The 56,184-nt window shown below is 65.3% G+C and carries 49 protein-coding genes, 1 tRNA gene and 1 pseudogene (2 of these 51 only partly in view); 24 read left to right on the top strand and 27 right to left on the bottom strand.

The window, feature by feature from the left end:
* Positions 1-336, bottom strand: partial view of a cupin domain-containing protein gene (locus QJT82_RS17375; protein ID WP_028340680.1) — the 5' portion only. The gene continues 69 nt to the left of window position 1, outside the view; 336 of the gene's 405 nt are visible here — the first part of the coding sequence; the start codon lies at positions 334-336; the stop codon falls past the left edge of the window.
* Positions 337-359: 23 nt separating this feature from the next.
* Entirely contained in the window at positions 360-1,058 is a 699-nt protein-coding gene (locus QJT82_RS17370) for a ribonuclease activity regulator RraA (protein WP_028340681.1), read from the bottom strand.
* A gap of 211 nt (positions 1,059-1,269) precedes the next feature.
* Here QJT82_RS17370 and pxpB point away from each other — a divergent pair, with 211 nt between their 5' ends.
* From pxpB to QJT82_RS17350, 4 genes are all read left to right on the top strand, one after another.
* Positions 1,270-2,001 (top strand): 5-oxoprolinase subunit PxpB, encoded by a 732-nt coding sequence (gene pxpB / locus QJT82_RS17365; RefSeq protein WP_028340682.1) that lies wholly within the window; start codon positions 1,270-1,272, stop codon positions 1,999-2,001.
* A complete protein-coding gene (locus QJT82_RS17360; RefSeq protein WP_028340683.1) occupies positions 1,998-3,032 on the top strand; it encodes a biotin-dependent carboxyltransferase family protein in 1,035 nt (344 codons plus the stop codon). Before pxpB ends, QJT82_RS17360 begins: the two co-directional genes overlap by 4 nt.
* A 59-nt stretch (positions 3,033-3,091) precedes the next feature.
* Entirely contained in the window at positions 3,092-3,865 is a 774-nt protein-coding gene (locus QJT82_RS17355) for a 5-oxoprolinase subunit PxpA (protein WP_028340684.1), read from the top strand.
* Between the two features lie 151 nt (positions 3,866-4,016).
* Positions 4,017-4,415: a hypothetical protein gene (locus tag QJT82_RS17350; protein ID WP_051447861.1), complete on the top strand. Its 399-nt coding sequence runs from the start codon at positions 4,017-4,019 to the stop codon at positions 4,413-4,415.
* A 74-nt stretch (positions 4,416-4,489) separates the two neighbouring features.
* On the opposite strand, the gene QJT82_RS17345 is transcribed toward QJT82_RS17350, so the two are convergent.
* From QJT82_RS17345 to QJT82_RS17335, 3 genes are all read right to left on the bottom strand, one after another.
* Positions 4,490-4,642 (bottom strand): hypothetical protein, encoded by a 153-nt coding sequence (locus QJT82_RS17345; RefSeq protein ID WP_016844408.1) that lies wholly within the window; start codon positions 4,640-4,642, stop codon positions 4,490-4,492.
* Positions 4,643-4,980: 338 nt separating this feature from the next.
* Positions 4,981-6,138, bottom strand: a complete 1,158-nt coding sequence (locus QJT82_RS17340) for a CmpA/NrtA family ABC transporter substrate-binding protein (RefSeq protein WP_028340686.1) — start codon at positions 6,136-6,138, stop codon at positions 4,981-4,983.
* A complete protein-coding gene (locus tag QJT82_RS17335) occupies positions 6,135-6,725 on the bottom strand; it encodes an ANTAR domain-containing protein (RefSeq protein ID WP_018271619.1) in 591 nt (196 codons plus the stop codon). The genes QJT82_RS17340 and QJT82_RS17335 overlap by 4 nt, the downstream gene beginning before the upstream one ends.
* A 120-nt stretch (positions 6,726-6,845) precedes the next feature.
* Here QJT82_RS17335 and rimO point away from each other — a divergent pair, with 120 nt between their 5' ends.
* From rimO to QJT82_RS17320, 3 genes are all read left to right on the top strand, one after another.
* Complete coding sequence (rimO, locus tag QJT82_RS17330) at positions 6,846-8,171, top strand: 30S ribosomal protein S12 methylthiotransferase RimO (protein WP_028340687.1); 1,326 nt, start codon at positions 6,846-6,848, stop codon at positions 8,169-8,171.
* Between the two features lie 59 nt (positions 8,172-8,230).
* On the top strand, positions 8,231-8,494 hold the full coding sequence (locus tag QJT82_RS17325; protein ID WP_028340688.1) for a hypothetical protein: 264 nt from the start codon (positions 8,231-8,233) through the stop codon (positions 8,492-8,494).
* A 260-nt stretch (positions 8,495-8,754) separates the two neighbouring features.
* Positions 8,755-9,951: an acetylornithine transaminase gene (locus tag QJT82_RS17320; RefSeq protein ID WP_028340689.1), complete on the top strand. Its 1,197-nt coding sequence runs from the start codon at positions 8,755-8,757 to the stop codon at positions 9,949-9,951.
* A 98-nt stretch (positions 9,952-10,049) separates the two neighbouring features.
* Here the strand turns inward: QJT82_RS17320 and QJT82_RS17315 are convergent, their stop codons facing one another.
* From QJT82_RS17315 to pcsA, 3 genes are all read right to left on the bottom strand, one after another.
* Positions 10,050-11,024, bottom strand: coding sequence for a quinone oxidoreductase (locus QJT82_RS17315; RefSeq protein WP_026192759.1), 975 nt, complete (start codon positions 11,022-11,024; stop codon positions 10,050-10,052).
* A 159-nt stretch (positions 11,025-11,183) separates the two neighbouring features.
* Complete coding sequence (locus QJT82_RS17310) at positions 11,184-11,909, bottom strand: TerC family protein (RefSeq protein ID WP_028340690.1); 726 nt, start codon at positions 11,907-11,909, stop codon at positions 11,184-11,186.
* Positions 11,906-12,634 (bottom strand): phosphatidylcholine synthase, encoded by a 729-nt coding sequence (pcsA, locus tag QJT82_RS17305; RefSeq protein WP_259243454.1) that lies wholly within the window; start codon positions 12,632-12,634, stop codon positions 11,906-11,908. Before pcsA ends, QJT82_RS17310 begins: the two co-directional genes overlap by 4 nt.
* Positions 12,635-12,767: 133 nt before the next feature.
* Between pcsA and QJT82_RS17300 the strand changes: the two genes are divergently transcribed.
* Positions 12,768-13,952: a UbiH/UbiF family hydroxylase gene (locus QJT82_RS17300; RefSeq protein ID WP_028340691.1), complete on the top strand. Its 1,185-nt coding sequence runs from the start codon at positions 12,768-12,770 to the stop codon at positions 13,950-13,952.
* A gap of 12 nt (positions 13,953-13,964) precedes the next feature.
* Here QJT82_RS17300 and QJT82_RS17295 read toward each other — a convergent pair whose 3' ends face one another.
* Entirely contained in the window at positions 13,965-14,918 is a 954-nt protein-coding gene (locus QJT82_RS17295; protein ID WP_016845765.1) for an AEC family transporter, read from the bottom strand.
* A gap of 121 nt (positions 14,919-15,039) precedes the next feature.
* On the opposite strand from QJT82_RS17295, the gene hspQ reads away from it, so the two are divergent.
* Positions 15,040-15,372 carry a heat shock protein HspQ gene (gene hspQ, locus QJT82_RS17290; protein WP_021081543.1) on the top strand — a complete coding sequence of 111 codons (333 nt, stop codon included), beginning with the start codon at positions 15,040-15,042 and terminating at the stop codon, positions 15,370-15,372.
* Positions 15,373-15,419: 47 nt separating this feature from the next.
* Here the strand turns inward: hspQ and QJT82_RS17285 are convergent, their stop codons facing one another.
* Both QJT82_RS17285 and QJT82_RS17280 read right to left on the bottom strand, forming a co-directional pair.
* Positions 15,420-16,694, bottom strand: a complete 1,275-nt coding sequence (locus QJT82_RS17285; protein WP_028340692.1) for an MFS transporter — start codon at positions 16,692-16,694, stop codon at positions 15,420-15,422.
* Positions 16,695-17,034: 340 nt separating this feature from the next.
* The gene (locus QJT82_RS17280) at positions 17,035-17,865 is read right to left on the bottom strand and encodes an invasion associated locus B family protein (RefSeq protein ID WP_028340693.1); all 831 of its coding nucleotides are present in this window, start codon (positions 17,863-17,865) and stop codon (positions 17,035-17,037) included.
* A gap of 385 nt (positions 17,866-18,250) precedes the next feature.
* On the opposite strand from QJT82_RS17280, the gene QJT82_RS17275 reads away from it, so the two are divergent.
* The 3 genes from QJT82_RS17275 to QJT82_RS17265 all read left to right on the top strand — a co-directional run bounded on the left by QJT82_RS17275 (position 18,251) and on the right by QJT82_RS17265 (position 22,900).
* Entirely contained in the window at positions 18,251-19,984 is a 1,734-nt protein-coding gene (locus QJT82_RS17275) for an extracellular solute-binding protein (RefSeq protein WP_155258493.1), read from the top strand.
* 28 nt (positions 19,985-20,012) lie between these two features.
* The gene (locus QJT82_RS17270) at positions 20,013-21,566 is read left to right on the top strand and encodes a class I adenylate-forming enzyme family protein (RefSeq protein WP_028340695.1); all 1,554 of its coding nucleotides are present in this window, start codon (positions 20,013-20,015) and stop codon (positions 21,564-21,566) included.
* 107 nt (positions 21,567-21,673) lie between these two features.
* Positions 21,674-22,900 carry a hypothetical protein gene (locus tag QJT82_RS17265; RefSeq protein ID WP_028340696.1) on the top strand — a complete coding sequence of 409 codons (1,227 nt, stop codon included), beginning with the start codon at positions 21,674-21,676 and terminating at the stop codon, positions 22,898-22,900.
* A gap of 63 nt (positions 22,901-22,963) precedes the next feature.
* On the opposite strand, the gene QJT82_RS17260 is transcribed toward QJT82_RS17265, so the two are convergent.
* Genes QJT82_RS17260 through QJT82_RS17240 form a run of 5 tightly spaced genes read right to left on the bottom strand, consistent with a single transcriptional unit; the run spans position 22,964 to position 27,411 of the window.
* Positions 22,964-23,899 (bottom strand): arginase family protein, encoded by a 936-nt coding sequence (locus tag QJT82_RS17260; protein WP_080686746.1) that lies wholly within the window; start codon positions 23,897-23,899, stop codon positions 22,964-22,966.
* A complete protein-coding gene (locus QJT82_RS17255; RefSeq protein ID WP_245288712.1) occupies positions 23,896-25,083 on the bottom strand; it encodes a M20/M25/M40 family metallo-hydrolase in 1,188 nt (395 codons plus the stop codon). The genes QJT82_RS17260 and QJT82_RS17255 overlap by 4 nt, the downstream gene beginning before the upstream one ends.
* 55 nt (positions 25,084-25,138) lie before the next feature.
* The gene (locus tag QJT82_RS17250) at positions 25,139-25,804 is read right to left on the bottom strand and encodes an amino acid ABC transporter permease (RefSeq protein ID WP_028340699.1); all 666 of its coding nucleotides are present in this window, start codon (positions 25,802-25,804) and stop codon (positions 25,139-25,141) included.
* A gap of 8 nt (positions 25,805-25,812) precedes the next feature.
* Positions 25,813-26,607, bottom strand: a complete 795-nt coding sequence (locus QJT82_RS17245; protein WP_028340700.1) for an ABC transporter substrate-binding protein — start codon at positions 26,605-26,607, stop codon at positions 25,813-25,815.
* Positions 26,608-26,634: 27 nt separating this feature from the next.
* Positions 26,635-27,411, bottom strand: a complete 777-nt coding sequence (locus QJT82_RS17240) for an amino acid ABC transporter ATP-binding protein (protein ID WP_028340701.1) — start codon at positions 27,409-27,411, stop codon at positions 26,635-26,637.
* Positions 27,412-27,601: 190 nt separating this feature from the next.
* On the opposite strand from QJT82_RS17240, the gene QJT82_RS17235 reads away from it, so the two are divergent.
* On the top strand, positions 27,602-28,507 hold the full coding sequence (locus tag QJT82_RS17235; protein ID WP_080686747.1) for a LysR family transcriptional regulator: 906 nt from the start codon (positions 27,602-27,604) through the stop codon (positions 28,505-28,507).
* Between the two features lie 25 nt (positions 28,508-28,532).
* Here the strand turns inward: QJT82_RS17235 and mfd are convergent, their stop codons facing one another.
* Both mfd and QJT82_RS17225 read right to left on the bottom strand, forming a co-directional pair.
* Complete coding sequence (gene mfd / locus QJT82_RS17230; RefSeq protein ID WP_259243467.1) at positions 28,533-32,051, bottom strand: transcription-repair coupling factor; 3,519 nt, start codon at positions 32,049-32,051, stop codon at positions 28,533-28,535.
* On the bottom strand, positions 32,048-32,338 hold the full coding sequence (locus tag QJT82_RS17225; protein ID WP_028332052.1) for a succinate dehydrogenase assembly factor 2: 291 nt from the start codon (positions 32,336-32,338) through the stop codon (positions 32,048-32,050). Before QJT82_RS17225 ends, mfd begins: the two co-directional genes overlap by 4 nt.
* A gap of 245 nt (positions 32,339-32,583) precedes the next feature.
* Here QJT82_RS17225 and recG point away from each other — a divergent pair, with 245 nt between their 5' ends.
* Positions 32,584-34,692, top strand: coding sequence for an ATP-dependent DNA helicase RecG (gene recG, locus QJT82_RS17220; protein WP_028340704.1), 2,109 nt, complete (start codon positions 32,584-32,586; stop codon positions 34,690-34,692).
* Positions 34,693-34,818: 126 nt separating this feature from the next.
* Positions 34,819-35,106 carry a GIY-YIG nuclease family protein gene (locus QJT82_RS17215; RefSeq protein ID WP_028340705.1) on the top strand — a complete coding sequence of 96 codons (288 nt, stop codon included), beginning with the start codon at positions 34,819-34,821 and terminating at the stop codon, positions 35,104-35,106.
* A 120-nt stretch (positions 35,107-35,226) separates the two neighbouring features.
* Here QJT82_RS17215 and QJT82_RS17210 read toward each other — a convergent pair whose 3' ends face one another.
* The 4 genes from QJT82_RS17210 to QJT82_RS17195 all read right to left on the bottom strand — a co-directional run bounded on the left by QJT82_RS17210 (position 35,227) and on the right by QJT82_RS17195 (position 39,051).
* A complete protein-coding gene (locus tag QJT82_RS17210) occupies positions 35,227-36,024 on the bottom strand; it encodes a DUF502 domain-containing protein (protein WP_028340706.1) in 798 nt (265 codons plus the stop codon).
* Positions 36,025-36,129: 105 nt separating this feature from the next.
* Positions 36,130-37,956: a glutamine--fructose-6-phosphate transaminase (isomerizing) gene (gene glmS, locus QJT82_RS17205; protein ID WP_028340707.1), complete on the bottom strand. Its 1,827-nt coding sequence runs from the start codon at positions 37,954-37,956 to the stop codon at positions 36,130-36,132.
* Between the two features lie 175 nt (positions 37,957-38,131).
* A complete protein-coding gene (locus QJT82_RS17200) occupies positions 38,132-38,779 on the bottom strand; it encodes a hypothetical protein (protein WP_155258490.1) in 648 nt (215 codons plus the stop codon).
* The gene (locus tag QJT82_RS17195) at positions 38,776-39,051 is read right to left on the bottom strand and encodes a hypothetical protein (protein WP_028340709.1); all 276 of its coding nucleotides are present in this window, start codon (positions 39,049-39,051) and stop codon (positions 38,776-38,778) included. The genes QJT82_RS17200 and QJT82_RS17195 overlap by 4 nt, the downstream gene beginning before the upstream one ends.
* Positions 39,052-39,447: 396 nt before the next feature.
* On the opposite strand from QJT82_RS17195, the gene QJT82_RS17190 reads away from it, so the two are divergent.
* Positions 39,448-41,415 (top strand): oleate hydratase, encoded by a 1,968-nt coding sequence (locus QJT82_RS17190; protein WP_028340710.1) that lies wholly within the window; start codon positions 39,448-39,450, stop codon positions 41,413-41,415.
* 54 nt (positions 41,416-41,469) lie between these two features.
* Here QJT82_RS17190 and QJT82_RS17185 read toward each other — a convergent pair whose 3' ends face one another.
* Positions 41,470-42,264, bottom strand: a complete 795-nt coding sequence (locus tag QJT82_RS17185; protein WP_028340711.1) for an adenylate/guanylate cyclase domain-containing protein — start codon at positions 42,262-42,264, stop codon at positions 41,470-41,472.
* 175 nt (positions 42,265-42,439) lie between these two features.
* Complete coding sequence (locus tag QJT82_RS17180; protein WP_028340712.1) at positions 42,440-43,504, bottom strand: carbon-nitrogen hydrolase family protein; 1,065 nt, start codon at positions 43,502-43,504, stop codon at positions 42,440-42,442.
* Positions 43,505-43,679: 175 nt separating this feature from the next.
* Here QJT82_RS17180 and QJT82_RS17175 point away from each other — a divergent pair, with 175 nt between their 5' ends.
* The 3 genes and pseudogenes from QJT82_RS17175 to QJT82_RS17165 all read left to right on the top strand — a co-directional run bounded on the left by QJT82_RS17175 (position 43,680) and on the right by QJT82_RS17165 (position 46,630).
* Positions 43,680-44,630: a LysR family transcriptional regulator gene (locus tag QJT82_RS17175; RefSeq protein ID WP_028340713.1), complete on the top strand. Its 951-nt coding sequence runs from the start codon at positions 43,680-43,682 to the stop codon at positions 44,628-44,630.
* A gap of 77 nt (positions 44,631-44,707) precedes the next feature.
* Positions 44,708-45,034, top strand: coding sequence for a DUF485 domain-containing protein (locus QJT82_RS17170; RefSeq protein ID WP_080686748.1), 327 nt, complete (start codon positions 44,708-44,710; stop codon positions 45,032-45,034).
* Positions 45,035-45,046: 12 nt separating this feature from the next.
* Positions 45,047-46,630, top strand: a pseudogene (locus tag QJT82_RS17165) (cation acetate symporter).
* Between the two features lie 213 nt (positions 46,631-46,843).
* Here QJT82_RS17165 and glmU read toward each other — a convergent pair.
* A complete protein-coding gene (glmU, locus tag QJT82_RS17160; protein WP_028340715.1) occupies positions 46,844-48,202 on the bottom strand; it encodes a bifunctional UDP-N-acetylglucosamine diphosphorylase/glucosamine-1-phosphate N-acetyltransferase GlmU in 1,359 nt (452 codons plus the stop codon).
* Positions 48,203-48,385: 183 nt separating this feature from the next.
* Between glmU and QJT82_RS17155 the strand changes: the two genes are divergently transcribed.
* A complete protein-coding gene (locus QJT82_RS17155; protein WP_028340716.1) occupies positions 48,386-49,768 on the top strand; it encodes a hypothetical protein in 1,383 nt (460 codons plus the stop codon).
* Positions 49,769-49,862: 94 nt separating this feature from the next.
* Positions 49,863-50,243, top strand: a complete 381-nt coding sequence (locus QJT82_RS17150; RefSeq protein ID WP_018271584.1) for a hypothetical protein — start codon at positions 49,863-49,865, stop codon at positions 50,241-50,243.
* On the opposite strand, the gene QJT82_RS17145 is transcribed toward QJT82_RS17150, so the two are convergent.
* Positions 50,203-51,831: a beta-1,6-glucan synthase gene (locus tag QJT82_RS17145; protein WP_028340717.1), complete on the bottom strand. Its 1,629-nt coding sequence runs from the start codon at positions 51,829-51,831 to the stop codon at positions 50,203-50,205. The genes QJT82_RS17150 and QJT82_RS17145 overlap by 41 nt on opposite strands.
* Positions 51,832-52,076: 245 nt before the next feature.
* Between QJT82_RS17145 and QJT82_RS17140 the strand changes: the two genes are divergently transcribed.
* The 3 genes from QJT82_RS17140 to QJT82_RS17130 all read left to right on the top strand — a co-directional run bounded on the left by QJT82_RS17140 (position 52,077) and on the right by QJT82_RS17130 (position 56,001).
* Entirely contained in the window at positions 52,077-52,688 is a 612-nt protein-coding gene (locus tag QJT82_RS17140; RefSeq protein ID WP_028340718.1) for a hypothetical protein, read from the top strand.
* Between the two features lie 193 nt (positions 52,689-52,881).
* Entirely contained in the window at positions 52,882-55,731 is a 2,850-nt protein-coding gene (locus tag QJT82_RS17135) for a glycosyltransferase (RefSeq protein ID WP_028340719.1), read from the top strand.
* Between the two features lie 194 nt (positions 55,732-55,925).
* Positions 55,926-56,001, top strand: a tRNA-Lys gene (locus QJT82_RS17130).
* A gap of 46 nt (positions 56,002-56,047) precedes the next feature.
* On the opposite strand, the gene QJT82_RS17125 is transcribed toward QJT82_RS17130, so the two are convergent.
* On the bottom strand, positions 56,048-56,184 hold the 3' portion of the coding sequence (locus QJT82_RS17125; RefSeq protein ID WP_155258491.1) for a hypothetical protein. It continues 220 nt past the right edge of the window; only the last 137 of its 357 coding nucleotides appear in the window; the start codon falls outside the window, past its right edge; the stop codon is at positions 56,048-56,050.

Here is a 56,184-nt window from a genome sequence, read left to right as displayed (position 1 = left end):
CGCCTCCTGCATGGCGATGTGGGTCATGCTGTTGCCGGGCGAGGCCCCGTGCCAGTGCTTCTCGTTCGGCGGAATCCAGACGACATCGCCGGGACGGATCTCCCTGATCGGGCCGCCCTTGGCCTGCACGCGCCCGATGCCGGAGATCACGTACAGCGTCTGTCCGAGCGGATGGGTGTGCCAGGCGGTGCGTGCGCCGGGCTCGAACGACACGCGCGAGGCGTTGAGCCGCGCCGGCGCAGGCGCCATGTTGATCGGGTCCTGCAACACGGTGCCGGTAAAATTCTCCTTCGGCGCGCGGCGGGTCGGCCGCGAGCCGGAAACGTGGATGTCCATGGGGTTACCTCCCTTTCTTGACGTTATTTCTTGGTGGCGGCGTAGCGCGCCTTGGTCTCAGCATTCATCGGATACAGGCCGGGCAGCTGGGCGCCATTGTTCACCTCGTTGACGATCCAGGCTTCCATCCGTTCCTGCTCCGGCCCCTCGGCCAGCACGTGATCGAGGAACGCCTGCGGGATCAGCACCGCGCCATCCTGGTCGGCCACCACCACGTCGTTCGGGAATACGGCAACGCCGCCGCAGCCGATCGGTTCGCCCCAGCCGACGAAGGTCAGACCTGCGACTGACGGCGGAGCCGCGTAGCCGTCGCACCACACCGGCAGGCCGGTGCCGAGCACGCCCTCGACGTCGCGCACCACGCCGTCAGTGATCAGCGCCGTCACCCCGCGCTTGGCCATGCGGGCGCAGAGGATGTCGCCGAAAATGCCGGCATCGGTGATGCCCATGGCGTCGACCACGGCAATGCAGCCCGTTGGCATCGCTTCGATCGCGGTGCGGGTCGAAATCGGCGACGACCAGGATTCCGGCGTCGCCAGATCCTCACGGGCCGGCACGAAACGCAGCGTGAAGGCCGGTCCGACCAGCCGCTTCTGCCCCGGCTTCAGCGGTTTGGTGCCGCGCATCCAGATGTTGCGCAGGCCCTTCTTGAGCAGGACGGTGGTGATGGTGGCGGTGGACACATGCGACAGCGTCGCGATCGCTTCGGCGGACAGTGACATCTGGAAAGAGTGCTCCGATGGAGGAAAAGACCGGCGCATGTTGCCGGGCAAAGGCCTTGCGTCAAGGGCTGCGCGAAAAAGCTGCGATCATCCAAATTTATCGCCGGCATGCCGATTAATTTATTGAAGTTGCTGCATCATTTTGCACGAAGCGAATTCCGTTTTATCCCGAAACACGCTAGCTTGATGGCCGACGACAGCGCTTAACCCAATGGCCGAACCCTTAAGTCCTCCCCGCCTTTTGCCGAGTGGCGACAGCGCCATCACGGTGGAATTCAGCCGCACCATCGATGACGCCGCCAACCGGCGGGTGCTGGCGCTCGACCGCGTCATCGCTGCCGAGCCGATCGCCGGCATCACCGAGACCGTGCCGACCTACCGGTCGCTGCTGGTGCATTACGACCCCGTCCAGATCACTTTCGATGCGCTCGGCGAGCAACTGCTGGCACGCGCCGCCAAGGCGCCGCCGACCGAGACCGGAACGCGGCGTTGGCGCATCCCGGTGACCTATGGCGGCGAGCACGGCATCGATCTCGAGGATGTCGCGAAGGCGCTCAAAACCACGCCCGACCAGATCGTGGCGCGCCATGTCGCCGGCGACTATCGCGTCGCCATGATCGGCTTCACGCCAGGCTGGTCATATCTCAGCGGACTGGAGAAGTTCCTGCACATGCCCCGGCGCAAGGATCCGCGGCTGCTGACCCCAGCCGGCACCATCTCGATCGGCGGCATCCAGACCGGCGTGCAGTGCCTGGCCGGCCCGAGCGGCTGGCACCTGCTCGGCCGCACCCCGGTGCGGACCTACCAGTTGCATCGCGATCCGACCTTCCTGCTGGAGCCGGGCGACGCCATCACCTTCACGGCGGTCGACGCCAAGACCTTTGCCGAACAGGACCGCGCCGCCGAGGCCGGCGAGTTCGTCGCTGAACTGGTGACGCCATGAGCAAGCTCGTCGTCACCTCGATCGGCCCGGCAAGCTCGGTGCAGGACGCTGGTCGTCCGGGCTCGCAGCGCTACGGTCTCGTGCCGAGCGGTGCGATGGACCGGCTTGCGCTGGCCGTCGCCAATACGCTGGTCGGCAATGACCTGTTCGCCGCCGCGGTCGAGATCGGCCCGTTCGGCGCCAGCTTCACCGCACGCGGCGGCGCGGTGCGCGTCGCCCTCGCCGGCGCGTCGCGCAATGCGGATATCGGCGGCCGGCCCGTCGCGTTCGAAAGCTCGGCGACGCTTGCCGAAGGTGAGACGCTCAATCTCGGCTTCGCACGCGGCGGCTCGTTCAGCTATCTGGCGATCGAGCACGGCATCGAGGGCGAACCGATGTTCGGCAGCCTCGCCGTCAACGCTCGCGCCGGGCTCGGCAGTCCCTATCCACGGCCGCTACAAAGCGGCGACGAGTTGAAGACGCAAGCTGCCAGTGGCGCGCCCGAGCGCCGCATCGAATTGCCCGCCTCGACCGATGCGCCGATCCGCATCGTGTTCGGCCCGCAGGACGACGAGTTCGCCGAGGACAACAAGAAGCTGTTGGTCGACAGCGAGTGGAAGATCTCGGCGACCAGCGACCGCATGGGCTACCGCCTCGAAGGTCCCGTCATCAAGCATCTCGACGGCCACAACATCGTCTCCGACGGCACCGTGAACGGCAGCATCCAGGTGCCCGGCAATGGGCAGCCGATCGTGCTGATGCCGGACCGCGGCACCAGCGGCGGCTATCCGAAGATCGCAACGGTGATCACGGCCGATTTCGGCCGCTTCGCGCAGATCACGGCCGGCCGGCCGTTCCGCTTCAAGGCGGTGACGATGGCAGAAGCGCAGGCCGAGGCGATCAAGTTCCACGAGCTGCTGCGTTCCCTGCCCGACCGCCTCCGCGGCATTGAGGATTTCGGTCTCAACATCGAGGCGCTGAGAGATGCTAACGTCGCGGGCCAGGCCGTCAGCGCCATCGACGCCACGACCTGGCAGGTCGCCGTGCCCTAGAGCATGATCCGGCATGCTCAAGCAAACGAGCCCATCAACAACAAAACGGATCGATCGTCATGACCTCAACCATCGACCTCAATTGCGATCTCGGCGAAAGCTTTGGCCCCTGGGAGATGGGCAATGATGCCGCGATGATCGAGCTTGCGACCTCGGTCAACGTTGCCTGCGGCTTTCATGCCGGCGATGCCGACATCATGCGCAAGACGGTCGAGCTCGCGAAGGCGCGCGGCGTCAGCGTCGGCGCCCATCCCGGCTACCGCGACCTGCACGGCTTTGGCCGCCGGCCGATGCCGGGACTGACGTCCTCGGAGATCGAGAACCTGATCGCCTATCAGATCGGCGCCCTGCAGGCGATCGCGACCGCGGCCGGCCACAAGGTCACCCATGTGAAGGCGCACGGCGCGATTTCCAACGTCGCCTGCGAGGACGACATGACCGCAAGGGCGATCGCCACTGCGATCAAGGCGGTCGATCCGAGCCTCGTGTTCGTGGTGCTGGCGAATTCGAAACTGGTGCGTGCCGGCGAGGCTGCCAATCTGCGCATGGCGCATGAGGTGTTTGCCGATCGCGCCTATGAGGACGACGGCAACCTGGTGTCGCGCAAGAAGCCCGGTGCGGTGCTGCATGATCCCAAGGCGATTGCCGATCGTGTGGTGCGGATGGTGCAGGACGGTGCGGTCGTCTCGGTCACCGGCAAGGTGATCAAGATGCAGACCGATACCGTCTGCATCCACGGCGACACGCGCGGTGCCGTCGAGATTGCGCGCGGCCTGCGCGAGGCGCTGAAGCAGGCGGGTATCACCGTCGCGCCGTTCAAGACCGCGCACTGAGCCGCGAACGCATCGATCAAAAAAGGGCTGGCCGCCGCGCCGGCCCTTTTAGATTCCGTTAAGAGTCTTCTTAAACCCAAACTTGCCGTTTGATTGTTAGGTGCAGCTTCCGAGCCTTTGATTGTCCTCTTAGGAAATTGGGTACGAAAGCATGTTCCGCACCAGCCTCTCCCTCACCATCGCCGCGGTTGCTACCGCCGCCTTCACCAGCGCGGCATCCGCCGGCTGCTACAGCTGCTATACGCCGCCGCCGCAGCCGTGCACGACCTGCTATCAGGTGCAGAGCGTGCCGCCGCAATATCGCACGGTGCAGGAAACCGTCATGGTGGCACCGGGCCGCGTCGTCGCGCATCGCACGCCGGCACAGTACCGCACCGTGATGGTGCCGAAGACGGTGATGGTCGCGCCCGAAGGCCTCGCCTATGAGCGCATCCCGCCGCAATACGCCACCCAGGAGCGCGTGCAGATGGTCTCGCCGGGCTATTCCTACTATGCGCCGGTTCAGCCGACCTGCAACACCTGCGGCGGCGGCTACGGATACGGCTACTGAGCTGTCAGCATCCAGCCAACACAAAGCCGCCGCCTGCGGATATCAGGCGGCGGCTTTTGCATGTTCCGAAGAGCTTAGAACGGGTGGACGGACAGCGTGCCGAACACGATGGCCGCGATCACCGCAAAGGCGCTGTACAGCGCCGCCGTGTGAATTCCGGTCCCGGACTTCCGTGAAATGTTTCGCGCGTAAAGGTGCAGGCGGGCTTCCGCCGATAGCTCGCGCATGGTCGATCTCCAACGCCCCATTCTCGGGCATATGGAATATCGTTCGCGCCGGGATTCAAGCGGGCGGCAAAAATAGCGATGCCGCCGCCTTCGGGAACCCGGTTCCGAGAGGAATATTCCTCCTCGCGCGCTCGGCCGAGAATCCTATTCGCTGCAATTCGAGGCGTCGGGAACCCGCATCAGTCTCGCAATAACCAAAATCTCGAAAACAACCCCATGCAAAGTAGCCGGAGGTGGATAGCTGACGCGCGGCCGCTGCCGCGTCTGTTGCTCATCCTTGTTCCAGCAACAAGACGCACCGGCGGTGCACGTCGCGGCGGAGCGGAGTTGCGTCGCGCTCAGGCCTTCCAGCGCCCGATCTTGAACGCCGCCAGATGCCCGGGAACGTCGCTCGGGTCGAACGGCGGGCCGGCGAAAGCCCCAATGGCACTGGAGGCGCCGGCCGGGCGACCCGACGCGGCGTCGTAGAGGTCGGGCCTGAACACGGCCATGGCGGTCTTCAGCGCCTCCGGCCGGTACGGCGCCTGGCCCCAGCGAACCATCTGCGCATAGAGCCAGGCCGCCTGCCCCGGGTCAGGCCGCGCCGCTGCCTCGCGCCCGACCAGCAGATAGCGATTGCTCTCGCGCATGGTGCCGTCGGGCGAGATCTTCAGCTGGCCATCGAGCGTGCGCTGGATGACGCTGGCATCGACGCCGATCCGCTCGGGCGGCGCCAGGATGCGCGCGACCTCGGACCGGTTCTCGGGCCGCTCGATGAACTCCACGGCGCGCAGATGTGCACGCACCAGCGCCGCCACGATATCGGGATGCTTCTCCGACCAGCTCTGCCGCACCGCCAGCACCTTTTCCACCGCGCTAAGCAGGATGTCGGAGACGAAATGCAGGATGTGGCCAATGCCGAGATCGACCGCGATCGAATTCCAGGGCGCGCCGACGCAGAACGCGTCGACATGGCCGTTGGCGAGGCTGTCGACCATGTAGGGCGGCGGCAGCACCACGAGCTGGACGTCCTCATCGGGATCGACGCCGCCGGCGGCCATCCAGAACCGCAACTGGTAATTGTGGGTCGAGAACGGGAAGGTCATGCCGAAGGTCAACGGCTCCGCCCCGCTCTTGCGCCGCTTGGCCACCACGCGGGCGAGCGCCTGTGCGGTTGCCATCGGATCGAAGCGGTCGCCGTCGAGCTCTTCCATCAGCGCGGCGTGCAGCGCCGGCGAGACCGTGATGGCATTGCCGTTGAGCCCGAGGTTGAAAGGCGCCGCGATCGGCACCTTGACGTGACCGAGCCCGAGGCTCGAGGCGATCGCCACCGGCGCCAGCAGATGGGCGGCGTCGAACAGGCCGATATTCAGCTTGTCGCGGACGTTCGACCACGACACTTCCCGCACCAGCGTGACGTCGAGGCCTTCGGACGCCGCGAATCCCTTGTCGACGGCAACGATCAGCGCGGCAGCGTCGACCAGCGGAATGAACCCGATGCGCAAAGGTGTGGTCATTTCAGGAGCTCCGACGCGGTCAGGATCGATTGCGCGATCTCTCCGATCTTCTTTTTCTCGCGCATCGCGGTCGAGCGCATCAACACATAGGCCTCCTCCTCGGTCAGTCCCTTCACCTTCATCAGGATACCCTTGGCGCGGTCGATCACCTTGCGCTCCTCCAGCGCATGCTTGGTGCGGTCGAGCTCATCCTGCAATTTGGAGAAGGCATTGAAGCGGGACACGCAGAGATCGAGGATCGGCTTCATCCGCTCCTTCTTGAGACCGTCGACGATGTAGGCGGAGACGCCCGCCTCCACCGAGGCCTGGATCGAGGCAGCGTCGCTCTGGTCGACGAACATCGCAATCGGCCGGCGGACCGCACGGCTGACCTGGAACATTTGTTCCAACACGTCGCGGCTGGGATTCTCGAGGTCGATGACGATGATCTCGGGGTCGAGCGCATAGATTCGCGAGAGCAGGCTCTGCATCTCGCTGATATGCACGACGTCCGTGTAGCCGGCCTCCCGCAGTCCCTCCTCCAGGATGGCCGCTCGGATCGGGCTCTCGTCGACTATGACGATCTTGGGAGACGACTCAGCGCTCATCGACGACTCTTAGGGACCCGGCAAAGCCATCCATATCATGCCGGAAGCCCCGGGAAAGGGTTGTAATTCTCGGCAATTGGGACTAGCTCCTGCCCATCAATCAGGCAGATTTGGGAAGATATGCAAGAGGCCGCCACGCCTAAAGTGAGCTTTGTGTCCTTGGGGTGCCCCAAGGCGCTGGTCGATTCCGAGCGCATCATCACCCGGCTGCGCGCGGAGGGCTATGAGCTGGCGCGCAAGCATGACGGCGCCGACATCGTCATCGTCAACACCTGCGGCTTCCTCGACAGCGCCAAGCAGGAATCGCTCGCCGCGATCGGCGAGGCCATGGCCGAGAACGGCAAGGTGATCGTCACCGGCTGCATGGGCGCCGAGCCGGAGCAGATCGAGAGCGCCTATCCCGGCGTGCTCTCGATCACGGGGCCGCAGCAATATGAGAGCGTCCTGGACGCCGTGCACCGCGCGCTGCCGCCGGCGCACAATCCGCATATCGACCTGGTACCGCCGCAAGGCGTCAAGCTGACGCCGCGGCACTACGCCTATCTGAAGATTTCCGAAGGCTGCAACAACCGCTGCAGCTTCTGCATCATCCCGAAGCTGCGCGGCGATCTGGTGTCGCGGCCGGCCAATGACGTGCTGCGCGAGGCCGAGAAGCTGGTGAAGGCCGGCGTCAAGGAATTGCTGGTCATCTCGCAGGACACCTCGGCCTATGGCGTCGACCTGAAATACGCCGAGAGCCCATGGCAGGACCGCAGCGTCCGCGCGAAATTCTTCGATCTCGCCAAGGAGCTCGGCGAGCTCGGCGCCTGGGTGCGGCTGCAATATGTCTACCCCTACCCGCATGTCGACGAGGTCATCGGCCTGATGACCGAGGGCAAGGTGCTGCCCTATCTCGACATCCCCTTCCAGCATGCGAGCCCGGATGTGCTGCGTGCGATGAAGCGCCCGGCCGCGCAGGAGAAGACGCTGGCGCGGATCCAGAAATGGCGCGAGCAGTGCCCCGACCTGACGCTGCGCTCGACCTTCATCGTCGGCTTCCCCGGCGAGACCGATTCCGATTTCGCCTATCTGCTCGACTGGCTCGATGAAGCCGGGATCGACCGCCTCGGCTGCTTCAAATACGAGCCGGTCGCCGGCGCCACGTCGAACGCGATCGGCAATGCCGTGCCCGACGAGGTCAAGCAGGAGCGCTGGAATGCGCTGATGGCCCGCCAGCAGAAGATTTCGACGAGGCGCCTCAAGCGCAAGGTCGGCACCCGCCAGCAGGTCATCATCGACGAGGTCGGTCCGACGGTGGCGAAGGGCCGGTCAAAGGCCGACGCGCCTGACATCGACGGCGCCGTCTACCTCACCAGCCGCCGCCCGCTGAAGGTCGGCGAGATCGTCACCGCCAAGATCGAGCGTTCCGACGAATACGACCTGCACGGCAGCGTCGCGGGATTCTGACGCTGTTGGGCGTCTGCCATGTTGCTAGCAACTCGTCCAATGGCGGAGGATCGAGCACAATGTCGGTTTCCCTGCTCGAGATGGGTCAAGGGAGCGTTTCGTTGGAATTCGATGATGCCGACGTGATCGAAGTCAGAGCAACGATCGCAGGCCAGTACGGCGCAATCCGTGTGATCGAATCCGCTGCGACGTACGACGAGGTGGAGTTCGGAGGAGAGCGCTTTCTCCACTACCATGAATGGACGCCTTGCCTGATTTCTCAGTCGGATAAGGGGCGAGAGATGCTTCGGCTGATTGCAACCAGCTTCCCCGCAAGACCGTAGTAAGCACCCTCACCATCGCGGTGCCCGCTTGACACCGCCGCCCCTTCCGCTGTATGGGCCTGCGCCATGAAGCTGAACCGGACCCACCGCCGCGCCATCTGCCGTCGTCGCACCCGCGACGATGCTGGGCTGCGCCGTGTCCGACGCCATCGCTGATCTTATAAATCAGCCAAGGTTTTCGAGAAGGCCGCGCCCCCAAAGCGCGGCCTTCTCGCTTTTCGGCCTGCCCTTTCCCAACACCGACCCCAGAGGAGAACGACATGACCAACGCTACCCATCCGTTCGATGCGCTGATGGACATCACCGCTCGCCCCGAGGTCGTGTTCGTGCGCGGCGCCGGCTCGTATTTGTGGGACAGCAACCGCAACCGCTATCTCGATTTCGTGCAGGGCTGGGCTGTGAATCCCCTCGGCCACTCGCCTGTCATCGTGGCCGACGCGCTGGCCGCGCAGGCCAGACGGCTGCTGACGCCAAGCCCGGCGTTCTACAACGAGCAGAGCCTGAAACTGGCAAAGTTGCTGGTCGACAACAGCTGCTTCGACCAGGTGTTCTTTGCCAATTCGGGCGCGGAGGCCAATGAAGGCGCGATCAAGCTCGCGCGAAAATTCGGCGCCAAGTACAAGAACGGCGCGCACGAGATCATCACCTTCGAAGGCGGCTTCCACGGCCGCACGCTCGCGACCATGTCGGCCTCGGGCAAGAAGGCGTTCGAGCCGCTGTTCGAGCCGAAGGTCTCGGGCTTCCGCAAGGCCCGGCTGAACGACATCGAGTCGGTGCGAAAGTTGATCTCGTCGTCGACGGTCGCGGTCATGCTGGAGCCGATCCAGGGCGAGGCCGGCGTCTGGCCCGCGACGGATGAGTTTTTGAAGGAGTTGCGGGCGCTGACCCAGCAGCGCGGCCTGCTGCTCATTGTCGACGAGATTCAGACCGGCATCGGCCGGACCGGAAAGCTGTTCGGCTATCAGCACGCCGGGATCGAGCCCGACATCATGACGCTCGGCAAGGGCATCGGCGGCGGCGTGCCGCTCGCGGCCCTGCTCGCGACCGAGCATGCCTCGTGCTTCGATCACGGCGATCAGGGCGGCACCTTCAACGGCAATCCGCTGATGTGCGCCGCGGGGCTTGTCGTGCTCGATCAGATCGGAAAGCCCGATTTCCTGAAATCGGTCGTCGATGCCGGCCTTTTGCTCGAGCGCGAATTGCAGCGGCTGTCGTCGCGGCACGGTCTCGGCGAGATCAGGGGGCGCGGCCTCCTGCTGGCGCTCGACCTCAAGATGCCGATCGGCGCGGCCGTGGTTGCCGAGGCGTTCGCGGCCGGCGTGCTGATCAACTCGCCGCAGCCGGACACGCTGCGCTTCATGCCGGCGCTGAACGTGACGCGGGAGGAGATTTCCCTGGTCATCGACTGCCTGGATACGGTGCTGACCAAGGTCGGCGCTGCGCGCCGGGTGGCGTAGTCGCCACCACCCCGTCATTCCGGGGCGATGCGCAGCATCGAACCCGGAATCTCGAGATTCCGGGTTCACGCTTCGCGTGCCCCGGAATGACGATCTACTTACGGCCGCAGGATCGCTGCTCCGGTGGTCGCCCTGCTCTCCAGGTCGATATGCGCCTTGGCGGCGTCCTTGAGCGCATAGGCGTGGTTGATCGGCACGTGCAGCTTGCCGTTGATCACGGCGGCGAACAGCGTGTCGGCGCCTTCGAGCAATTCCTTGCGGGTGCCGACATAGTCGTTGAGCTTGGGCCGCGTCGCGAACAGCGATCCGTGGTTGTTGAGCTCGGCGAGTGGGAACGGCGGCACCGGACCCGACGCGTTGCCGAAGGAGACGAACAGGCCGCGCGGCCTGAGGCAGGACAGCGATCCCGGGAACGTGGTCTTGCCGACGCCGTCATAGACGACGTCGCAGAGCTCGCCGCGGCTGATCTGCTTGACGCGTTCGACGAAGTTCTCCTCGTTGTAGAGAATGACGTGATCGCAGCCATTGGCGAGCGCGAGATCGGCCTTCGCCTTCGAGCCGACGGTGCCGATGACATGGGCGCCGAGTGCCCGCGCCCATTGGCAGGCGAGCAGCCCGATGCCGCCCGCCGCGGCGTGGATCAGCACGCGATGGCCCTGCTCGACCTTGAAGGTCTTGTGCAGAAGGTACCAGACCGTGAGCCCCTTGAGCATCAGCACGGCGCCCTGCTCGTAGGTGATGTGGTCGGGCAGTTTGACGAGCTTGTCGGCCGGGATGACGCGCTCGGACGCGTAGCCGCCGAGATTGTAGTAATAAGCGACGCGATCGCCGGGGTGGAAATTGGTCACCCCCGGACCCACGGCCAGGACCTCGCCTGCGGCCTCATTGCCGGCGATGAACGGCAGGCCGGGCGCCTTGTAGAGGCCGGTGCGGAAATAGACGTCGATGAAATTCAGACCGACCGCATGCTGGCGGATCCGGACCTCGCCGGTCCCCGGCGCGCCCACCTCGACGTCCTCATAGGTCAGGACTTCCGGGCCCCCCACCTGGTGCACGCGCACAGCCTTGGTCATGTCGTCGCTCCCCTCAGATATCAGCGTCAAGCGAGCGAATGCCATCGCGGCCGGCTTGTCAACCAAGCGGGCCGGAACCGGCTACGGCATGATCCGGAAAAGCGCCAAGCGGCTTTCCCTCGCGACCAACGCGCAGCGTTGGCGCGGAGACAATGCCCATTAGCGCGCCGGCTTCCTGCGGTTGCGCTTGGCCATGACGTTGAACGCCTCGACGGCGGCCGAGAAGGCAATCGCGAAATAGATGTAGCCGCGCGGAATGTGGAATTTGAATCCGTCGGCCACCAGCGCCACGCCGATCAGCACCAGGAAGGCCAGCGCCAGCATCTTGGTGGTCGGATGCTCCGCGATAAAACGCGCCACCGGTCCCGACGAGATGTACATGATGGCGCAGGCGATCACGACCGCCGCGACCATGATCTCGATGTCCTGCGCCATGCCGATCGCGGTGATGATCGAGTCCAGCGAGAACACCAGGTCGATGATGATGATCTGCACGATCACCCAGAAGAACGCGCTGGCGCTCGGCCTGTCGTCGGCTTCCGCCTCGCGCGCCTCGACCTCGCCGTGGATCTCGTGGGTTGCTTTCGCGATCAGGAACAGGCCGCCGCCGATCAGGATGATGTCGCGCCACGACAGCTCGACGTCTCTGACTGATATCACCGGTTGCGTCAGCCCGATCAGCCAGACCAGGATCGAGAGCAGCAGAATGCGGAACACCAGCGCCAGCAGCAGGCCGATCTGCCGCGCGCGCTTGGCCTGTGCCGGCGGGATCCGCGACACGATCACCGACAGGAAAATCACGTTGTCGATGCCGAGCACGATCTCGAGCGCAGTCAGGGTCAACAGCGCCGCCCAGGCTTCCGGGCTGGTGATCAATTGCATCATGCTCTGAAGGCTTTCATCCGGCGGATCACGGTATCGCTGCCGATGATGTAGGCGGCGATGGCGCAGAGCCCGAAGGTAATGGGAGCTCCCACCACGAAGTCGTTGGCGAGCGTGTACATGCCGAGCAGCGCCCATGCGGCGAGCAGCCACAGCGTCAGCCAGCGCAGCCGCACCACACGCAGCGGGTGCAGCACGTGGAACGGCGCGAAAGTCAGCGCGATCAGGGCCGCGACCACGATCGTCGACAGCACCGGCGGCAGGTGCAGCAGGAACAGATAGAACGCCGCCGCATTCCACAGCGCCGGGAAGCCGCGGAAATGGTTGTCATCGGCCTTCATGCGGCGGTCGGCGAAATACAGCGCGCTGGAGACCACGATGCCGATGCCGAGGATCGGCGCGGCCAGCGGCAGCAGCATGCCGCTCGCGGTGATCGCATAGGCCGGCACGAACACGTAGGTGACGAAATCAACCACCAGGTCGAGCACCTCGCCCGACCAGTTCGGCTGTAGCCGCACCACGTCGAGCCGGCGCGCCAGCGGGCCGTCGATGCCGTCGATGATCAGCGCGACCCCGAGCCAGGCGAACATGTTGGCCCAGTGCTCGCGCACCGCCTCCAGCATCGCCAGCAGCGCCACTCCGGCGCCGAGCGCCGTGAAAATATGAACGGAGAATGCGGCGGTCCGCATCCGTTCTGGCAACGTATCGGGCTGGCTCGAATGCTCCATCGGCCGAAGTGCTATCAGGAATCGGACCGGTTTGCATATGCGGTCTTGCGGCGTTCCGCCGCGCAAAGCGTTGGAAACTCTTGGTGGTTACCGATGGCTTGAAAATCGGGCCAAGCATGTCAAATGTCCTGATATGACCGACAGCTCGCAGGATTATGACGTTATCGTAATAGGCGGCGGTCCAGCCGGATTGACGGCTGCGATTGCCCTTGCCGACGCCGGTGCGCGGACGGCGCTGCTGGCGCGCCGCGCGCCCTATGCCGACAACCGGACCACCGCGCTGCTCGGCGCCTCGACCGATATCCTGGACCGGCTCGACGTCTGGCGACGCTGCAGCGACCGATCGGCGGCACTCAAGACCATGCGCCTCGTCGACGACACCGGCCGCCTGATCCGTGCGCCCGAGGTGCGCTTCTCCTCCGACGAGATCGGCCGCGAGCAATTCGGCTTCAACATCGACAACCGCTCGCTGGTCGCGGCGCTCGAGGACCGCACCGGAGAACTGTCCGCGCTGACGCGGTTCGACGATGAGGCCGCCTCGGTGCGGCCGGACGATGCCGCGGTCACCGTGGTGACGCGGCAGGGCCAGTCGCTTCAGGCCCGGCTCGTGGTCGGTGCCGACGGGCGCAATTCATTGTCCCGCGAGGCCGTCGGCATCGAGGTGACGAGCCGCGACCTCGGGCAGTCCGCCCTCACCTTCAACATCACCCACACCCGGCCGCACCAGAACATCTCGACCGAGTTCCACACCGAGCACGGGCCTTGCGTGTTCGTGCCGCTCAGCGGCGTCAGAAGCAGCGTGGTGTGGGTCTCGGCGCCCAAGGAGGCCGAGCGGCTGATGGCACTCGGCGACGACGAATTGTCCCTCGCCGCCGAGCGGCAATCGCATTCGATCCTCGGCCGCGTCGAAGTCCAGGGCGGCCGTCACGTGTTTCCGCTGGCGATCGAGCGGCCGCGGCAATTCGCCAAGGACCGGATCGCGCTGGTCGGGGAATCGGCCCATGTACTGCCGCCGATCGGCGCGCAGGGCCTCAATATGGGACTGCGCGATGCCGCCGATATCGCCGAGATCACGGGCCAGGCGATCGGTCGTGGCGAAGATCCCGGCGCGGCAAATGTGCTGTCGCGCTACCAGGCGGCGCGGCGCCCCGATGTCGCCAGCCGGACCTGGGCGATCGACATCGCCAACCGGTCGCTGCTGAGCGATTTCCTCGGCATGCAGACGGCGCGCGCTGCCGGCCTGCATCTGCTCAGCGCATTCGGCCCGTTGCGGCGACTAGCGATGCGCGAAGGCCTCGCGCCGTCATGGCGGCGCTGAGAACGGCGTACGTTAAGGAAACACCAGCCGTCCGCTCTGGATGAACCACATCACGCTGGTCAGCGTGACCACCGAGGCGAAGGTGCCGATCAGCACCGCGACCGAGGCCGGCTCGATCCAGGTGTCGTTCTGCCGTGCGATCACGAACACGTTGAGCGCCGGCGGCAGCGAAGCCATCAGCACCGCTGTCGCAGCCCAAGGCTGCGCGAACGGGCCGAACAGCAGCATCAGGCCAAACGCCAGCAGCGGATGGATCAAAAGCTTGATCGCGACCACGCCCGGGACCTCCCACGGCACCCGCTCGAACGGCCGCAGCGCCACGGTGATGCCGAGCACGAACAGCGCCGTCGGCGCGGCGGCGTTTTCCAGGAACTGGATGGTGCGATCGAGCGCGACCGGGATCGGGATGTGAAACGCGGCGACCAGCGCGCCGAACACGGCCGACATGATCAGCGGGTTCTGCACGATCTGCCGCAGCACCACGCCAAGTGCGTGCAGCAGCGAGGGATGGTCGCGGTCGGTGAGCTCGATCAGCAGCGGCACGATCGAGAACAGGAAGATGCTGTCGCAGCAGAAGATCAGCGCGGTCGGCGCCGCCGCCTTGGCACCGAGCACGGCGAGCGCGAGGCCAGGCCCCATGTAACCGATATTGCCGTAGGCGCCCGACAGGCCGGCCAGCGTCGCCTCGCGCAGCGTGAGCCCGCCGATCACCTTGCCCGCGACCATCGCCAGGAAGAATGCGAGCACGGTTCCGAGCGTGGTGGCGATCAGGAATGGCGGGTTGTTCAGCTCCGCAAACGGCGTCTTGGACATGATCCCGAACAGCAGCGCCGGCAACGAAACGTAAAGCAGGAAGAAATTCATCCAGGCGAGCCCGCTCTCGGGCAAACCCTTGGCCTTGCCGCACGCGTAACCGATGAAGATCAAGCCGAAATACGGCAACGCCAGATTGAGGATATCGATCATTCTGAAAGTAGTTTCTCGGCCGGATTTCGGGTCGTTTTTGCAGGGCTGGAATCGGTAAAGCGCGGGTTAATTCGGACCTTAGCCCCTAGCATCGGCCACAATGTTGGTCTATCGACGAGCCATGATCAAAGCGCGCACCGCCAAGTTTCAGATCGGGCAGATCGTCCGTCACCGGGTGTTCTCCTTCCGGGGCGTGATTTTTGATATCGACCCGGAGTTCAACAACACCGAGGAATGGTGGCTGTCGATCCCCGAGGACATGCGGCCCCACAAGGACCAGCCGTTCTACCATCTGCTCGCGGAAAACTCGGAGACCGAGTACGTCGCCTATGTCTCGGAGCAGAACCTCTTGCCCGACGAGTCGGGCGAGCCGATCCGGCATTCGCAGGTGGCGGAGATCTTCATCAAGGACAAATCGGGCGGCTACCGTCCGCGCAATCCGTCGCTGAACTGAGGTCCGGCGGCGCTCCGGCGAATGCCACGGCGTTCGCGCTGCCACGTTCACACCCCCTCGCGCCTGGCCAAGACAACCGCGATCGCCCAGACGACAAATCCCGCCAGCGCCAGCCCCGCCCCGACGAGGCCGGTCGACGTCCAGCCATAACCCGCGGCAACCGCCATTCCGCCGAGCCACGGACCCAGCGCATTGGCGACGTTGAAGGCGGAGTGGTTGAGCGCGGCGGCGAGGCTCTGCGCCTCGCCCGCGACGTCCATCAGGCGGGTCTGCAACACGGTGGCGAGCGCCCCGCCCAGCCCGATCAGGAACACGTCGGCGGTCAGCGTCCAGAAATTTCCGGCCGCCAGCGGATACAGCGCGAGCGTCGCCGCCGACCACAGCAGGAGCCCGCCTGCGGTTGCCATCAGCGCGCGGTCGGCAAAGCGCGGCACGATGATGTTGCCGGCGGTGAGGCCGGCGCCGAACACGCACAGCGTGACCGGCACCAGCGCCGGCGACGAGTGGGTTACCGCCAGCATGGTCGACGCCAGATAGGTGTAGACCGAGAACAGCCCGCCGAAACCGATGGCGCCGATCGCCAGCGTCAGCCAGACATGCTTGCGCCCGAGTGCCGACAGTTCACGCAGCGGGCTCGCCTTGCTGTTGGCGGCATCGCGCGGGGCGAAGATCAGCACCAGGATCGCGGTCAAGAGCGCGAGGCCGGCAACGATCGCGAAGGCCCAGCGCCAGCCGATTGCCTGCCCGACCCCGTTGGCGAGCGGAACGCCGATCGTCGTCGCGATGGTGAGCCCCAGCAGCACGCGGCCGACCGCCGCCGTGCGCTTGTCGATCGGGACCAGCGAGGCTGCGACCAGCATGGCGATGCCGAAATAGGCGCCGTGCGGCAGCCCCGCCATGAAGCGCAGCGCCAGCATGGTGTGATAATCGGGCGCGAGCCCCGAAAGGCCGTTCATCAGCGCGAAGAAGCCCATCAACGCGATCAGCAGCGTCCGCCGCGTCATGCGCGCCGACAGCACCGCGATGACCGGCGCACCGACGACGACGCCGAGCGCGTAGGCGCTGATCGCGTGACCGGCCTGGGGCTCGCTGACGTGCAGATCGTGGGCGAAGAACGGCAACAGGCTCATGGTCGCGAATTCGGCGATGCCGATCGCGAACCCGCCCATCGCCAGCGCGAGATGGACAATGCCGGGATGAAAGTTACCGGGGGCGTTATCCTGGCTGACGCGAATAGCTGCATCGACCGAAGGGCGGCCGGTCGGCCGTTCCGGAGGCCGGGAGCGCGGTTCGCGCCGCTGCGTGCTGACTTGCTGGGACATTGCGCGACTTCCATGACTGCGAACGGCGGCCAGGATTCGCGGAAGAACCACGCGCAGATTTGCGCATCGAAGGCGCTGTCCGCGCTTTCGTCTGGCCTCCCGTATCGGATTTATGATTGTGCTTCGACGCCGGACTTGTCCGGACGAGGCACGAACGATGCGCGCTCATCGCGCGACGCAATCGAAGCACCCTTCGACAACCATCGCACACGATCTGCGCGATCACCAGCGCAGCAGGCTGCCAGCAGCCAGTCTGTTTCGCATGACAAAAAAAGGCGCCCTTCCGGACGCCTTTTGATCGCGATGATCTCGCGTTTTCTTGAACGCGAGATTGAAGTGTTTATTTGGCCGCCGGGTTGGCCGGCGCCGGAGCCTGCGCAGAGCCACCGCCCGCGCCTTCCAGCTTCTTGCGCTGCTCTTCGGCGCGCTTCTGCAACTCTTCCTGCAGCTTCTTCGAGTTTTCCTCGAACACCTTCGGATCGGTCGGCGGGCCGTCATAGGCCTTGGCGAATTCGGTGTTGAGCGGCAGCGGCAGCGTCAGCGGCGCGCCGTTCGAATTGATCGCCTGGACCACGAGGTTCTGGCCCTTCTTCATGTTGGCGATCAGCTCGGGCGTTGCTTCATAGTCGGACATGCAGCCGTTCTGGAAGCAGATCACATAGGGCGCCTGCTGCGGCGGGTTGCCGTCGACGATGATGCGGGTGCCGTGCACGAGCTGCATGCCGAGCGGCAGCGTGACGCGCAGGATCTTCTTCGGCTCGCCTTCCGGCTCGATGATCACGGCGGCAATCACCGGCTGGCCGGACTCGATGCGGCCGTCCTTGCCGGTGAAGCAGACCTGCTTGGCGTTGGCTTCCTGGCCCTTCAGGCAGAACTTGGTCCAGGGGGCGTAGATCAGCTGGATCTGCTGATCCTGCGCCGGCGGCTGGGCGGCCGCAGCGGGCGGCTGGCCGGCGGCCGGTGCTTGGGCGGGCGCCTGGGCTGCCGGAGCCTTCGGAGCTGCCTTGGGTGCCGCCTTGGGCGCAGCCTTCGGTGCCGCAGGCGCCGGCGCTGCCGGCTGCTGGGCCCGAGCGGCAGGAACCAGGAGCGCTGCAGAGAATGCCGTCGCCGCCATCAGGGCAACAATTCGCCCATGCGGCCGGACCGGGGCGGCCAAGATACGGAAATTCATTGCGGAAAACCCTTTCTGAACGGAAGCCCGAAACCGCTGCAGGCGCCGACACATAGCCGTTTGGGCGGCTGTCTCCTAGTCAATTGAGGCGGATACGTGACAGGCGTTCCCGCCTCCCAATTGCACGCCTTCAATACAGCGGCGCGCGGAAAGATCAATGCCGACAAGCGTATTTGCGCCCATCTCGCGGCGAGTTTCAGCGGCCTGTGATAAACCTCCGGACGTGACGTTTCGCGAATCAAATCCGGCGCCTCACGCACGTGTTCCCGGGCACACTTGGCGCGCCGCATGGGCCGCGATCTGGCTGGCCTTGGGAGTCCTGGTTTTGGGATTCCCGACGAGCGGGCCGGTCCCTGCGGCGGCCGCCGAGAGTCACGCGATCGCGATGCATGGCGCCCCCGTGCTGCCACCCGACTTTACCCACCTGCCCTATGCCAATCCCGACGCTCCCAAGGGCGGCCGCCTGATCCAGGGTGTGATCGGCACCTTCGACAGCCTCAATCCGATGATCATCAGGGGCGTCGCCGTGCAGCAGGTCCGGGGCTACGGCTATGAGCGCGGTTATGTCTACGAAAGCCTGATGGCGCGGGGCAACAACGAGCCGTTCACGCTGTACGGCCTGCTCGCGCGCAGCGTCGAGACCGACGACGCCAGAAGCTATGTGACATTCCATATCGATCCCCGCGCCCGCTTCTCGGATGGCTGGCCGGTACTCGCCGACGACGTGCTGTTCTCGCTGGCGCTGCTGCGCGACCACGGCCGTCCGATGCACCGTCAGTATTATTCGAAAGTCGCAAAGGCCGAGGCGCTCGACCCGCTCACGGTCCGGTTCGATTTCGGCGGCGTGGCGGATCGCGAATTGCCGCTGATCCTCGGCCTGATGCCGATCCTGCCGCGACACGCCATCGACCCGGAAAAATTCGAGGAAACGACGTTGGCCCCGCCGATCGGGTCCGGACCCTACCGTGTGACGGCGGTCAAGCCCGGCGCCAGCGTCACCTTCTCGCGCGATCCCAATTATTGGGGCCGCGACCTGCCCATCAACCGCGGCCTCTGGAACTTCGACGAGATCAGGCTCGATTACTACCGAGAGGCCAACGGCATGTTCGAGGCCTTCAAGCGCGGCCTGTATGACTTCCGGACCGAGACCGAGCCGCTGCGCTGGCACGACGGCTATGACTTCCCGGCGGCGCGCAACGGCGAGGTGATCCGCGACACCATCAAGATCGGCACGCCGCGGCCGTCCGAATTCCTGGTGTTCAACAGCCGGCGGCCGAAATTCGCCGACCTGCGGGTGCGTCAGGCACTGGCGATGCTGTTCGATTTCGAATGGGTCAACCGCAACTACTATTTCGGACTGTTTTCGCGCGCCGGCGGTTTCTTCGCCGGATCGGATCTGTCCGCCTATGGCCGCCCCGCCGACGAACGCGAGCGCGAGCTGCTCAAGCCATACCTGTCGCACATCCAGCCCGATATCCTCGACGGCCGCTATCGTCTGCCGGTCACCGACGGGTCGGGGCGCGACCGCAGCCTTCTGCGCAGTGCGCTCGCGCTGCTCGCCGAGGCGGGCTACGCACTCGACGGCACAGTCCTGAAGCAGCGGTCGACAGGGACGCCGCTGCGCATCGAGATCCTGGTGACGACGCGCGAGCATGAGCGGATCGCCCTCGCCTATCAGCGTGACCTGAAGCGGGCCGGCATCGAAGCCGCGGTGCGGGTGGTCGACGCGGTGCAGTTCGAGCAGCGCCGGGTCGGCTATGACTTCGACATGATCCCCATCCGCTGGGACCAGTCGCTGTCGCCGGGCAACGAGCAGTGGTTCTACTGGAGCAGCCAGGCCGCCGATGTGCCGGGCACAAGGAATTACATGGGCGCCAAGGATCCCGCCATCGACACCATGATCGCGGCGCTGCTCGCGGCACGCGAGCGGCCGGCCTTCGTCTCGGCGGTACGGGCGCTGGATCGGGCCCTGATGTCGGGCTTCTACGCTATCCCCCTATTTAACTTGGGAGAGCAATGGATCGCGCGCTGGAATCGGATAGAACGGCCTTCGACCACGGCGTTGACGGGCTACCTGCCGGAGACCTGGTGGCAGAAGCCCGGCCCGCAATCCAGATGATTGGCCGGGTGATACGACCCGACGCGGCATGACCTGGTCCGACCGAAGCGATGCAACCGACGTTGAACCCGTGAACCAGTCGATCACCTCGCCAACGCTCGATACCCTGTTCAAGCGCACCTTGGCGCGGCAGCCCGAGGCGCTGGCGCTGGTCGACCCGCTCAACAAGCAGCGCATCACCGGACAGACCCGCAAGCGCCTAACCTATGCCCAGGCCGATCGCGCGATCTCGGCGATCGCCGCCCACTTCGTCCAGAGCGGATTGCCGGCCAACACGGTGATCGCCGTGCAGCTGCCCGGCACGGTTGAATTCGCCCTCACGGTCCTCGCCGCGCATCGGGTCGGCCTGGTGGTGGTGCCGCTGCCGCTGCTGTGGCGGCAGGCCGAGCTGACGTCCGTGCTCAACCGCACCGCGGCGCGAGCAATCGTCAGCTGCGGCCGGATCGACGGCGTCTCCTATGCCGACATCGCCATGAACGCCGCGGCGGAAGCCTTCTCGATCCGCCATGTCTGCGGCTTCGGGAATGATCTGCCCGAAGGCATGGCGTCGCTCGACCAGGCGATCCTGGAAGACTCCCGGGCCTCGCGCCCGATGATCGAGGACGGCCGCAAGCCGGCGCTGATCACCTTCGACGTTACCAGCGAAGGTCTTCGTCCGGTGCCGCGCGCGCATTTCGGCCTGATTGCCGGCGGGCTCGCGATGTCGCTGGAGAGCGATCTGCCGCCAGGCGCCACCATCATGTCGGCGTTCGCGCCGATGTCGTTCGCCGGCATCTGCGCGTCGCTGGTGACCTGGCTGCTGTCGGGCGGAACGCTGGTGCTGCACCACCCGTTCGACGAGGACGCGTTCGAGACCCAGTTCAACGATCACGCCTGCAGCACGCTGATCGCGCCGGCGCAGCTCGCGCTGCGGCTCGACGAGCGCGGCCTGTCGGAGCGCCTGCCCAGCCTGCGCAACGTGATCGGCCTCTGGCGCACGCCTGAGCAAGTTGCCTCCAGTGCGCACTGGACCTCGCGGCCGGTGACCATGACCGACGTCTATCTGTTCGGCGAGGCCGGGCTGTTCGGCGCCCGCCGCACCGCCGAGGACGGATCGCCGGCCCTGATCAAGCCGGGGCCGCACAGCGCGCCGCGCGAAGCGCCCGGCGCATCGATCGCCGGCGAGATCCTGCTGACGCCGAAGGGCACGCTCGGCCTGCGCGGCCCGATGGTACCGGTCGCCGCCTATGCGCCGCCGCCTCCGCCCGGCGACAGCCTGATTGCGCCGCCGCCGCGCGATTTCGTCGACACCGAATATGCTGCACGGGTCGATCGCGCGACCGGGGCCATCAACATCACCGCGCCGCCGTCGGGGGTGATGACGGTCGGCGGCTACCGCTTCCTTGCCCAGGAGCTGCAGGAGTGGTCGCGCCGCCTCGGCCAGGGTGCGCTGCTCACGGCATTACCGGACCGTCTCAGCGGCCACCGCCTGGCCGGACGGGCGCAGGACAATGCGCGCGCCCGCGACGCCCTCACAGAACTTGGGCTTAACCCCTTGATGGTCGAAGCATTTCGCGACCGTGGTGGCGCCGGGGTGAGTTAAAATCTTATCATTGCGTTAGTCTTATCATTGTGTTGACGCCGCATTAAGCCATGCGAACTAGCATCGCAGCCGTTTGCTGATCTTAAGCATTGGTTTCGAGCGTTCGAATGTCCCAACAAGGTCCGGTCCTCATCGTATCGGCGTCGACAAAGCCGTCGTTTGCCGCAGTCCTCGATGAGACGAAACTATTCCCGGTCGTGGTCAGCGACTGGAACGAGGCCGGACGGGCCATCGAGCAGGTCAAGCCGGCCGCGATCATCGCGGCCGCCGAGGGCGTCGACTTCGTCACCCTGTCGGGCCTCGCCAAGCGCGCCGCCGCCCGCGCGCCGTATCTGCCGCTGATCGCGGTCGATCCTGCGACGACCCTGCCCGACACCGTGATCGCATTCTTCCAGAACAAGGGTCTGCCGGATCGGCTGGTCGCCCGGCTCAATGCGTCCTTACGCGTTCGCGGCCTGCATGCAACCGTGATGCGCCGCCTGGTGCCGCCGGTACCGATCGCCCTGTCTGACATCGATCCGATCGGAGAGGCCACCGCGCTGTTGATCGGCCGCGGCGGCGCCTACCCGACGCTGTCGGTCGCGCTCGGCGAACGCGCCGGCGTGGTCGGCGCGCTCAGCATCGAAGCCGCCGCCAAGCACCTCTCGAGCCGCGACATCGACGGCATCGTGCTGGCGGAAGGCTTCACCCCGCGGGTGATGGATGCGTTCCTGACCGTGCTGACCGAGGATGTCCGCTTCCGCCCGTTGCCCGTGATCGTCGCCTCGGGCGAGCTGACGCCGCGATACGAGCTGCCCAATCTCGAGATCGTCACGGCCGGGCCGACGCGCATCGCCGACATGGCGCTGCCGATGATCCGCCAACACGCCTTCGAGGCGCGGCTCGGCCGCATGCTGAAGGCGATCGACGCCAAGGGCCTGATCGATGCCCGCACCGGCCTGCTCACCAAGGCCGCGTTCGAGCGCGATTTTGCGACCGCCGTCTACCAGACCGCCGAGCGCGGCGGCGCGCTTTCGGTGGCACGGTTCACCTTCGACGACACGCAGCCGCGCGCGCAATTCGACGGCGCGCGGATCATCAGCCGGCTGATGCGCCAGGCCGATTTCGGCGCGGTGCACGACGACCGCTCGCTCGTCGTTGCGTTCGCCGGAACCGACCTGCGCAATGCGCAGGCGATCACGCGGCGATTGGCCAGCGTGATGCGCCACACCCAGAACGGCCGCCGCGACGCGCGTGCCGAGCCCGCGGTCAGCGTCGCAACGCTGATGCCGGGCGATTCCGCGATCTCGCTGCTCGGGCGCCTGTTCGGGATGCCGGAGCGCGCGGCGTCGTAAGGCCCGCGGATTTTAGGGCACGGTCATCGCCGGCGCGGCATACCCCATCAAGCCGCTGCGATTTCAGTCCGGCAACAGCCCCATGCCCGCGGCAAGCAGTACGAGAGCCTCCATGATCATATGGGCGCAGAGCTGGGCGGCCATTCCCTGAACGTCTTGTGGCGGGCTGACCGTGTTGAAATCCATCGCGACGATATTCAAGCCTGAAAGGCTGCGCAGCAATTCGATCCCCTCGCGGGCCGACAGGCCTCCCCAGGCGGGCGTGCAGACGCCGGGAGCGACCGATGGATCGAACACATCCATGTCCCAGCACAGATAGACCGGTCGCGTGCCGACGACCTGGCTGAATTCCGCGACGGTCTGCGCGAAACCGCGCCGCATCAGCTCCTCGATCGTGACGACACGAAATCCGAGCGACCGCGTATGTTCGAGCACACCCGGACAATAGGTGAATCCGCGCACGCCGATGTGCCAGGATCGGCTGGCGTTCACCACGCCTTCCTGCGCCGCGTTGGTGAACTGCGTGGCCGCATTGTACCGATCGTCCGGCGTATACGGATATGCATCGGTATGGCTGTCGATATGCAGTGCGACGAGATCCTTGTGATACCGGGCGGCGGCGCGCATCAGCGGAAGCGAGACCGAACCGTCGCCGCCGATCCCGACCGGCACCGCGCCAAGCTCGAGAATTCGACCGGCGGCAGCCTCGATCTTGACAAAGGCGTCTTCGATGCGTCCTGGCACCAAGGCAACATCGCCGGCATCGACTGCACCCAGCAATGACAGCACATCGACGTCGGCGAGCGACGGATGATAGCGGCGAATGAGCCGCGACTCCCGCCGGACCTCCAGCGGGCCTTGCCGGGCGCCGACGCGGAACGGATGCGTGCCGCAGTCGAACGGCACGCCGAGCACGGCAGCGCGGCTGCCCGGCCGCGGTAACCCCGCCGGCAATCCCATGAATGTTTCCGGACCCACGAAACCCGCCACGTCGCTCATTTTCTGTTCTCTCTTGTCAGCATGTCGAAGGCGGTCAGCGCGTGCACGCGCGCCACCGTCGCCAGTTCGGCGATATCAGCGTACTCATCAGGCGCGCCCATGTTGTGAGGAGTCGGCCCATAGACCACCGTCGGGATTCCGGCCATTCGAAACCAGCGCGCATCGGAGCCACCGACGCGCATGTTGATCGCCGGCGCCCTGCCGATGATGTCCGTCGCCGCAGTTGCGCAGCGCGTGACGATCTCGTCACCGGGGCCGGTGTGATTGGGTTCGAAGCAGCGCAACACGCGCCATGTGATGCCGGGCAGATCGAGCACCTCCCGCAACAGCGAGAGAACAGCTTCCGACGTGACGCCGACCGGCAGACGCAGGTCGATGGCCGCTCGCGCCTGGCTCGGCACCAGGTTCGGTGACGAACCGCCGCTCACCGTTCCGATGTTGACCGTGACGCTCGACAGGACGTCGGCTTCGCCGGCGCCGCACAGCGGTTCGGAGACAGGCCTTGCACGGCGGATGGCGTCGGCGACATTGACCGGCATTGCAACCGCCAGGCTGCGCAGCTCACTCACTCTGTCCAGCGCTTCGCGCAAGCGATCGATCGCATTGATGCCGAGATGGACATGCGCGCCGTGCGCCGCGCTGCCCTCCGCCTCGATCTCGATCCAGAGGAATCCCTTCTCGCCGAAGCGCAGCACCATCGGTGAACCGGCGTCGCCAATGATTACGGCGTCGCCGCTGGCATGGGGGACCTGGTCGAGCAGGTATTTGGTCCCGTACGGACCCATACTTTCCTCGTCGCCGGCGAGCGTCAGCACCACCTCTCCCGCCCATGCCTCGCGTTGCTCGGACAATGCGGCCATCGCGGCCATCGATGCCGCGATGCCGCCCTTCATGTCGGCAGCGCCGCGGCCGTAAAGGCGGCCGCCTACGACCTCTCCGTCGGGATTGACCGACCAGCTCATCCGCTCGCCCAACGGATAGGTGTCGAGATGGCCGTTGAACACGATGCGGCGGCCGGGCGCATGGCCCTTGATCCGCGCGACGACGTTGACGATCTCGGCGGTCCCCGGATGCAGCTCAACCGCAACGCCCGGCACATGCGCCCTGAGAAGATCGGCCGCCAGCGCCGCCACGGCGCGCGTGTCGCCGTCCGGATTTGGCGACGGCACTCCGATCAGCCGCATCGCCAGCTCGACGACCTGTCTGGTCCGATCGCTCGAAACCGCGCGGCGAACTTGATCAACGTCGTGCAAGGCGCGCTTCCCATATGCGGATTGAGTGGGTGAGCGGCCAGCAGATCGCGAAATACACCACCGCGATGAAGGTGAATATTTCCAGCGGCCTGAACGTCGAGGACGACAACTCCATGCCGCGCCGCGTGACCTCGCCAACCGACACCACGGACGCAAGCGAGGAATACTTGATGAGCTGGACGAAATTGGCGGCCAGCGGCGGCAGCACGCTGCGGATCGCCTGCGGGCCAACGATCCGCACAAAGCTCTGCGCAGGCGTCAGGCCGAGCACCTGCGCCGCTTCGCGGTGCCCGACCGGAACGGTCTGGATGCCCGCTCTGAAGACCTCGGAGATGAACACCGCCGAATAGAGCGAGAGACCGAGGATCGACGCGGCCAGCGCATCGATCCTCACATTGAAGACAATCGGCAGCACGTAATAGACCCACAGCAGCTGCACGAGGATTGGCGTATTGCGGACGATTTCGCCGACCGAAAGCGCGATGACGCGCGCGAAGCGGAAGCGGGACATCTGCATGATCGCGATCACGAGCCCCAACAGGGTCGCCACCACGAGCGTGACAATTGAAATGAACAGGGTCATTTCCATGCCGGAGGCAAGAAAACCCAGATTGTTCGGGATGACGTCCCAGCGAAAGCTGTAGCTTTGCATCTGATGTCTCAGGGCGCGACGATCGGTCCGAGCTTGTTCTTCTCGGCGGCGGCCTTGAGGCGGCCGTCGAGCTTGATGGTGCGAACGAACAGGTTCACGTAGTTCAGCCAGATCTGGTCACCCTGGTTCATGACGTACGCGTAGGGCGTCACGGACAGGTTTTCCGGCGGCGCGACCGTCGTGGTCCAGTCGAACTGGGCATTCATTTTGATTGAGGCCGGATAATCGGTCATGACGACGTCGACGCGTTGCGCCATCAGCTCAGCCGGGGTCGTGGCCGGGGGTGCAACCGCGATGGTCTTGGCGTTCTTGAAGTAGGACCGCATGAAGTTCTCGACATAGCTGCCGAGCGAGACGCCGGCGTTGACGCCCGGCTTGTCGATATCCGCCCAGGATGTGATCGGGCCGCCCTTGCGCACGACGGCATAGACGCCGCTCGTCAGATACGGGTCCGAGAACGCGACGGCCTGCGCACGCTTCATCGTCGCCCCGACGCCGAACATGCCGAGATCGCATTTGTTGGCCTGCAGGTCGGCGATGAAACTGCCAAAGCTGGTCTCCACATAGTCCAGCTTCACGCCCATGTCCTTTGCCAGCTCCTTGGAGAGGTCGATGTCGATCCCCTCGAGCTGTCCGCTATCCGGATTGCGGAACGAAATCGAATAGTACATGGGCCAGATGCAGACCCTGAGTACCCCGCTCTTGGTGATCTCGTAGAGGCGCGATTGCGTCTGCTGGGCAGCCGCCGGCGTCATCGAGAGAAAGAGCGCGCAAACGAAGGCAAGTCGGCGCAGATTTGGCATGAGCTTCAATCTCCTGTCTTGCAGTGATCACTCGTCAAACTGATTGAGAAAGCGCTTGGCGCGCTCGGTCGTCGGACGTTCGAAAAAGGCGGCGGGCGTGCCGTGCTCAACGATCATCCCCTCGTCCATGAACACGACATGGCTTGCCACGCGCCGGGCGAAGCCCATCTCGTGCGTCACCACGAGCATCGTCATGCCTTCGAGCGCGAGCGTGCGCATGACCTGCAGCACCTCGCGGCGAAGTTCGGGGTCGAGAGCCGACGTCGGCTCGTCGAACAGGAGTATCTTCGGCTGCATGGCAAGCGCCCGGGCGATCGCGACGCGTTGTTGCTGGCCTCCGGACAGCCTGGCCGGATAGGCATCGCGCTTCGCCTCCATGCCGACCTTCTGAAGAAGCCGTTCGGCCGTGACGACCGCCTCATCCCGGCTGACGCCGCGCACGCGCATCGGGGCCTCGATGATATTTCCCAGCACAGTCATGTGCGGCCACAGATTGAACTGCTGGAACACCATTCCGATTTCCGGCCGCACCTTGCGGGCAGCGAGCCGCACATCCGACGATGGCCGGGCCTGCGAGACCGTCGCCCCCTCCATCACGACGCGCCCGTCCGAAGGAGCCTCCAGCAGCGCCATGCATCGCAGAAGGGTCGTCTTGCCGGAGCCACTTGGACCGATGATGCAGGTCGACTGCCCGGTGCCCAGCGCAAGGTCCACGCCGTTCAGTACGGTGTGGGCGCCGAAGCGTTTGACCACCGCCTCGGCGGCCAGGACCGACGCGGCGCATGATGCGTGGCTAATGTTCATCCCCGCAGACCCTCCAGACGAGTTCATCCCGAAACATAAGCAAATATAATGCCAATGCTCGTCACGCTCAGATTGCGGTAACATTATCTGGAATTTCGCCGGCGTGATGTGCGAAAATTCCTTGTATTATTGGCGTTTCCCTCCATGCTCATACCACGAGCAGCATCGAAACGATATATAGATATTGGTTATGGATCGTCGTCTTGTTGAGATTTTCCATGCTGTTATGCAGCATCGATCGGCAACCGAGGCCGCGCGCGCACTCGGCATATCGCAGCCGGCTGTGAGTACGGCCTTGAAACGGCTGGAGGCGGATGTCGGGTTTGCGCTGTTTCGCCGGGAGAGCCGCCATATCGTGCCTACGCCGGAGGCGCATCTGCTGCACAATGAAGCGATCCGCGCGCTCGCCGGGTTTGCCGAACTGGAGGACGCCGCTGCCGGAATCTCCGCAGGCAAGCGCGGCGTTCTGACGATCGCGAGTCCGGGACCTGGGATAGTCTGGCTTCCGGGCGTCGTCAGCCGCTTCCAGCGCGAGCGCCCGTCAACAACGATCAGGCTCCTGACCCGAAGCTCCGAGAATGTCCGGAGCCTGGTCTCGGCGCGTGCATTCGACTTCGGAGTCGCCGAGCCGCCGTTCGACCGCACCAATGTCGTGTTGCGGCGCTACCGGATGTCGCTCGACTGCGTGATGCCTGCAACGCATGCACTGGCTGAACGGAAAGTCGTCACTCCCGATCTTCTCGAACGGCATGATCTGATCATCACCTCGCAGAGCCGATCGACCTATGCCGCGGTATCGCGCGCCTTCGAAGCCAGTGGTACGCCGTTTCATCCGGCGATCGAGTGTGAATTCTTTGCCGTCGCGCTCAACCTCGTCATCGATGGCGCGGGTGTCTGCCTCGTCGACGCGCTCAGCGCGTCCGAAACGCTCAGGCGAACCAGCGGTGCGAGCGCGCTCGTGGTCCGCCCCCTCGCGCCGGCGATCCACTACGAGGTCGGCGTCCTCAAGCCGACGATCGGCGAACTCAGCGTTCTCGCCGAGCAGTTCCTGAAACTGCTCGACGACCACGTTGCGCCCTATTTGATCCGATCCTGAGCGGGGGCTTGCGTCAAACCGCGTGTCAGGCCGCCTTCTTGCTCTCCGCGAGGTTGGCGAGCTGGCGCAGGATCTCGGTGGTGCCGGCGAGGCGCTCTTCCGGCGTATCCCACTCCTGGAAGAACACCACCTTCATATCGGGCCGCACCTTGGCGGCCTGGCCGTGCTGGCGAATGAAGCTCACCAGCCGCTCCGGATGCGCGAAGCTGTTGTCGCGGAATGCGATCACGGCGCCCTTCGGGCCGGCATCGACCTTCCCGACATTGGCCCTTCGGCAATAGGCCTTGATCGCCGCGACCTTGAACAGATAGCGCACCTCGTCCGGCAGCACGCCGAAGCGGTCGCGCATCTCGGCGGCAAAGGCGTCGATGTCCTCGTCGGTGTCGAGATCGGCGAGCCGACGATACAGCGACAGCCGCACGCTGAGGTCGTTGACATAGTCCTCGGGGATCAGGACCGGCATGCCGATCGTGATCTGCGGCGACCAGCGGTCGGCAGCCGGCTCGGCGACGCCGGCCTTGAGGTTGACGATCGCCTCCTCCAGCATCGACTGGTACAGCTCGAAGCCGACTTCCTTGATGTGGCCGGACTGCTCTTCGCCGAGCAGATTGCCGGCGCCGCGGATGTCGAGGTCGTGCGAGGCGAGCTGGAAGCCGGCGCCCAGCGTCTCCAGCGATTGCAGCACCTTGAGCCGCCGCTCCGCCTGCGCCGTGATCTTCTGCTGCGCCGGTAGCGTGAACAGCGCATAGGCGCGCAGCTTGGAGCGGCCGACGCGGCCGCGCAGCTGGTAGAGCTGGGCAAGGCCGAACATGTCGGCGCGGTGCACGATCAGCGTGTTGGCGTTCGGGATGTCGAGACCGGACTCGACGATCGTGGTCGACAGCAGGATGTCGTACTTGCCGTCGTAGAACGCGGACATGATGTCCTCGATCACGGTCGGCGGCATCTGGCCGTGGGCGACCGCGACCTTCATCTCCGGTACGTTCTTGTCGAGGAAGTCCTTGACGCCGGCGAGGTCCTCGATCCGCGGCACGACATAGAACGCCTGCCCGCCGCGGTAGCGTTCGCGCAGCAGCGCCTCGCGGATCATCAGGGGATCGTGCGGCGCGACGAAGGTGCGCACCGCAAGGCGATCGACCGGCGGCGAGGCAATGATCGAGAGCTCGCGGACGCCGGTCAATGCAAGTTGAAGGGTGCGCGGGATCGGGGTTGCCGACAGCGTCAGCACATGGACCTGGGCGCGCAGCTGCTTCAGCCGCTCCTTGTGGCTGACGCCGAAATGCTGCTCCTCGTCGACGATCAGCAGGCCGAGATCCCTGAACTTGATGGCCTTGCCAAGCAGCGCATGGGTGCCGACGACGATGTCGACATTGCCGTCGGTGAGCCCCTTCTTGACCTGGTTGAGCTCCTTGGTCGACACCAGCCGCGAGGCCTGCGCGATATTGACCGGGAAGCCGCGGAAGCGCTCGGTGAAGGTCCGTGAGTGCTGACGCGCCAAGAGCGTGGTCGGCACCACGACCGCGACCTGCTTGCCCTCCAGCGCCACGGCGAACGCGGCGCGCAGCGCCACCTCGGTCTTGCCGAAGCCGACGTCGCCGCAGATCAGGCGGTCCATCGGGCGGCCGATTTCGAGGTCCTTCAAGGTCGAGGTGATGGCCCCGAGCTGATCCTCGGTCTCCTCATAGGGGAAGCGCGCGCAGAATTCGTCATAGACGTGCGGCTGCAGCGGGAATTTAGGCGCCTCGTGCAGCTGCCGTTCGGCCGCGATCTTGATCAATTCGCCCGCGATCTCGCGAATCCGGTTCTTCAGCTTGGCCTTGCGGGCCTGCCAGCCGCCGCCACCGAGACGGTCGAGTTCGACATTGGCGCTATCGGAGCCGTACCGCGACAACAGCTCGATGTTCTCGACCGGCAGGAACAGTTTTGTCTCGGCGGCATAATGCAACTCGAGGCAATCATGCGGCGCGCCGGAGACTTCGAGCGTCTGCAAGCCCACGAAGCGGCCGATGCCGTGCTCGACATGGACCACGAGATCGCCGGTCGCAAGGCTCGTCACCTCCGAGATGAAATTGTCGAGCTTGCGGCTCGCCTTGCGCGGCCGCACCAGGCGGTCCCCGAGAATGTCCTGCTCGCTGATGACGGCGAACTCGTCGGTCTCGAAGCCGGATTCCATGCCGAGCACGGCCAGCATGGTCTCGTTGCGCGGTGTCGCCTGCACGATCCGCCAGGTGTTGACGCTGGTGGTGTTGAGCAGCTTGTGGTCGCGCAGCATCGCGCCCATGCGGTCGCGCGAGCCCTCGCTCCACAGCGCGATCACCACCTTCTTGCGCTGCGACTGCAGCGCGCCGACATGACCGACCACGGCCTCGAACACGTTGACGTTGCTGTCGGCGCGCTCGGGGGCGAAATTGCGGCCCTGCCGCGCGCCGGCGTCGAACACGTCGGGCGTGCCTTCGGGCACCGCGAACGGCGTCAACCGCGCCAGCGGCGCATCGCCGAGCAGCTTGGTCCATTCGGCCTCGGTCAGATAGAGCTGGTCCGGTGGCAGCGGCTTGTAGATCGCGCCGCTGCCCGGATGCTCCAGCGCCTCGCGCCGCGCGTCATAGTAGTCAACGATCTGCGAGAACCGCTCGCGCGCGGCGTCCTCGCCCTGCGGCTCGATCGCAACCGTCGCGCCGTCGAGATAATCGAACAGCGTGTCCATCCGCTCCTGGAACAGCGGCAGCCAATGCTCCATGCCGGGATGGCGCCGTCCCTCGGACACGGCTTCATAAAGCTGATCGTCGCGCTCCGGCGCGCCGAACGCGGCGACATAGCCCATGCGGAAACGCCGGATGGTCTCGGTGGTGAGCTGGAATTCCGAGACCGGCACGAGATCGAGCCCGCGCATGTCGAGCAGCGTGCGCTGGGTCTCAGCATCGAAGGTGCGGATCGATTCCAGGCTGTCGCCGAAGAAGTCGAAGCGCACCGGCTGGTCGAGGCCGGCCGGAAACAGATCGAGGATGCCGCCGCGCACCGCATATCCGCCGGGCTCGCGCACCGTTGACGAACGGGTGTAGCCATTGTGCTCGAGCCAGGCCACGACCGAATCCATCGGCACCACATTGCCGGGCGCAACCGACAGCGCTTGCGCCGCGACCTGATCGCGCGCCGGCACGCGCTGCACGGCAGCGTTCACGGTCGTGAGCACGATCAGCGGCTTGTCGCTGCCGACCAGCCGCGACAGTTTTGCCAGTGCGGTCAGGCGTTGCGCCAAAATGCCGGAATGCGGTGAGACGCGGTCATAGGGCTGGCAGTCCCAGGCCGGAACCTGCATCACGGCGATGTCGGGTGCGAAGAACTCCAGCGCGCGGGCGAGCTGCTGCATCCGCGCGCCGTCGCGGCACACCACGGCAAGGCTCACCGCCGGACGCTTCGGCTGCGCCGCGATGGCGCGCGCCAGATCCGAGATGACGAGCTCCTCGGCGCCCTCGGCGACGTTGGCGATGGTCAGCACCCGGCCGGGCGCGAGCATCGCGGCCGGTGATTTCATCGGCTGTTTCATGCGCTGGGATCCGCGACCCGAAATGCCTTGATGCGGGCAAACAGCGCGGTCGCGTACTCTGCGGGAAGCACCTTGTCGCCGGTCAGCGCCGCATAGAGGTCGGGATCCGGCACCTCGATCAGATGCTCGAGCTCGCCGAGCTCGTGGTCGGACAGCTCGCCAATGGTCGCGTCGGCGAAGCGGCCGAGGATCAGGTCCATCTCCCGGGTGCCGCGGTGCCAGCAGCGAAACAAAAGCCGCTTGCGGCGGTCATCGAGCCCGCTGCTCGATCGTGTCGATCCCGTCATGTCCCAAAATCCATCCAACGCCAAAAGCCCGGACGTGCCGGGCGGGGTTGATATAGCCATGGCGAAGGCCGATGTCAGCCCTCATTCGCTGCGTTTTGGGGTTTCCCTGGGCGCATGCCGTCACCGGGCTTGCGCGCCCGTCGAAGCCTTGTAGACGGGACCCGGCCGACATCAGCTCCAAAAAAAGACGTGGATGCCCGGCACAAGGCCGGGCATGACGGTGTGAAACGGTCTTGGATTCGTCGATGCGCCCAGCCCTGCTCAATCCGCTGTTTGCCCAGGTCACGACCCTGCAAGGGGTCGGCCCGAAGCAGGACAAGCTGCTGCGCTATCTGCTCGACCGCAGCGAGACGCCGCGGCTGGTCGACCTGCTGCTGCATCTGCCGGCGAGCGTGATCGACCGTCGCGCCCGGCCGAAGATCCGCGACGCCGCGGTCGGAACCATGGTGACGCTCGAGGTGACCGTCGACCGCCATCGCCCGCCGCCGCCGCGCAATTCGCGCACGCCCTACCTCGTCTATGCCAGCGACGACACCGGCGACGTCGTGCTGACCTTCTTCCGCGCCCAGCCCGGCTATGTCGAGAAGCTGCTGCCGGTTGGCGAGAAGCGCTACGTCTCCGGCACGCTGGCGATGTATGACGGCATCCCGCAGATCGTGCATCCCGATCGTGTCGTCGATGAAGCGGGCTTTGCAAAACTGTCCGGCATCGATCCGGTCTATCCGCTGACCGAGGGGCTTGCGATCGGCTCGCTCCGCCGCGCGATCGCGCAGGCGCTGACCAGGCTGCCGGATCTGCCGGAATGGATCAGCCCCGAGGTGCTGCGCCGCTGCAACTTCCCGGCGATCAGGGAGGCGCTGACCCGCGTGCATGTGCCGGTCGAGCTGACCGACATCCTGCCCGACGGCCCGTTCTGGTCGCGGCTCGCGTTCGACGAACTGCTCGCCGGCCAGCTCGCGCTCGCCCTGATCCGCGCCACGCTGCGCCGCCCAGCCGGCGTGCGCAACGCCGGCGATGGTCATCTGCGCAGGAAGATCATCGATGCCCTGCCCTATGCGCTGACCAGGTCGCAGCAAGACGCGGTCGCGGCAATCATCGCGGACCTGCAACAACCGGTGCGGATGCTGCGCCTCGTGCAGGGCGATGTCGGTTCCGGCAAGACCGTGGTGGCGCTGCTGGCAGCTGCTGCCGTCGCGGAAGCCGGCAAGCAGGCCGCGCTGATGGCGCCGACCGAAATCCTGGCGCGCCAGCACATCAAGACCATCGCGCCGCTCGCCGAGAGCGCCGGCCTACGCGTCGCCATCCTCACCGGCCGCGAGAAGGGCAAGGAGCGCCGCGAGCTGTTGGCACAGCTTGAGGCCGGCGAGATCGATCTTTTGGTCGGCACCCACGCGCTGATCCAGGACGATGTGATCTACAAGGCGCTGGCGCTCGCCGTGGTCGACGAGCAGCATCGTTTCGGCGTGCGCGAGCGCCTCGCGCTGACCTCCAAGGGCGAGGCCGTCGACGTGCTGGTGCTGAGCGCCACGCCGATTCCGCGCACGCTGGTGCTGACTTACTTCGGCGACATGGACGTCTCCGAGCTGCGCGAAAAGCCCGCCGGCCGCCAGCCGATCGACACCCGCGCCGTGCCGATGAGCCGGATCGAGGACGTCATGGACGGCGTCGGCCGCGCACTCGCCGCCGGCAAGCTGGTCTACTGGATCTGCCCGCTGGTCGACGAGTCCGAGGCCGAGCGCACCGAGCATCTCACCAACGCGACCGAACGTTTCGAGAGCTTGCAGAAGCGGTTCGGCGATCGTGTCGGCCTCGTGCACGGCCAGATGAAGGGCACCGAGAAGGATCGCGTGATGGCGCAATTCGCCGCGCACGAGATCGGCCTCTTGGTCGCAACCACGGTGGTCGAGGTCGGCGTCGACGTGCCCGCGGCGACCATCATGGTGATCGAGAACGCCGAACGTTTCGGGCTTGCGCAGCTGCATCAATTGCGCGGGCGCATCGGCCGCGGCTCGGAAGCCTCGACCTGCCTTTTGCTCTACAAGGAGCCGCTCGGCGAGATGTCGAAGGCGCGGTTGAAAGTGATCCGCGAGACCACGGATGGATTCCGGATCGCCGAGGAGGATCTGAAGCTGCGCGGCGAAGGCGATGTGCTCGGCATCCGCCAGAGCGGCCTGCCCGGCTACCGCATCGCGCGCTCCGAGGTGCACGGCCAGCTGATCACCCAGGCCCGCGACGAGGCGCTGCGGATCATGAAGGACAATCCCAAGCTGAAGGGCGAACGCGGCGAAGCGCTGCGCGTCCTGCTCTACCTCTACGAACGCGACGAGGCCGTGCCGCTGATCGGCGCGGGGTGACGCTCCCTCCGCCGTCATTGCGAGCGCAGCGAAGCAATCCATCGTTCCGCATGTGCGGAGCCATGGATTGCTTCGTCGCTATCGCTCCTCGCAATGACGATGTAACCTAATGGTTGGAAGAGTACCATGAAGCAACCGTGCGTATACATCTTCGCCAGCAGGCGTCATGGGACCCTGTACACTGGCGTCACCTCGGATCTTCCGAGCCGAGCCTTCCACCACCGCGAAGGGCTCGTGAAGGGCTTCTCGGCGAAATACGGTTGCAAGATCCTAGTCTGGTACGAATTGCACGAAACAATGTACGACGCGATCACTCGGGAAAAACAAATCAAGGCCGGCAGTCGCGCGAAAAAGATCACGTTGATCGAGGAGCAGAATCCAGATTGGAACGACCTCTACGACACGCTGATTTAGGTGTGCTCACCGCCCTTCCCGCCGTCATTGCGAGCGAAGCGAAGCAATCCATCGTTCCGCATGTGCGGAGCCATGGATTGCTTCGCTTCGCTCGCAATGACGGGGATGGAGCTGGGCCCCCTACTCCACCTTCGCCGGCGCGGGCTGTGTGGCCGGCTGCAGCGAGGCGTGGTTGGTCGAGGCCTGGCTGGCGATGCGCGCGGCATTGGCCATGCCGGCGAGCGCCGCGGTGCGCTTCTGGTCGTTGGCGCCGGGCTGCACCACGCCGGCCGACATGATCAGCGTCGCGGCATCCTCGGTGCTCATCTCGATCTCGATGATCTTGCTCTTCGGCACATAGAAGAAGAAGCCGGTGGTCGGGTTCGGCGCGCACGGCAGGAACACCGAAATATGCTCCTCCTCTCCGGGGAAGCTGGCGGCGAGCTCGGTGCTCGGCGCCTGCGAGATCAGCACGATCGACCACATACCGGGCGAGGGAAACTCGACGAGGCCGACGCGGCGGAAGCTCGAGCCGTTGCCGGAGAACAGCGTTTCGAACACCTGCTTCAGGCCGCGATAGATCGCGCGCACCGCAGGGATGCGGCCAAGCAGCCGTTCGCCGAGATCGACCAGGGTTCGCCCGATCAGGTTGGCGGTGAGGAAGCCGAGCAGCGTCAGCGCGATGACCGCGACGATCAGGCCGGAACCCGGCAGTCCGAACGGCAGATAGGTTTCCGGCCGGTAGGCCGTGGGCACGAACGGGCGGACCAGATTGTCGACCCAGTTCACGAACCACCAGGTCAAATACAGGGTGATCGCAACCGGCCCGGCCACCACGAGGCCGGTGAGGAAATAGTTGCGAAACCGCGCCATCAGCCCGCGCGGGGCATCCGGGGGCAATTCACCGGTCGAGGCGGGAGGCACTTGGTTGGAGGTCATTGCGGTTCCAAGGTCGTCGAAGCGGCGTCGGAGCGGCCGTAGTCCACACCCAGCTAAGCCATTCTAGCAGCTTTTTGAAGGGCCGCGTGAAGCCGCGGCTTGCGACTATTCGACCGTGACCGATTTGGCCAGATTCCGGGGCTGATCGACGTCGGTGCCCATCACGACAGCGGTATGATAGGCGAGCAGCTGCACCGGAACGGCGTAGACGATCGGCGCGAAGGTCGCCCCCATATCCGGCATCACGATCGTCACCAGTGACTGGATCGTCGCTTCCGCCGCGCCCTTGGCGTCGGTCATCAGGATGATCTTGCCGCCGCGGGCGGCGACCTCCTGCATGTTGGAGACGGTCTTCTCGAACACCTTGTCGTAGGGCGCGATCACCACGACGGGCATGTGCTCGTCGATCAGCGCGATCGGCCCGTGCTTGAGCTCACCGGCGGCATAGCCCTCGGCGTGGATGTAGGAAATTTCCTTCAGCTTCAGCGCGCCTTCCAGCGCCAGCGGATAGCTGGTGCCGCGGCCGAGATAGAGCACGTCGCGCGACTTCGAGATCTCGCGCGCCAGCTTCTCGATCTGCACTTCGGTGGTGAGCGCTTCCGACATCAGGCGCGGGATCTCGACCAGGCCATGCACCAGCTTGGCCTCGTCGGCATCGGACAGCTCGCCGCGCGCCTTGCCGGCGGCGACCGCGAGCGAGGCCAGCACCATCAGCTGGCAGGTGAACGCCTTGGTCGAGGCGACGCCGATCTCGGGGCCGGCGAGCGTCTGCAGCACGGTCTCGCTCTCGCGCGCGATCGTCGAGGTCGGCACGTTGACAACCGAGAGCGTGTGCGCGCCCTGCGCCTTGGCGTAGCGCAGCGCCGCCAGCGTGTCGGCGGTCTCGCCCGACTGCGAGATGAAGACCGCAAGATCGCCCTTGCGCAGCGGTGCCTCGCGGTAGCGGAATTCGGAGGCGACATCGAGCTCGACCGGCAGCCGCGCCAGCCGCTCCAGCCAGTATTTCGCGACGAAGCCGGCATAGCTCGCGGTGCCGCAGGCCGTGATCGAGATGCGCTGGATATCCTTGAAGTCGAACGGCAGTTTCACCGGCATGGTGACGCGCTCGGTCGCCATGTCGACGTAACGCGCGAGCGTGTGTCCGACCACTTCCGGCTGCTCGTGGATCTCCTTCGCCATGAAGTGGCGGTAGTTCGCCTTGTCGACCAGCGCCGTCGCCGTCGTGTGCTTGATCGCCTCGCGGTGGACGATGGCGTTGTCCTTGTCGAAGATCGTGGCGCCCTTGCGGTTCAGCACCACCCAGTCGCCGTCCTCGAGATAGCTGATCGTGTCGGTGAACGGCCCGAGCGCGATCGCATCGGAGCCGAGATACATCTCGCCCTCGCCATGGCCGACCGCGAGCGGCGGGCCGTTGCGCGCGCCGATCATCAAATCGTCCTCGCCGGCGAAGATGAAGCCGAGCGCGAACGCGCCGCGCAGCTGCGACAGCACCGCCCTCACCGCCTCGATCGGCTTGACGCCGCCCTTGAGCAGGTTGTCGACCAGATGCACCACGACCTCGGTGTCGGTCTCGGTCGAGAACGCCGCGCCCTTGGCCTCGAGCTCCTCGCGCAGCTCGCGGAAATTCTCGATGATGCCGTTATGCACCACGGCGACGCGTTCGGTGGCGTGCGGATGCGCGTTGTTCTCGGTCGGCCGGCCGTGCGTGGCCCAGCGGGTGTGGCCGATGCCGGTGTGGCCGCCGAGCGGCTTGGCCTCGAGCCGGGCTTCGAGGTTCTTCAGCTTGCCCTCGGCGCGGCGCCGCGCCAGGCCGCCATTCTCCAGCGTGGCGACACCCGCGGAATCATAGCCGCGATATTCCAGCCGCTTGAGCGAATCCACCAATTGCTCCGCGACCGGAGCGCGTCCAAGAATGCCGACGATGCCGCACATGCGGTTCAATGTCCCCAAAAATCGCCGAAAATTTGCCAAAGCGGCGACACGGTCCCTTAACGGGAATCGCCGGCCGCAAGATACTCAATAATTATTGCCGATTGCGACAGTCTTAAACGGCAAGGTTGATGCGAAAGGCTGGTTAATCGGGGCTAACCATTTTGGCAAGAGCGCGTCAGCGGGGATCCGCCGGCGCTGGCCACGGTTTCGCCTCCCAAATCGTGGTCCATTCTTGACCCGCGCCGCACGCAGGCGCGCTGACCTCGACGCGAACCACGACAAAGCTTTCGCGATTGGTCACGTCCAGCCGATAGACATGCCGCAGGTGTCGGCTGGGACACAGGTCCGATCCGGTTTCGGCCTGAAACAAGCCGGCCTCCTCCCTCCATGTGATGAAACCCGGAGTGTCCGTCGTACCGAAGCCGTTCAGCGCGACGTACGGAAACTCCATTGGCTTTGGTCTGCTGACGTCGGAAAGATCGAACGCGCGATGCGATCCGGTCACCGAAAGCCGACAGAACATCAGCGCGAGACGGTGCCCGGCCACTTTCATGAAGCGAACCGGCAACTTTTCGATGTCATCCATGTATTTGCAGCCGGATTGCTCGGCCGCAAGCGCGAGCATCCTTGGCACCAGGGCCGGATCGGAAATTTCAAAATCCGTGCGTCCATTGGCAAGGCTGCTCCATTCGCGAAGCGCCTCGCGTCGTGCACTGACGCTCGAAGTTTCGTTGCCGCGCGCGACCGACACGAGCGGCGGACCGGCCGTGAGCAGACCTCCGAGCAGCACCTTGATCAATCCAGCGATCAGCCGCGCGCTCACGGTTCCCATCCTCGGCCACGCAGCCAGACGTCGCGGCAGGTAACCAGCATGCCGTGCAGTCCGTTCTTGAGGAATAACAGATTGAGCGCGAACAGCAGCACGAAGCTGAGCCGATCGTCGCCCCAGGAAACGAACTCAGGTTGGTCGTGTGTCTTCCGGGACAGCACCGCCAGCTGTCCGGTCTCGGCCCATTGGCAGAGTCGTGCGGCGCTGAAGTACGTCACCAGGCTGCAAAAGACTCCAATCAAAGCGGTCGCAGCATGTTTGCGCATGACGTGTTTTGCCTCGCCGCCTCCTAAGAGCGATGAAACCGCAGACGGCAAACGCCGTTAACCGTATCAATACGTCATTAACGCCTTTCGGCGAGGCCAGCCGACGCCGGAGGTAGTCGGCGCTCCCAGAAGGTGCTCGGCGGCACGCCATGACAGCGCATCCTCGGCGCGCGGTAGAGACGCACCTGCGATCCCGGACCGGCGCGCGGCGATCCGGTCGACCTCCCCAAATCACTGAAAATTTGCCGGCTCCGCGACACCCTCCCTTAACGAAGCATCGCCGGTCGCGCCGCGACATCTTCGCCGCAACCGGGCCCGGGCCAGAAAATGACATGGCGAACTGCCAACATCGGCCCCACGGAGATCGCGAAAGCCAATCACGCAGAAAGGTCGCCAATGACTGATGTCGCAGCTTCCGGCACGCCCACCTTCGAGGTCGAAACCGACGCGTCCAGGCGCTATTGGCACAACGGGAGCCACAACACGTTGCCGCCGCCGGACATGATGGGCGCTTACATGCGCAACCGTCCCGTGTCGATTCAGCCGGTCGAAGCCCGCAAGGCCTGGATCATCGGCAGCGGCATCGCGGGACTGGCCGCGGCCTTCTACATGATCCGCGACGGCGGCATTAAGGGCGACGACATCACCATTCTCGACACCATGCACATCGAGGGCGGCTCGCTCGACGGCGCCGGTGATCCCGAGAACGGCTACATCATTCGCGGCGGTCGCGAGATGAACTGGAACTACGACAATCTCTGGGACATGTTCCAGGACGTCCAGGCGCTGGAATTGCCCGAGGGTTACAGCGTTCTCGACGAATACCGGCTCGTCAACGACAACGATCCGAACTTCTCCAAGGCGCGGCTGATGCACAAGCGCGGCCAGATCCGCGACTTCTCGACGCTCGGCCTGTCGAAGCCGCAGCAATGGGAATTGATCCGCCTGCTGCTTAAGCGCAAGGAGGATCTCGACGACATCACCATCGAGCAGTACTTCAGCCCGGGCTTCCTTGAGACCAACTTCTGGTTCCTCTGGCGCTCGATGTTCGCCTTCGAGAACTGGCAGAGCCTGCTCGAAATGAAGCTCTACATGCATCGCTTCCTCGATGCGATCGACGGGCTGAGCGACATGTCGGCGCTGGTATTTCCGAAATACAACCAGTTCGACAGCTTCGTCCGTCCGCTGGTGACGCATCTGCGCGAGCGCGGCGTCAAGGTGCAGTTCGATACCCGCGCCCACGATCTCGACATCAAGGCCGACGGCGATGCCCGCACGGTCACCGCGATTCACGCCAAGGTGGGCGGCGCCGACACCACCATTCCGGTCGGTCCGAAAGACCTGGTCTTCGCGCTTACGGGATCGATGACCGAGGGCACCGCCTATGGCGACATGGACCACGCTCCGGTTCTTCAGCGCGGCAAGCATGATCCGGGTCAAGCCAGCGACTGGACGCTGTGGACGAACCTGGCGAAGAAATCGCCGATCTTCGGCAAGCCCGAGAAGTTCTACGGCAATGTCGACAAGTCGATGTGGGAGTCGGTCACGCTCACCTGCAAGCCGTCGCCCTTCGTCGACCGGCTGAAGGAGCTTTCAGTCAACGATCCCTATTCCGGCAAGACGGTCACCGGCGGGATCATCACCTTCACCGACTCCGATTGGGTGCTCAGCTTCACCTGCAACCGGCAGCCGCACTTTCCGACCCAGCCGAAGGACGTCCTGGTGGTCTGGGTCTATGCATTGCTGATGGACAAGGAGGGCAACTACGTCAAGAAGCCGATGCCGGCCTGCACCGGCCGCGAGATCCTGGCGGAGCTCTGCTACCACCTCGGCATCGAGGACAAGCTGGATGCGGTGGTGGCGAACACCAAGGCCCGCCTCGCCTTGATGCCCTACATCACCGCGATGTTCATGCCCCGCGCGGCGGGCGACCGGCCGCATCCCGTCCCCGCGGGCTGCACCAATCTGGGCCTGATGGGCCAGTTCGTGGAAACATCGAACGACATCATCTTCACGATGGACAGCTCGGTCCGCACCGCGCGGGTCGCGGTGTACACGCTGCTCAAACTCGCCAAGCAGGTGCCGGACATCAGCCCCACGCAATATGATATCCGGACCATCCTGAAGGGCGCCCGTGCCTTGAACAACAACGAACCGTTCCCGGGCGAACGCCTGCTGCACCGGCTGCTCGACAAGACCTACTACGCCCACATCCTCCCGCCACTGCCCGAGCCCGATTCCACGCGGCGCGGCAGTGCCGAGCGCGAGCTGGCGGGACTTCTCGGCAAGGGCGATCAGGCGCTCGGCGCCATCATCGGCTGGCTGGAACGGATTCGAGAGAACATCTCGACCCGCAAAAGCTAGAGCACGATCCGGGAAAGTGCGATGCAACGCCGACGTCGATCCTTGCCGGACGCCCTAATGCTCAACCCGGTAGAGCCGCCATCGCTCCGGCACGCCTTTGAGCTGGTGCGCGCCGCGGTCCTTGAAGCGGATTTCGGACTTTGACATCAGGTCCTTGACGGCGCTCGAGACCAGCACTTCGCCGGCCCGCGCTTTCGCTGCGACGCGCGCGCCGATGTGAAACGCAAGACCTATCACCTCCGCCCCACTCACCTGGTATTCGCCAGCGTGCAGTCCAACCCTGATCTCCAGCCCCAGTGTGCGCACGGACTCGCGGATCGCGGTCGCACAACGGATCCCGGCTGCCGGCGCGCGGAACGTCGCCAGCACCCCGTCCCCCGTCGTCACGACTTCCTTCCCCCGCAAGGCCTTCAGCTCCCTGCGCACAGCGACGTAGTAGTGATTCATCACCGTCGCCCAGCGCGTGTCGCCGAGCCGCGCGGCCTTTTCGGTGGATCGGACGATATCGACATAGAGGATGGTGGCGAGCGCCTGCTTGAGCTGCGAGTCCCGATCGGCGGTTCGGCGCCGGTTCGCGATATTCCCAGCCAGCGGTTCATAGCGATGGCTGCGTCGCCGCGCGATGGCAGCCTTGGTGTAGTCCTGAGCGCGCTGCACCGTGCGGCAGCGAATGGTTTTCTCCTGCGGTGGAAACGTCCAGTAGACCTTTCGCCCGTCGCCCGCGCCATCAACCTGCACGGCGCCCCACTTCAGGAAAACCATCGAGCCGGCCCGTCGAATGCACCATGCCTTCGACGTGTATCCGGAAACGTTCGACTGATGGACTCCGATGCGAAGGAATTTTGGCATGAGCGTCCGGCCGATCGAAGAAGCGTTTGGCAGCCTACCCGGGGTAAAGCGTAGCCATACATTCCCGCGTTGGCAACGGTGCAGGTTTACGGGCTATCGAGAATGCCGGACTTCGATGTTCGCATCGGATCCCGCAAGCGGACGAAGGATTGTATGAGGCCGCACCAGCTCTTCGTCAGCTCCGGCAGTCGCGCCCCTGCCCGTTCAAACCCGCGTCGGCGTCGATCGACAGAATTGCCGCGTTTTGCGTATCCGCTATCGGTTGATCTGCATCGCGGAATCGCGCCGGGGTCAGCCGGCTGCGGTCGACCGTCACGCCAAAGATGTCGAAGCGGTTGTAGTAGCCGACCACGTCATGAAACTGTTTCGGCTCGACGCAGCGATTGAGATCGATCTCCGCGTAGGCGATCCCCTCCTCGTCCTGCAATGCATCGCCGAAGACGCTGCCCGTCGGATCGACGAAGAAGCTCGCCGCACGTGGCGTCTGGTCGATCACGTCGGCGATCGTTCGATCGCGTTCGATGAGGAAGGCGCGCATCGCCTGGTCCATGTAGCCGGCGGTGACGATCCCGAATACCTTGGCTTCGAAGCAGTGGGCGCTGGCCCGGATGCGGTTGGCGGCCACGTTGTCGAAATTGCCGCCGCCTGCCGGGCGCCGGGTGGGCCACATCGGCGGCCAGCTCGAAATGTGCACCTGCTCGCCCTGCGCCATCAGCGCGAAGCGGGCCAATGGATTGGTATTCTCGCCGCAAATCAACCCGCCGATCCGGCCCTGCCGCGTCTCCGCGACCTTAAGGCCCGCACCATCGCCGGACGACCACACCAGCTTCTCATAGAAGGTCGGAACCAGCTTGCGGTGATGGATGAGAATTTCTCCGGTCTCGCCGATCAGCAGGTTCGAGTTCCACAGCCCCCCGACGCTGACGGCCGAGCGCTCGCTGATGCCGATCGAGACGGTGACGCCGAGGGCGCGCGCCTCGGCGCACAGCCGCGCCACTTCCGGTCCGTCCGCCAGCACCGATTGCTCCGCCATGCGCACGAACAGATCGTGGTTGTCGATCGGAGGCCACAGCGCGGCCCAGACCGGAAAGGCGGGAATATAGGTCTCGGGAAACGCGATCAGCTCGGCGCCGGCCCTCGCCGCCTCGCGAATGATGGCGATCGCCTTTTCGGTGGTCGCCCAGCTGTCGAGGAAGACGGGCGCGGCGTGGACGGCAGCAGCCTTGAAACGAGGGAGCATGTCGAAAATCCCGGCTAGGATGAGGGGAGCGAAGCGGTATCATCCCTGCCTTGCCGGCGTGCATGGGAATTGTCGCAAGGTCGCTTGCGAAGGATCGGAACCGCCACGCGCTGGAACGGGAATTGCTTTGCTGACAAGGGCCGCAATTTCAACGGCCGCAACCGGGAGGCAGGTGATGTTCGACACGATCAACTGGGACGATCTGCGGGTATTTCTCTGCGCCGCCCGCGCCGGGAATTTGAGCCAAACAGCAAAGCGGCTGCGGCTCGACCATTCCACCGTCAGCCGGCGCATCGCCCAGATGGAAGCTTCCCTCGGGGTGGCGGTGTTCGAACGTCACCGCACCGGGCTCAAGCTCAACGAGGTCGGCGAGCGGCTGTTGCGTCATGCCGAGCGGGTCGAGAGCGCGGTGATCGCCATTCGCGAGGAGGCCAGCGCCAGCGACACCCAGGAGCTCGTCGGGACCGTGCGGCTCGCCACCATGGAGGGGATCGCCTCGCTCTATCTGGCGCAACGCTTTGCCAGGCTGCGACGCACCGCGCCACAGCTCAGCGTCGAACTCGTCACGTCCGCCCAGACGGTCTACGTCCATAAGCGCGAGGCCGATCTGTTCGTGTCCTTCTTCCGACCACCTGGTCCCGGCCTGATCTCGGAGCGCATCGGCAAGTTTCGGCTCGGGCTATTCGCGAGCCAGGACTATCTCGACAACCATGGGATGCCCGCAAGCCTGCGCGACCTGCAGGATCATTGGTTCGTGTCCTATATCGAGGACCTGATCCAGGTCGATTCGGTGCGCTGGCTCGCCGACGTCATCGAAGAGCCGAAAATCGCCTTCCACTCCAACAGCATGATCGCGCAGATGAACGCCGCGGCGGGCGGCCTCGGCATCGTGATGCTGCCGAGCTTTGCCACCAGGGACCGGCCCGACCTGATACCCGTGCTGCCCACTCTCGCCGGCACCGTTCGCGAGGTCTGGCTCAACGTCCATAGCGACCTGCAATTCGCCCCGCGCATCCGCGCCGTCCGCGCCTTCCTGAAAAATACCCTGAAGCAGGATCCCGACATGCAGGTCACGCTGGCCGATGTCGTGCCGCAGCCGCGCACAGCAGATTGCAAAAATCCATAGTTCCCTTCCGTCAGACCCCGGCTGAAGCTCGTCCGATTGGCGCAAGCAGAGCGCGCTGAAGTTTTGAGGGGGCCGATATGAACGTGGTTATTCCCGGCAATGCCGATCCGGCGCAGAGCGGCGGCGCATTGGCCAAGAAAGCGGCCGAGCAACTGGCCAAGAAACTGGCCAAGAAGCGGCTGACCGTCGCGCTCGTTCTGAGCGTCGCGATGATCGCGATCTATTTCGGCTTCATGGGGCTTTTCGCGTTCGACAAGCCGCTGCTCGGCACCATCCTGATGCCCGGCCTGTCGCTTTGCATCGTGCTCGGCCCGCTCGTCATCATCTCTTCCTTCGTGCTCTGCCTGGTCTACGTGCTGTGGGCGAACCGGGTGTTCGACGCAGGCGTTCGCGAGCTTCGCTAGGGGGACAGGCAAATGGGCAGCAGCACGCTTTCGATCGGGTTCTTCTTCGCCTTCATGGCGTTGACGCTGGCGATCACCTATTGGGCTGCGCGGCGCACGCGCACCACCGAGCACTTCTTTGCCGCCGGCGGCCAGGTCACGCCGTGGCAGAACGGCTGGGCACTCGCGGGAGACTTCCTGAGCGCCGCGGCCCTGCTCGGAATTGCCGGCATCGTCACCTCGAACGGCTTCGACGGCATGATCTATTCGATCGGGTGGCTGGTCGGCTGGCCGATCATTCTGTTCCTGATCGTCGAACCATTGCGCAATGTCGGCCGTTTCACCTTCGCCGACGTCGTGGCCTATCGCCTGCGCCAGCGCCCGGTGCGCCTCGCCGGCGCCATCGGTACACTTGCCGTGATCCTGTTCTACCTGATCGCCCAGATGGTCGCGACAGGATCGCTGATCAAACTGCTGTTCGGCCTGCCCTACACCTGGTCGGTCATCGTCGTCGGCAGCGTGATGCTGGTCTATGTGCTGTTCGGCGGCATGTTGGCGACGACCTGGGTGCAGGTGGTCAAGGCTGTGCTGCTGATGGGCGGCGGCATCCTGCTCGCCCTCCTCGTGTTGACCCATTTCGACATGAACCCGCTGAAGCTGTTCGCCGCGGCGTCCGAGAAATACGGCACCAAGGTGCTGCAGCCGGGATCGAAGGTGGTCTCGGGTCAATGGGATGCCATCTCGCTCGGGCTCGGACTGATGTTCGGAACCGCCGCGATGCCGCATGTGCTGATGCGGGCCTAGACGGTGAAGGATTCCAAAGCCGCACGGCTGTCGATCCTCTATGCCACCGGCCTGATCGGCGTCTTTCATCTCATGGTCTTCATCATCGGCTTCGGCGCCATGGTGCTGGTCGGCGCCGAGGCGGTGGCCAAGGCCGGCGGCGGCGGCAACATGGCGGCGCCCCTGCTCGCACTCACCGTCGGCGGCAACGCGTTCTTCGGCTTCATCTGCGCGGTCGCGTTCGCGACCATGCTTGCCGTCGTCGCGGGGCTGACGCTGTCGGGCGTCGCCACGCTCTGCCACGACGTCTGGACCAATGTGATCAGGAGCGGCACCGCTTCGGAAGCCGAGCAGCTCAAGGTCGCGCGGGTCGCGACCGTCCTGATTTCCATCCTCGCCATCGGTCTGGGCATCGCGTTCGAAGGCCAGAACGTTGCCTTCATGGCGGGACTTGCGTTCTCGATCGCCTGCGCCGCCAACTTCCCTTCGCTGGTGCTCGCCATCACCTGGCGCCGCTTCACGACGCCTGCTGCCGTGGCGAGCATCCTCGTCGGCACACTGAGCTCGCTGGTGCTGATCTATCTGTCCCCGACCATCCAGGTCGACATTCTCGGCAAGCCGCTCGCCGCGGTCGAGCATCAATGGTGGTTCGTGTCGCTGCGCAATCCCGCGATCATCAGCATGCCGCTATCCTTTGCGGTCGCGATCCTGCTGTCGCTGGTCACACAGGAGAAGAACGCAAACCTCGCCTTTGACGAGATGCAGCGGCGCATCCTGCTCGGACCTGTCCAGCAGAACCTCGACGATCAGGGCCAGGCGAAGAATGCGGCATGAACCGGGGCACGGGGGACGCAGACGTATGTCTCACTGACCGTTCCACCTATTCGGTGTCGTCCCTGCGAAAGCAGGGACCCATAACCGCCGATGGTTATTGTTTCACGATGCTGGAACGACGAGTCCCGTTCACAACGCCGGCCGCGGAGTATGGGTCCCTGCTTTCGCAGGGACGACAACTTCGTGGAGACTCGGAATCACGTCGCGAGAAGGTCACTTCCCCTTCGCGGCCTTCTCCTTCAGCTTCGCCGTGCGGTAGCGCGCGGCGCCGCCTTCGCGGATGGACTGCTCGCTGCGCTCGAGCGCCATCGCATCGTCGGGAACATCCTTGGTGATCACCGAGCCCGAGCCGATATAGGCGCCCTTGCCGATCGTGACCGGCGCGACCAGCGACGTATTGGTGCCGATGAAGGCGCCCTCGCCGATCAGCGTCTTGTGCTTGAGGAAGCCGTCATAGTTGCAGGTGATGGTGCCGGCACCGAGGTTGGAATTGGCACCGACATGGGCGTCGCCGACATAGGAGAGATGGTTGACCTTGACGCCGGCCTCCAGCCTCGAACCCTTGGTCTCGACGAAATTGCCGATCTTCACGCCGTCGCCGAGCGAAGTGCCGGGCCGCAGCCGCGCGTAGGGTCCGAGCTCCACCTTCTTGCCGAGCGTGGACTGGGTGATGTGCGAGAAGGAATGGATCACGGCGCCGTCGTCGATCGACACGCCGGGACCGATCACCACGAATGGCTCGATCGTGACGTCCTTGCCGAATTTGGTGTCGGCGGCGAGATAGATCGTCTCCGGCGCGATCAGGGTCACGCCGGCCTCGAGCGCCTGCTTGCGCAGCCGCGCCTGCATCACGGCCTCGGCCTCGGCGAGCTGCGCCTTGGTGTTGATGCCGCGCACTTCGTCTTCGCTGGTCTCGATCACGACGGCCTCCAGTCCGAGTTCCCTGACGATGCCGACGGCATCGGTCAGATAATATTCGCCCTTGGCGTTGGCGTTGCCGATCTTCTCGATGATCGCGAGCGCCTTCTTGCCGTCGAACGCCATCACGCCGGCATTGCACAGCGTGATCTTGCGCTCTTCGGCACTGGCATCGGCCTGCTCGCGGATCGCAACCAGCTTGCCGTTCTCGACCACCAGCCGGCCGTAGCCGGTCGGGTCGGCGGCACGGAAGCCGAGCACCGCAAGGGCCGCGCCGCCGCGCAGCGGCGCGCGCATACGGGCAAAGGTCTCGGCCGAGATCAGCGGCGTATCGCCGAATGCGATCAAGAGGTCGTCGGCGCCGCGGGCGATCGCCTCGCGCGCCGCCAGCACCGCATGCGCGGTGCCGAGCCGTTCGCGCTGCACGAAGGTCTGCGCGTCGGGCCGCACCCGCCGCGCTTCGGCGGCGACCGCCTCATGGTCCGGGCCGATCACGACCGCCAGCTGCGATCCCTCGCCGGAGGCCGCGGCGTCGAGCACGTGCGCCAGCAGCGGCTGCCCGGCCACCGGGTGCAGCACCTTCGGCAGCGACGAGCGCATCCGCGTGCCCTCGCCAGCCGCAAGCACCACTGTCAGGCTCGTTCGCGCAGTCATTCGCAATCCTCGATGTCGCGCGCAGTTCGCTGCGCAAAGCTTTCTTCGAGGCCGTCTTTAATTGTTTTCCCCGGCAGAAGAAACCGATTCGCCTCCGTAGCGCTCCGGATTCAAGTTCCCGGTCCATTTCCTGTTAATCTTTGCCTCGTGATTCGGCGGGCCTTGAGGAGGGCCAAGCGGGCTTTGGCCAAAGATCGCGACAATCTGGCGGCGGAATTCGACAGCGAGAGCACCACCGGCTTTTTGGCCGAGGAGGAAGCTCTGGATCGCCGCATGCTGTGGCGGCTCGGCTCGTGGGGCGTTGCCGCGGTCGGCGCCGTCACCGTCGCGGTGATGGCCAACCAGTCGGCGCTGACGCTGCGGCGCGACCAGGTCGCCGCCGCGGACATTGCACGACAGGCCCAGCAGTTGCAGACGCTGGCGAAGGAGAGCCACAACGAGACGCGCCGGCTGGCGTCCGCGATCGATACGCTCAACGGCGACCGCGACCGGCTGTATTCGCGCGTCACCACGCTGGAGCAGGGTCTCGACTCCGTGACCGGCGCGATCGCCAGGCAGCCGCCGGCACCAGCGGCGGCACCATCGCCCTTGGCGGCGGCGTCCGGTGCCTCGCCCGCAACCGCCAGCTCGTCCCCCGCAGCCTCCGCGCCAACCGTTGCCGCTGTCGCAACGACGACGCCGGTCGCATTGGACAAGCCGGCGGCGATCGACAAGCTGCCCGCAGCCGGCGACAGCAAGGCGACTGGGCCGCTCGAGATGCCGGTTGCGGCGGCCGAAAAGCCGGCAACGGCCGACAAGAAACCGGCACTCGCGGCCGCCAAGCCGCAGGCCGCCGCAGAGAAGCGGCCAGCCTCCGACAATTCGCCGCCGAATTCCGCGTCCGCCGCATCGATCGCCAGTCCGATGAGCGCCGCGGCGGCCAGCGCCGAGGATGGACCCGCTGCGCCGGCGCCGATCGCGGACAAGCCGCCTGCCGACAAGCCGGTCCTGGCATCGCTCGATCCTGCGGCGAACAAGGCAACCGAAGCGGTCAAGCCGCCGACCGCCAACGATGTCACCGCCGCACCGATCCCTCCGCTGGTGATCACAGCGGATCCGGACTCCGAGGACGATGCGCCGCAGGCACAGATCCACCGCACCGAGTTCGGCGTCGATCTCGGCACGGCCAATTCGGTCAATGGTCTGCGCGCGCTGTGGCGCGGCCTATTGAAGTCGAAGGCCAACGCGCCGCTGGCGGCGCTGCGGCCGATCATCGTGATCAAGGAGAACAGCAACGGGCTCGGCATGCAGTTGCGCCTGGTGGCGGGACCGCTGAACGACGCCGGCACCGCCGCCAGGATCTGCGCGGGCCTCAGCCTGGTGCAGCGGACCTGCGAGACGGCGATCTATGACGGACAGCGGCTGGCCCTCAACGAGCCGCCCGCCGGAGCCAAGCCGGCGCCATCGCATCGGCGGGCCGTGCCGAAGCGCGCCGTCGCACCACCGCCATTGCCGCAGCCGGTCGCCGAGGACAAAAAGCCGGAGCCGACCACGATCTCCTCGATGTTCCGGCGGAACAGCCAATAATCATGTCAGCCAAGGGATTGCGGCCGGATTTTCAACCGATTTCGATGCTCCGACCGAGCTTGTCCCGCAACCCGATCCCGACCATAGTGCCGCGATGACAAAACCTCCGTTCCGCCTCTCCCCGTATCAGGTCCAGTTCCTGATGGTCGTGGGCTTCGTCACCGTCGGCTACGCGCTCTACGTGCGCTATCTAGCAATCGAGTTCTCTCCCGTTGCGCTGGCCTGCGACGCCGGCACGCAGACCATGCTCTGCAAGGCTCGCGCGCTGTCGACCGTACTGTTCAAGAACTCGGTGTTCGGGATCACCGCGCTGGTAATCGCGGTGCTCAACCTGACGCGGCCGTCGATCGTGCTGCTCACCGTCGGCTTGATCGCTGCGGGGCTCGGGATCGTGCTCTACAACGTCGTGCTGTCGGGGCTTGCGATCGGGCTGTTTATCCTGGGTTTTGCGCGGCCCGCGCCCGCCACAGCGTAGCGGCAAGCAAAAGGTACATCACGCAGGTCCAGTCCGACTGCCAGTTGATCGTACCCTCATTGTAGACCGTGTAGAGGGCGGCAATCGCCAACAGGCCGGCGAATACGGATTCCGCGAGCGGCCGGATGCCTTCCTTCGGGCGATTGAGCATGGTCAGCAGCGCGAATGGCACCACCGCCATGGTCAGCGAGGCATACGGGAAATCGCGGTAGCGCGGATCGAAGGTGAAGCCGAGCGCAGTTTCGGCAGCAATCACCGTGGTGATGATCAGCACAATCGCCAGCACCGCGCCGATCACGCCCTTGCCGCGATAGTCGCGCGGCCCGACCAGCTCCAGGAAGGTCGGCAGCGATCGCCCGGCGATCAGCGCATGCGCCGTCAGCAGTGGCGCGGCAATGCCCGCCGCGAGCAGCACGCCCCAATGCAGCCAGCCGCCGACGCCGTAGCTCTCGTAATACATCTTGTCGCCGGCAATCCCGAGCAGCGCCCCCGCCGTCGTCGCCGAAATGGCGACCGCGATCCAGGCCGACGGCCGCGGCGTCCAGGGCCGGCGGCGCAGCGTCAGCCAGGCCGCGAGGAAGGTGGCGACGGACAGCGCCATGCCGCCCGCCATCTGCAGCTTCCAGTCCGGATAGTTCGTGATAGCAACGCCGGGCGGATATTTCACCTGCCGCTTGACCGAATCGAACAGGCCCCAATTGCCGCCGACCGTGCCCTCGAGCTTGCGCTTCCAGGGCTGGTCGTAGGCCTCGATCAGGTTGACCCGAAAGCCCTCGCGCTTGGCGAGGTCGAGGATCTCGGACACCACCCGCGCCTGGTTGGTGCGCGACGGCAATGCGCCCTCCCGCATCCGCCCCTGGCTCGGCCAGCCGGTCTCGCCGATCAGGATCTCCTTGCCGGGGAATGTCACCGCCATCCGCTTGCGGATATCGTCGACATGCGCCGCGGCGTACTTCGCCTTGACCGGGATGTCCTCCCAATACGGCAGGATGTGAATGGTGACGAAATCGACCGCGTCATAAATCTCGCGGTTCTTCACCCAGTATTCCCAGACGTCGGCATAGGTGACGGGAAGATTGCCCGCCGCCGCCTTCACCGCGCGGATGTTGCCGGCAAGATCGTTGGCGGTCATCTCGCCGCGCAGCAGCACCTCGTTGCCGACGATCAGCGAGGTGACGACGCCGGGATACTCCTTGGCGAGCCGGACCGCGATCGCGATCTGCTGCAAATTCTTGAAGCGGTTGCTGCTGAGCCAGATGCCCTGCATCACCTTCAGCCCGGCCTTGGCCGCAACGCCGGGGACCTGGTCGAGGCCGTTCTCGATCGAATAGGTACGCACGCAGTCGGTGACCTTGGCGAGATCGGTCAGATCCTGCTCGATCTGCTCGACTGGAATCTGCGTGGTGGGATCCAACGGCGTCTGCGCGCCGCGAAACGGCGTGTAGGACACGCATTGCAGCTTTGCAGCAGGATCGATCGGCGCGCGCACGAGCGTAATCGGCGTGGCGAGCCACCACCACACGGATGCAATCACGGCGAGCGAGATCAGGAGAAGCGCCAGCGGCGTACGAAGCGAAATCGGTTCCATCCTCCGGGGGACCGTCGAATTAGCCGGTCACAGCCCATCTGCCAAGAGCGGGATTAGGTCAATACCATGGTTGTCCTGCGACAGTTTTGCGCTGGGTCGATAAAGTTGTGAGTTTGCTGGACAAAATACCAAATTCCAGTCATGGGATTCCGCCAGAGTCTCCGCCGCACTGGAGACCTATTTGGACGGCATCACGCGAGCCGTTAGGATGATCCCGCGGGGGCAGGAACATTATCGGGGAATACATGCGTCGACGGCTGCTTGAGTTGAAGAACACTGCTTTGCGCCACCTTGCCGTAACCGGCCTTGTCACATGCCTTGCGCTCCTGACCGGGGCCGGCGGCGCTTTCGCCCAGAGCGGCACGCCCAATCCGCCCGACCAGGCCAAGCAGCAGCCTGGACAGGCCGACGCGAACGCCAATGCGGCGCGGGAGGCCAACCAGCGCAAGGTCGAGGAATTCGTCGAGGCCCAGCAGGCGATCAACGGCCCGGCCGGCAACCCGGAATGCGTCTGGCTCGGCCGGCGCGTCGTCCGCCTAATGTGGAACGACGACCTCGACACCGCGTTCCGCCATCTCGACCTCTACGATCGGTTCGGCTGCCCCGGCGGCCACGTCCAGGCGGCGTTCCGCTGCCTGACCCGGTTCGGCGCCCAGATCGACGACAAGGTCCGCGGCAGCCTCGACGGCCGCATCCACGCCTGCTGGATCAACCCGGGCGCGCAACCCCAGGCCGCGGCGGCCGCCGCGGCTCCGACCCCGGCGCCGGCGACGGCCGGCACCGCCGCACCGGCACCGGCAGCGTCGCCCTCGCCTGCACCGAGCCCGTCGGCATCACCTGCGCCGGCGTCGAAATAGTCGTATCCCGCGACCGGGTCCGGCCGCGATTTTTTTCGCGGCTGGAACGGCTTGCGCCCTTAAAACGCCATCGCGGCACACCAGTTGTTAAATCGGATGGCGGAGATATCTTTCCCTCCGCCGTCGAATTGGTCGAACCCAGGGGACGGGTTCGCTTAGTCCTCAATCTCAGGCCCCGTATGGTTTAACCGCGATGCGCGCCGTCGTCGCCGTCCTGTTGCTTGTCACCGCCGCCCACGCCGCCATGTGGGGTCTCTTCCAGGAGAAGCAGTCGGCGCCCGATTTCCGTGGCACGCTGCCGAGCCTGTCCTACGCCCCGTTCGAGTCGGCTCACACGGTCGCTGACGTTGCCGCCGACACCGAGAAGGTGCGCACCGACCTGAAGAAGCTCTCCACGCTCACCAAAGCGGTCCGCCTCTATTCGTCGACGGAAGGCAACGAGCTGGTGCCGCCGGTTGCCGCCGAGTTCGGCATGAAGGTCACGGTTGGCGCGTGGATCGACAAGGACGCCAACCGCAACAACCGCGAGATCGAAGCCGCGATCAACCTGGCCAAGCGCAACAGCAACGTCATCGGCATCGTGGTCGGCAACGAAACCGTGTTCCGCGGCGAACAGGTGCCGCTGGAAAACCTTGGCTCGGTTCCGGAGATCGGCGTGCCGCCCGAGGAGTCCGAGCGCATCCTTCGCGAGGAAGCGCAGCGCCTTCACGACGCGGAAATGCAGCCGGATGAAAGCGGCAGCAGTGGCTTGAGCAAGCGCGCTGAAGCGATCAAGTGGGCAGTCGCCGAAAACAACGTGCACCGGCTGATCAAGGTGATCCAGCGGGTCAAGAAGTCGGTCAACGTTCCCGTCACGACCGGTGAAATCTGGAACATCTGGCGCGACCACCCGCAGCTTGCCAACTCGTCCGACTTCGTCGCCGCGCACGTGCTGCCCTACTGGGAAAACTTCACCGACAAGCAGGCGGTGGACCAGGCGGTCGACCGCTACAATTTGTTGCGCGACTCCTTCCCCGGCAAACGCATCCTGATCGCCGAATTCGGCTGGCCGAGCCAGGGCTACAATCTGCGCAGCGCCGTTCCCGGCCCGTTCCAGCAGGCCACCGTGCTGCGCAACTTCGTCACCCGCGCCGAAGCCATCGGCATGGACTACAACATCGTCGAGGCGATCGATCAGCCGTGGAAGTTCTTCGAAGGCGGCGTCGGACCCTACTGGGGCATCCTCAATGCCGACCGCGAGCCGAAGTTCGCCTGGACCGGTCCGGTTACCGATCCGAACTACTGGAAGATCGCGCTGGTCGCCGTGCTGGTCGGACTGTTCATGTCGCTGCCGATCCTGCGGTTGGACCAGCCGACCGTGATGCAGGCGCTGCTGCTGTCGGCGGCCGCCAACGGCGTCGGCGCGTGGGTCGCGACGGTGTTCTCCTACTGGACCACGCACTACTTCGTCTGGGGTTCGGCCTTCGCGCTCAGCCTCGGCCTGGTGCTGCTGGCTCCGCTGGTCCTGATCGCGATGGCGCGGATCGAGGAGATCGCGGCGGTGGCGTTCGGCCGCGGCCCGCGCCGGCTGATCGGCAAGAGCGCGCCGCTTGCGCCCGCCACGATCGGCGAGAACGTGAAGTTTCCGAAGGTCTCGATCCACATCCCGGCCTATTTCGAGCCGGTCGAGATGCTGAAGCAGACGCTCGATGCGGTGTCGCGGCTCGACTATCCGAACTTCGAGTGCGTCTGCATCATCAACAACACGCCCGATCCCGACTTCTGGCGGCCGATCCAGGACCACTGCCGGCTGCTCGGCGAGCGCTTCAAGTTCATCAATGCCGAGAAGGTGCAGGGCTTCAAGGCCGGCGCGCTGCGCATCGCGATGGACCGCACCGCGGCGGATGCCGAGATCATCGGCATCATCGATGCCGACTATGTCGTGCATCCGGACTGGCTGAAGGATCTCGTGCCGGCGTTCGCCGATCCGCGCGTCGGCCTCGTGCAGGCGCCGCAGGAGCATCGCGACGGCGATCGCTCGCTGATGCACTACATCATGAACGGCGAATATGCCGGGTTCTTCGACATCGGCATGGTCCAGCGCAACGAGTTCAACGCCATCATCGTGCACGGCACGATGTGCCTGATCCGCCGCGCCGCGATGGACAAGGCCGGCGGCTGGTCCTCTGACACGATCTGCGAGGACACCGATCTCGGCCTCTCGATCCAGCAGCAGGGCTGGCTCACGCACTACACCAATGTTCGTTACGGCGAAGGCCTGCTGCCCGACACCTACGAGGCCTTCAAGAAGCAGCGCCATCGCTGGGCCTATGGCGGCTTCCAGATTGTCAAGAAGCACTGGCGGCGCTTCCTGCCCGGCGCCAGCCGGCTGACGCCTGATCAGCGCCGCGAGTTCTCGCTGGGCTGGCTCAACTGGCTCGGGGCCGAGAGCCTCGGCGTCGTGGTGGCGATCCTCAATCTGATCTGGGTGCCGATCGTCGCCTTCGCCGACATCGCGATCCCCGACAAGATTTTGACGCTGCCGATCATCGCATCCTTCATCGTCTCGCTGGTGCATTTCGTCGCGCTCTACCGGCTGCGCGTGAACATCAAGGCCGGGCAGATGCTCGGGGCCATGATCGCGGCGATGAGCGTGCAGTGGACGGTGTCGCGCGCGGTGGCGCAGGGCCTGATCACCGAGCATCTCGCGTTCGCCCGCACCTCCAAGGGCGGCCTGTCGCGGATGTCGATCGAGTTTCAGGCGTTCTGGGAAGCCGTGATCGGCGTGTTGCTGCTGATCGGCGCCGTCGTGCTGGTCGTCACCAATGGCTACAAGCAGGTGCGCGAGATCTACATCTTCGCCGGCGTCCTGGTGCTGCAGAGCCTGCCATTCCTGGCGGCGGTCTCCATCGCGATCCTGGAGAATTCGCGGATCAACGAGTTCGCATTCTGGCGCAACAGCGCGATCCGCACCGCGGAACTGATCGGGTTGCGCCCGGTCAGCCTGCCCTCGGTCGCCGCCCCGTCGCAGCCGGTCGGCTCGGAAATCCGCCGTGACAACTAGCGGCGGATCTAGCCGACTTCAAGAAACGGCCCTAACCGCAGGCGCCGGAACGGCAAATCCGGCGCAGCGGTGCACAATTGACCGCCCCTCGGCTATTGACCCGATGGGCCCTGCCCCCTACACAGCGCGGGCTGGAGCACGATCCCGAGATGCGGGTTAATCCGCTGACGTCCGGATCCGCTGTTCAGGTGAGTGAGCGCGTAGCTCAGGCGGTAGAGCACGTGACTTTTAATCATGGGGTCGAGGGTTCGAGTCCCTCCGCGCTCACCAAACAAATTCAGATACTGAAGCCAGAAATACAGCCTCCAAGCCGGTTTCAAAGTTTCGTCTTGCACATGCGTTGCACACAGTAGTGCGGGCAATGACGATAGCCCTCATGGTGCTCGGCGCAGCTGCCGCAGGCGCCGGTGCTATTCATGGCCGCGCGGGCCCTGGCGCCGGCTCTTCTTCTTA

The organism is Bradyrhizobium sp. Mp19, from assembly GCF_029952935.1.
GTDB classification, from domain to species: domain Bacteria; phylum Pseudomonadota; class Alphaproteobacteria; order Rhizobiales; family Xanthobacteraceae; genus Bradyrhizobium; species Bradyrhizobium elkanii.
The sequence above is the reverse complement of the archived record's forward strand: the minus strand, read 5'-3'. Positions and strand labels throughout refer to the sequence as shown.

Excerpts from the sequence above, each read along its gene's own strand:
- QJT82_RS17370 (WP_028340681.1), bottom strand. The coding sequence starts at position 1,058 with ATGTCACTGTCCGCCGAAGCGATCGCGACGCTGTCGCATGTGTCCACC.
- pxpB (WP_028340682.1), top strand. The coding sequence starts at position 1,270 with ATGGCCGAACCCTTAAGTCCTCCCCGCCTTTTGCCGAGTGGCGACAGC.
- QJT82_RS17360 (WP_028340683.1), top strand. The coding sequence starts at position 1,998 with ATGAGCAAGCTCGTCGTCACCTCGATCGGCCCGGCAAGCTCGGTGCAG.
- QJT82_RS17355 (WP_028340684.1), top strand. The coding sequence starts at position 3,092 with ATGACCTCAACCATCGACCTCAATTGCGATCTCGGCGAAAGCTTTGGC.
- QJT82_RS17350 (WP_051447861.1), top strand. The coding sequence starts at position 4,017 with ATGTTCCGCACCAGCCTCTCCCTCACCATCGCCGCGGTTGCTACCGCC.
- QJT82_RS17345 (WP_016844408.1), bottom strand. The coding sequence starts at position 4,642 with ATGCGCGAGCTATCGGCGGAAGCCCGCCTGCACCTTTACGCGCGAAAC.
- QJT82_RS17340 (WP_028340686.1), bottom strand. The coding sequence starts at position 6,138 with ATGACCACACCTTTGCGCATCGGGTTCATTCCGCTGGTCGACGCTGCC.
- QJT82_RS17335 (WP_018271619.1), bottom strand. The coding sequence starts at position 6,725 with ATGAGCGCTGAGTCGTCTCCCAAGATCGTCATAGTCGACGAGAGCCCG.
- rimO (WP_028340687.1), top strand. The coding sequence starts at position 6,846 with ATGCAAGAGGCCGCCACGCCTAAAGTGAGCTTTGTGTCCTTGGGGTGC.
- QJT82_RS17325 (WP_028340688.1), top strand. The coding sequence starts at position 8,231 with ATGTCGGTTTCCCTGCTCGAGATGGGTCAAGGGAGCGTTTCGTTGGAA.
- QJT82_RS17320 (WP_028340689.1), top strand. The coding sequence starts at position 8,755 with ATGACCAACGCTACCCATCCGTTCGATGCGCTGATGGACATCACCGCT.
- QJT82_RS17315 (WP_026192759.1), bottom strand. The coding sequence starts at position 11,024 with ATGACCAAGGCTGTGCGCGTGCACCAGGTGGGGGGCCCGGAAGTCCTG.
- QJT82_RS17310 (WP_028340690.1), bottom strand. The coding sequence starts at position 11,909 with ATGATGCAATTGATCACCAGCCCGGAAGCCTGGGCGGCGCTGTTGACC.
- pcsA (WP_259243454.1), bottom strand. The coding sequence starts at position 12,634 with ATGGAGCATTCGAGCCAGCCCGATACGTTGCCAGAACGGATGCGGACC.
- QJT82_RS17300 (WP_028340691.1), top strand. The coding sequence starts at position 12,768 with ATGACCGACAGCTCGCAGGATTATGACGTTATCGTAATAGGCGGCGGT.
- QJT82_RS17295 (WP_016845765.1), bottom strand. The coding sequence starts at position 14,918 with ATGATCGATATCCTCAATCTGGCGTTGCCGTATTTCGGCTTGATCTTC.
- hspQ (WP_021081543.1), top strand. The coding sequence starts at position 15,040 with ATGATCAAAGCGCGCACCGCCAAGTTTCAGATCGGGCAGATCGTCCGT.
- QJT82_RS17285 (WP_028340692.1), bottom strand. The coding sequence starts at position 16,694 with ATGTCCCAGCAAGTCAGCACGCAGCGGCGCGAACCGCGCTCCCGGCCT.
- QJT82_RS17280 (WP_028340693.1), bottom strand. The coding sequence starts at position 17,865 with ATGAATTTCCGTATCTTGGCCGCCCCGGTCCGGCCGCATGGGCGAATT.
- QJT82_RS17275 (WP_155258493.1), top strand. The coding sequence starts at position 18,251 with ATGCATGGCGCCCCCGTGCTGCCACCCGACTTTACCCACCTGCCCTAT.
- QJT82_RS17270 (WP_028340695.1), top strand. The coding sequence starts at position 20,013 with ATGACCTGGTCCGACCGAAGCGATGCAACCGACGTTGAACCCGTGAAC.
- QJT82_RS17265 (WP_028340696.1), top strand. The coding sequence starts at position 21,674 with ATGTCCCAACAAGGTCCGGTCCTCATCGTATCGGCGTCGACAAAGCCG.
- QJT82_RS17260 (WP_080686746.1), bottom strand. The coding sequence starts at position 23,899 with ATGAGCGACGTGGCGGGTTTCGTGGGTCCGGAAACATTCATGGGATTG.
- QJT82_RS17255 (WP_245288712.1), bottom strand. The coding sequence starts at position 25,083 with ATGCGGCTGATCGGAGTGCCGTCGCCAAATCCGGACGGCGACACGCGC.
- QJT82_RS17250 (WP_028340699.1), bottom strand. The coding sequence starts at position 25,804 with ATGCAAAGCTACAGCTTTCGCTGGGACGTCATCCCGAACAATCTGGGT.
- QJT82_RS17245 (WP_028340700.1), bottom strand. The coding sequence starts at position 26,607 with ATGCCAAATCTGCGCCGACTTGCCTTCGTTTGCGCGCTCTTTCTCTCG.
- QJT82_RS17240 (WP_028340701.1), bottom strand. The coding sequence starts at position 27,411 with ATGAACATTAGCCACGCATCATGCGCCGCGTCGGTCCTGGCCGCCGAG.
- QJT82_RS17235 (WP_080686747.1), top strand. The coding sequence starts at position 27,602 with ATGGATCGTCGTCTTGTTGAGATTTTCCATGCTGTTATGCAGCATCGA.
- mfd (WP_259243467.1), bottom strand. The coding sequence starts at position 32,051 with ATGAAACAGCCGATGAAATCACCGGCCGCGATGCTCGCGCCCGGCCGG.
- QJT82_RS17225 (WP_028332052.1), bottom strand. The coding sequence starts at position 32,338 with ATGACGGGATCGACACGATCGAGCAGCGGGCTCGATGACCGCCGCAAG.
- recG (WP_028340704.1), top strand. The coding sequence starts at position 32,584 with ATGCGCCCAGCCCTGCTCAATCCGCTGTTTGCCCAGGTCACGACCCTG.
- QJT82_RS17215 (WP_028340705.1), top strand. The coding sequence starts at position 34,819 with ATGAAGCAACCGTGCGTATACATCTTCGCCAGCAGGCGTCATGGGACC.
- QJT82_RS17210 (WP_028340706.1), bottom strand. The coding sequence starts at position 36,024 with ATGACCTCCAACCAAGTGCCTCCCGCCTCGACCGGTGAATTGCCCCCG.
- glmS (WP_028340707.1), bottom strand. The coding sequence starts at position 37,956 with ATGTGCGGCATCGTCGGCATTCTTGGACGCGCTCCGGTCGCGGAGCAA.
- QJT82_RS17195 (WP_028340709.1), bottom strand. The coding sequence starts at position 39,051 with ATGCGCAAACATGCTGCGACCGCTTTGATTGGAGTCTTTTGCAGCCTG.
- QJT82_RS17190 (WP_028340710.1), top strand. The coding sequence starts at position 39,448 with ATGACTGATGTCGCAGCTTCCGGCACGCCCACCTTCGAGGTCGAAACC.
- QJT82_RS17185 (WP_028340711.1), bottom strand. The coding sequence starts at position 42,264 with ATGCCAAAATTCCTTCGCATCGGAGTCCATCAGTCGAACGTTTCCGGA.
- QJT82_RS17180 (WP_028340712.1), bottom strand. The coding sequence starts at position 43,504 with ATGCTCCCTCGTTTCAAGGCTGCTGCCGTCCACGCCGCGCCCGTCTTC.
- QJT82_RS17175 (WP_028340713.1), top strand. The coding sequence starts at position 43,680 with ATGTTCGACACGATCAACTGGGACGATCTGCGGGTATTTCTCTGCGCC.
- QJT82_RS17170 (WP_080686748.1), top strand. The coding sequence starts at position 44,708 with ATGAACGTGGTTATTCCCGGCAATGCCGATCCGGCGCAGAGCGGCGGC.
- glmU (WP_028340715.1), bottom strand. The coding sequence starts at position 48,202 with ATGACTGCGCGAACGAGCCTGACAGTGGTGCTTGCGGCTGGCGAGGGC.
- QJT82_RS17150 (WP_018271584.1), top strand. The coding sequence starts at position 49,863 with ATGACAAAACCTCCGTTCCGCCTCTCCCCGTATCAGGTCCAGTTCCTG.
- QJT82_RS17145 (WP_028340717.1), bottom strand. The coding sequence starts at position 51,831 with ATGGAACCGATTTCGCTTCGTACGCCGCTGGCGCTTCTCCTGATCTCG.
- QJT82_RS17140 (WP_028340718.1), top strand. The coding sequence starts at position 52,077 with ATGCGTCGACGGCTGCTTGAGTTGAAGAACACTGCTTTGCGCCACCTT.
- QJT82_RS17135 (WP_028340719.1), top strand. The coding sequence starts at position 52,882 with ATGCGCGCCGTCGTCGCCGTCCTGTTGCTTGTCACCGCCGCCCACGCC.